The sequence below is a fragment of the Streptomyces sp. CB03238 genome, from assembly GCF_002099185.1.
Lineage (GTDB): Bacteria > Actinomycetota > Actinomycetes > Streptomycetales > Streptomycetaceae > Streptomyces.
Map to the genome: position 1 here is coordinate 170,267 of NZ_NBCN01000009.1, position 56,711 is coordinate 226,977.

A 56,711-nucleotide genomic window follows, 5' to 3' on the forward strand; every position below is an offset into this window, starting at 1 on the left:
GCTCGACGATGAAGATCGTGACGGCGGCCATGCTGCTGGAGAAGGGCCTGGTGAGCGCCGACCGCCCCGCCGAGTGCCCCAAGAACGTCATGTACCAGGGCCGGTCCTTCCACAACCTGGACCATTTCGACCTCCCGGCGGGAAGCACCTTCAAGGAGAGCTTCAAGCGGTCCTGCAACACCGCCTTCATCAAGCTGATCGACGACGTCGGCGACGACGCGGCGCTGGGCAAGGAGGCGCGGGACGTCTTCGGCATCGGCCTGAACTGGCAGACGGGCGTCGCGACCAAGGACGGTTCCGTGCCCGCGGAGAGCGGCGGTGTGGCGGCGGCCCAGTACATCGGACAGGGCACCATCCAGATGAACGTCCTCAACGTCGCGTCCATCACCGCCACCGCGAAGAACGGCAGCTTCAAGCAGCCGGTCATCGTGCCGCGTGACCTGGACGACCGGGAGATCGCCACCGCCTCCCGCCCGCTGGAGGGCTCCGCCGCCCAGCAGTTGCGCGAGATGATGCGGGCCACGGCGACCAGCGGGACGGGTGCGGCGGCCATGTCCGGGGTCGGTGGCGACAAGGGCGCGAAGACCGGCTCGGCCGAGGTCGGCGGCCAGGCCGACTCCAACAGCTGGTTCGCCGGCTTCGCCGACGACCTGGCGGCCGCCGCGGTCGTCCAGTCCGGCGGCCACGGCGGGGACGCTGCGGGCCCGCTCGTCGCCTCCGTACTCAAGGCCCGGTGACGACAGCCGGTAACGCACTCGCATGGCCCGTACAGCTACCGCTAGCGTGCGGGCCATGAGCGCTTCACTCGCCCACCCCCGTTTCGCCGAGGCCCTCCGCGCGCTCGGCCTGCACGACATCGAGGTCCGCCGCTTCCCCGACGCCACCCGCACCGCCGCCCAGGCCGCCGCCGCGATCGGCTGCGACCCGTCCGAGATCGTCAAGTCGCTGGTCTTCGCGGCGGACGGGCTGCCGGTCCTGGTCCTGATGGACGGCTCGTCCCGGGTGGACGTGGAGCTGGTACGGCGCGAACTGGGCGTTGCCGCCGTGACCAGGGCGGACGCCGACCTCGTACGGGAGACGACCGGGTACGCGATCGGCGGCGTGCCGCCCTTCGGGCACGTGACCAGGACGCGGGTGCTGGCCGACCGGGGCCTGCTCGACCACGAGGTGGTGTGGGCGGCGGCCGGTACGCCGCACACGGTGTTCCCGCTCGCCCCCAAGACGCTGATCGCCCACGCGGGCGGCACACTGGTCGACGTACGCGAGCGGACGGCGTGACGCCGCTGGTCGCCGCCGCGGTGCTGATCGCCGCGGTGACGCACGCCGGCTGGAACGCGATCGCGCACCACATCAAGGACCAGTTGCTGTCCTTCACGCTCATATCCGGCGGCGGGGCGCTGATCGGAGCGGTGGCCGCCTGCTTCGTTCCGCTGCCGGCCGCGGCCGCCTGGCCGTACCTGATCCTCTCCGCCGCCCTGCACGTCGGCTACATGGCCCTGCTGATGCGCTCGTTCACGCTCGGCGACTTCGGCCAGATGTACCCGATCGCCCGCGGAACGGCGCCGCTGGGCGTCACCATCCTGGCGGCCGTCTTCGTCGACGAACTCCCCGACGGCCTCCAGCTCACCGGTGTCGCCGTCGCCTGCGCGGGCCTGGTGGGCCTGGCGCTGTGGGGCATCCGGGGCACCGGCAGCCGCCCGCACTGGCCGGCGGTCCTCGCCGCCCTCGCCACGGGCCTCGCCATCGCCGGCTACACGGTCGTGGACGGCGTCGGCGTCCGCGCCTCGGGCACCCCGCTGGGCTACATCGCATGGCTGATGCTCGTACAAGGCCTCGCGATCCCGGCGTACACCCTCCACCGCCGCCGCACCGCCCTGGCCGCCCAACTCCGCCCCCACGCCGCCCGCGGCCTCCTCGGCGCGGCGCTCTCCATCTCGGCCTACGCCCTGGTCCTCTGGGCCCAGACCCGCGCCCCCCTCGCCCCGGTCGCCGCGCTGCGCGAATCCTCCATCATCGTCGGCGCTGCCATCGGAGCCCTGCTCTTCAAGGAACGCTTCGGCGCCCCGAGAATCGCGGCGGCCGGCCTGATGGTGGTGGGCATCGGACTGATGCTGCACGCGGGGTGAGCCCCTCGCGTCGGCCTTTGACGGGTGCTCCCGCCTCTCCGGCAGCGGTCTGTCCACGCCGGACGGAGCGTGCGGAGCGTGCGGAGCAGCGCTGAGTACGGTCCGGGCAGGACCCCGAGCAGCTAGGGTTTGGCTACAAGGTGATGAAGGAGGGCCGCCCGTGGCCAAGGTCAACATCAGCCTGGACGCCGACCTGGTGGTGGAGGTGATGGTGCTGGCCGGCATCGGCTCGCCGCAGGACGCCGTAGAGGTCGTCGTACGCGACTACATCGCCCGCGGCCACCGCACGGAAGCCCGCACCGAGCTCAAGGACCAGAGCCTGCGCGAGACCGACGCCCGCCCGCAGGACCCCCAGGGCTGAGCCCCAGGGCGCCATCGGTCCGTAGGGTTGCCGTACCGGTGTGCGAACTGGGTGGCACAGCACCCTGTCACAGCTCAGCGGGGTGCACGGGGCGGGACGTGCGGTACTGGTCACCGTTCCGGGCCGCCCTCCCTCCCGAGAGTCGCGGGCTCCGGCACCCTGTCAAGGGCGCTTCGCGTCGGCTTCGCCGATGGGCTTCGCCCACCCTTGACAGGCCGCCTCCACCCGCGCGTTTTCTCTCGGAGGGCGGCCCCGGGGAGCAGGCACCCGGAGGGCGCACTGCTTTGCCGGCGCTCGTGGCCGAGGCGGCCCGGCCGGGGCAGGCGCGGCAGTGGAATGGGGCGGTGGCGGCACAGCTTGGCGGCAGGCCGCCGTCTCTGGGTTGCGGTACAAGACCTCGCTCCCGTGGGTGGTGGGTGCGCCGGAGTGCGATGGGGCATCCGGGCTCGGCTCGGCGACTGCGGTCCGGCGGAGGGCTGCGGTTCAGGCAGGTGGCCGGGGTGGGTGCGGGGTTGGGCCGGGGCGGAACCCCACCCGGTCAGGGCACGGCAGGCACCCGGCCGCCGGGACGGCAGGACCAGGCGGGGCCTGGCCTCCGGCTGGGGCCAGGGGCCACAGCCTCCCGGCCAGTCGGGCGCGGCCGGGTCGGTCCGGCCCCCGACACCGGCTGGCGGGCACACCCTCTGCCGCCCTGAGCGGGGAGCTCGAAGTCCGGGAAGGGGCCCTTCCAGTCACAGCCGTATCGGCTCACTGGGGTTGTGGGCGGGATGGGACACCCGTGCCCGAATGCTCATCGCCGGGAGGTGTCCTACACCGCCCACAAATCCCCAGCCCCGGTGCCGGTGTGACGGTGGGGGCCGGTGAGGTGTCCTGGTGAGGCAGGCGGGGTCAGAGGGACTTCGAGCCCCGCACACCGCGTCCGCAGGACGCCAGGCGCCGGTCGTCGTGCCCCGTCGCGGGACCAGGTCGGCCCGGCACCCGGGACGGGGCAGCCCCCGCCTCGAGGAGTCCAGCGGGATCCGGACACCGGTGCCCCGGCGCCGCTGCTCTGCGGGGCCCGCAGGCAGTCCCAGTGGGCCCGGGCACCTCATCTGCCCCCCAGGACGGCCCCTCCGCCCCCTACAGTCACACCCGTATCGGACCACCGGACGTGTGGGCGGCATGGGACACCCCGGCCCCGACACCCCCGGTCGGGACGGTGTCCCACACCGCCCACAACACCCCAACCCTGAGGCCAGTGGGACCAAGGAGACCGGTGGGGCATCACCGTCACACAAGCGGGACCGCCCAGCACGGACCAGGCGCACGGCGTCGCCGGCGGCCCGTACGTGTCCCACGGCGATGTTCTCAACAACCCGAGTCCGCTGGGCTGACCATCCCCCGCGCCATCCCCCGCGCCCGCCCGCGCCCGCCGCTCCGGGCGGGCGCGGGCGCCGTCAGCAGACCCAGTTCCTGGGCGCGGAGGACCGCGCCCAGGCGGTCGACGGTGTCGAGCTTCCGGTAGAGGTTCTGCAGGTGCTTGTGCACCGTCCGTACCGAGACCCCGAGCCGGCGGGCGATGGCCGTGGCGGGCAGTCCCTCGGCGAGCGTCAGCAGCACGGCCGTCTCGCGGGGCGTCAGCCCGCAAGGCGTGGTCGGTGTCCCCGGTACACCGCCTTGCCGCCACCGCGTCAGCAGCCTGTACTGAGCGACGGCGGCGGACAGCAAGGGCTGGACACGCGTGGCGTAGAGGAGGTCCTGGGTATCGAAGTCGGTTCCGGCGCGGTGGACGACGAAGCCACGGACGGAGCCGTGGGGGTCGGGCAGCGGGAGACCGAGCATGTGGCGAGTGCCGAAGGACCGCCGCATGGCGCTCGCCGTCTCGCTGTGCGGCCAGACGCGGTCACCGGCCAGCTGCGCCGCCGTCCGCGGGCCGCGGTTGGGGCGGATGGCGTAGTGGCTCGCGAAGGGATACCCGGCCCTGACGTACTGGGATGTCCGGTCGTCCAGTTCAGTCGGGGCGGGGGCGTCCCGGTGCCAAGCGGCGACCGCGCCGCTGGACGGGGTCCACTCCTCGTCCTTCGTGATCAGGACCGTGCCGTCAAGCGCGCGTAAGAGTTCCTGGGCGATCAACTGCCGGAGGGTATCGGGCTGGTGGCTCTCCAGCAGGGCGACGGCAAGGTCGAGCATCCGCTCGTAATCGGCTTTCCCCAGGTACGGCACGGCCCCCTCCGCAGTCCATACGCACTTCTCCCCATGGAACGGCCACCGCCACGCTGCCATCGTAGGGCGTGCCGGATCCCCACCGCAGACAAGTCCACCCCCACGACCTTCTGTCCCTGACAGCTGTCGGAAGGAAAGTCATGCGCCGAACCTCACGCACCCTGCGTGCGCTCGCCACCGCGGGCCTGATGACCGTCGCCGGAGTGACCGGCGGCCTCGCCACCGCCGGCACGGCCACCGCCGCGGAGTCCGGAACCCTGGCCTGCGGCTGGGACCCCGACGCCGCCGCCGGCATCGCCTACTACAACCACTGCGCCAACAACCGTGTGGTCATCCGTGTCGAGCGGCACAACGCCTCCGGCTACGACCAGTGCGTCGGACCCGGCAGGACCTACCTCGGCAGCACCTCCGTCATCAAGTACGCCTGGTACGCGGGCCGTCTCTGCTGACGGACGGCCGACACGCGCCCCGCACGGCCGTGGCCCGGCCGTGCGGGGCGCACGCGCGCGTGTACCTACGCGACAGCGGCCTTCACCGCCCGTACCAGGGCCTGCGCCCTGGGGTCGGCCGTGACGCCCTTGCGCATGCCGTTGGTGACGTAGCCGAGTGCGATGCCCGACACCGGGTCGGCGAAGCCGAGGGAGCCGCCGCGTCCCGGGTGGCCGAAGGAGCCGGGGGACAGCAGGGGCGAGGCGGGGCCGTGGAGCATGTAGCCGAGGCCGAAGCGGGTGGAGACCACCAGGACCCGGTCGGGGCCCACGGACTCCTCCGTACGCGCCATGGCGAGGGTCGCCGGGGCGAAGAGGCGATGGCCGTCCACGGGGCCGAGGGTGGCCGCGTAGAAGCGGGCCAGGGCGCGGGCGGTGGAGATGCCCGCCGATGCGGGGAGTTCGGCGGCGCGGTAGGCGGGGTCGTTCTCGTCCGGCGACGGGGCGATGGCGCTGAAGGCGCGGCGGGTGAGCGAGGCCGGGTCGGCGTAGGCGTCGGCGACCGAGCGCTTCGGGCGCAGCGTGAGCGCGCCGCCGTGGGCGGGTTCCTCGACCGGGCCGATGCGGCCGACCCGGTGGGCCTCGTCCTCGGGGAGGCCGATCCACAGGTCGAGGCCGAGCGGGCGGGCTATCTCCTCGGCGACCCAGCGGCCTATGGTGCGCCCGGTGACCCGCTGGACCAGCGCGGCCAGCAGCCAGCCGTACGTGTGCGCGTGGTAGCCGTGGTCGGTGCCCGGCTCCCAGGCGGGTGTCTGGGCGGCGATGGCGTCCGACGACACGGAGAGGTCGGCGGCCTCGGCGAGGGTCAGCGGGCGGTCCGGGGCCGGGACGCCCGCCTGGTGCGACAGCAGGTGGCGCACCAGCGCCCGTTCCTTGCCCGCCGCCTTGAACTCGGGCCAGTACGTGCCGACGGGCGCGTCCAGGTCCAGCTGCCCGCGCTGGTGCAGCAGCAGCGGTACGGCGGCGGCGACGCCCTTCGTCGCCGAGCGGACGACCTGGGCGGTGTCCACGGCCCACGGGGCGGTCCCGTCCACGTCGCGCGTGCCCGCCCACAGGTCGACCACCTTGCGGCCGTCCCGGTAGACGGCGACCGCGGCGCCCCGCTCCCCGCGCTGCTCGAAGTTGCGTACGAACGCGTCCCTGACCGGCTCGAAGCCGGCCTGCACCGTGCCCTGGACGTCCATCGCCCACCCCTTTCGCTCAGCGGCTCCCACCCATGGTGCAACGTGCTAGTGGGGCGCCGGCTTCCGGGTGGGCCTCGCGGTCGGGTCGAAGCCGAAGGGCAGCTCCAGGCGGTGCGTGCGCATCAGTTCCTCGTCGGCGAGCAGGCCGCTGGTGGGGCCGTCCGCCGCGATCACGCCCTCGCTGAGCACCACCGCGCGGGGGCACAGTTCGAGGGCGTACGGAAGGTCGTGGGTGACCATCAGGACGGTGACGTCCAGGGAGCGGAGGATGTCGGCGAGTTCGCGGCGCGAGGCGGGGTCGAGGTTGGACGACGGCTCGTCGAGGACGAGGATCTCGGGCTCCATGGCGAGGACGGTGGCCACCGCGACCCGCCGCCGCTGGCCGAAGGACAGGTGGTGCGGGGGCCGGTCCGCGTACTGCTCCATGCCGACCCGGGAGAGGGCCTTCAGGACGACCGCCTCCAGCTCGGGGCCGCGCAGTCCGGCCGCCGCCGGGCCGAAGGCGACGTCCTCGCGGACGGTCGGCATGAACAGCTGGTCGTCCGGGTCCTGGAAGACGATGCCGACGCGGCGGCGGATCTCGGCGAGGTTGGCCTTCTCGACGGGCAGCCCGGCGACGGTCACCGTCCCGGCGCCGCCGGTGAGGATGCCGTTGAGGTGGAGGACGAGGGTGGTCTTGCCGGCGCCGTTGGGGCCGAGCAGCGCGACCCGTTCGCCGCGCTCGACGGTCAGGTCGACGCCGAAGAGCGCCTGGTGGCCGTCGGGGTAGGCGTACGCGAGGCCGCGGACGTCGAGCGACGGCACGAAACTGAGACTCATAGCGTCCATCCCAGCAGACAGATGAGCAGGGCGGTGAGCGGGAGGGCGGCGGCCGAGGACCACTGGGCCCGGGTGGCCGTCACCTCGTCGATGACCGGCATGGAACCGGCGTACCCGCGGCTCACCATCGCCAGGTGGACGCGTTCGCCGCGCTCGTAGGAGCGGATGAACAGGGCGCCCGCCGACTTCGCGAGCACACCCCAGTGCCGTACGCCCTTCGCCTCGAAGCCGCGCGAGCGCCGGGCGATGGACATGCGCCGCATCTCGTCGGTGATGACGTCGCCGTACCGGATCATGAAGGAGGCGATCTGTACGAGGAGGGGCGGCAGTTTCAGCCGTTGCAGGCCGAGCAGCAGGCCGCGCAGCTCGGTGGTGGCGGCGAGCAGGACGGACGCGGCGACGCCCAGAGTGCCCTTGGCGAGGACGTTCCAGGCGTCCCACAGGCCCGGTACGGAGACGGAGACGCCGAGGAGCTGCGTCTGCTCGCCGGGCACGACGAACGGCATCAGGAACGCGAAGGCGACGAACGGCACCTCGATGACCAGGCGCCGCAGCACGAACCCCGGCGACACGCGGGCCGCCGCCGCGACCGCGCCGAGGAGCGCGGCGTACGCGGCGAAGGCCCAGACGGCCTCGCGGGGCGTGGAGACGACGACCACGACGAAGCAGAAGACGGCGGCGAGCTTGCAGTGCGGCGGCAGCCGGTGCACGGGCGAGTGCCCGTGCCGGTAGAGCTTGTGGGCGTGACCGGCGCCCATGTCAGACGGTTTCCTCGGTACGGGATCCGGTACGGGCGTCGTCCGTACGACGCCGGCGTACCGCCCAGAAGACGCCCGTGCCGGCCAGGACCGTCGCGCCGACGCCGATGGTGCCCGCCAGCCCCCCGGACAGGCGGGCGTCTGTGAGGCCGCTGATGCCGTAGTCGGCGAGCGGCGAGTCGGCGGTGGCGTGGTCCTCGGCCTTCTTGTCGATGCCCTGGTCGGCGGCGACCTTCTCCAGGCCGTCGGGGCTGGCGGAGGCGTAGAAGGAGACGAATCCGGCCAGGACGAGCGCGGTCACCAGGCCGGTGGCCCACACCTTCTTCGTGGAGCGGGCGGCCACCGGGGCGGCCGCGGGCGCCGGGGTGGCGTCGACCAGTTCGCCGCCCACGCGCAGCTTCAGCGGCGCGGTCAGGCCGCGTGCCCCGTACACCAGGTCGGGCCGTACGGCGATGACGGCGCCGACCGTGGCGGTCGTGATCACCGCCTCGCCGATGCCGATCAGGACGTGGACGCCGACCATGGCGGTGAGGACCTTCGACACGGGTACGTCGGTGGTGCCGCCGATCGCGTAGATCGCCGTGAACGCGGCCGCCGCGGCCGGTACCGACACCAGGGAGGCGACGAACGAGGCGACGGTGATCGAGCGGCGGGTGCGCGGCAGGATCTTGACCAGGCCGCGGAAGAGCCCGTACGCCACCAGGACGGTGACCGCGCCCATGACGGTGATGTTGACGCCCAGCGCGGTGAGCCCGCCGTCCGCGAAGAGGACGCCCTGCATCAGCAGGACGACCGCGATGCACAGCACGCCCGTGTAGGGCCCGACGAGGATCGCGGCCAGGGCGCCGCCCAGGAGGTGCCCGCTGGTTCCGGCCGCCACGGGGAAGTTCAGCATCTGCACGGCGAAGATGAACGCCGCGACCAGTCCGGCGAGCGGCGCGGTCCTCTCGTCCAGCTCCCGCCGCGCGCCCCGCAGGCTGACCGCGACGGCGCCGGCGGCGACGAGGCCGGCGGCCGCGGAGACCGGCGCGTTGATGAATCCGTCGGGGACATGCATGCGGCGACCGCTTTCGGACAGGCGTATACGAACGGGTTCGATGATGGGTCCTTCTGCAAACGACTTGCAAGAGCGTCCACATCACAAAAGGGGGCGGGCGCACACCACGGAATGGTGGGACATTAGAGACAAATGAGGCGAATGTGAGGAGTCGGCCCATGGAGCCCCTTGAGGAAGGTGTCGTAGTCCACACCAAGGCCCTGATCGTGACCGACGGACCTCTCTCCCGCCCCGTCCCCGTGGCGATGCGTTACGAGCCGGCTCCCGGACCCGCCGCCGAGCCCGCCACCGTACGGCTGTGCTTCCCCGGCGGCACCGAGTGGAGCTTCCCGCGCACCCTCCTGGAGTCGGGCCTTCGCGCGCCCGCCCGGGGCGGCGACATCGGTATCTGGCCGTGCGGGCGCGTCCAGACGATCGTGGAGTACCACGCGCCGGAGGGCGTGGCCGTGGTGCAGTTCGACTCCTCGGCGCTGCTGCGCTTCCTGCGGCGTACGTACGCCGCCACCACGTCGACCGTCACCCGATGAGGCGATGACGGCGCGACGCGGCGGCGGCGTGTGACCGTGACGTGTGAGCGCGGCGTGCCTCAGACGCGTACGAGCTCCCGCTCGCCCTCCTCCGGGGCGTCGGTGGTGCGCAGGCCCTCGCCCTCCACGTCCACGTTCGGCAGGGCGCGGTCCAGCCAGCCGGGCAGCCACCAGGCCTTGCGGCCGAGCAGCGCGAGCACCGCGGGGACGACCGCCATCCGGACGACGAAGGCGTCGAAGAAGACCGCGACGGCGAGACCGAAGCCGATCATCTTGACCATCTGCTCGCTGGAGCCGATGAAGCCCGCGAAGACCGCGATCATGATCACGGCGGCGGCCGTGACGACCCGCGCCCCGTGCCGGAAACCGGTGACGATCGCCTCGCCGGGCCGTTCCCCGTGGACGTACGCCTCACGCATCCGGGTGACGAGGAAGACCTCGTAGTCCATGGCCAGACCGAAGACGACACCCACCATGAAGATCGGCATCATGCTCATGATCGGGCCGGTCTGCTCGACGCCGAAGAGCGAACCGAGCCAGCCCCACTGGAACACGGCCACGACCGCGCCGAGGGCGGCGACCACCGACAGCAGGAAGCCCAGCGCGGCCTTGAGCGGCACCAGCACCGAGCGGAAGACCACCATCAGCAGCAGGAAGGCGAGGCCGACGACGAGCGCCAGGTAGGGCAGCAGGGCGTCGTTCATCTTCTGCGAGAAGTCGATGTTCATCGCGGTCGCGCCGGTGACCAGCACGTCGTCACCGGTGGTGTCCCGGATCGAATGGACCAGGTTCTCCGTCTCGACGGAGGAGGGGCGGTCCTTCGGTACGACGGTGATGATCGAGGTGTCGCCGGCCTTGTTGGGGGTGGCCGGGGTGACGGCCGCGACCCCGTCCAGGCCCTTGATGCCGGTGACGGTACGGTCCGCCGCGGCCTTGTCGCCGTCGACGACGACCATCAGCGGGCCGTTGGAGCCCGGCCCGAAGCCGTCCGACAGCAGGTCGTAGGCGCGGCGCTGGGTGGTGGAGGTGGGCTGGGCGCCGTCGTCGGGCAGGCCCATCTCCAGCGACCCGGCCGGTACGGCGACGGCTCCGAGGCCGATCACGCCGACGAGCAGTACGGCGACGGGGCGGCGCAGCACGAAGCGGGCCCAGCGGGTGCCCATGTTGGGCTTGGCCTCGCCGGCCGGCTGGGGGTTCTTGCGGGCCTTGCGGCCGTGTACCCGCTTGCCGGCGTAGCCGAGCAGCGCCGGGATGAGGGTGAGGGCGATGAGGACGGCGATCAGGACCGTGCCGGCCGCCGCGAAGCCCATCTTCGTCAGCATCGGGATGTTGACGACGGCGAGGCCCACCAGCGCGATGACCACGGTGAGGCCGGCGAAGACGACGGCGGAGCCCGCCGTGCCGACGGCTCGTCCGGCCGCCTCCTCCTGCTCGCGGCCCTCGGCCAGCTCGGCGCGGTAGCGGGAGACGATGAACAGCGCGTAGTCGATGCCGACCGCGAGGCCGATCATCATCGCGAGGGTGGAGGTGGTGGAGCCGAGGTCCAGGACGGAGGCGAGCGCGGTGATCGTGGAGACGCCGATGCCGACGCCGATGATCGCGGTGAGCAGCGGCAGTCCGGCCGCGACGAGGGACCCGAAGGTGATGACGAGGACGATGCCCGCGACGATCACGCCGATGATCTCGCCCGCCCCGGTCTCGGGAACGGTCTGGAGCGCGTCGCCGCCGATCTCGACGGTGAGGCCGCTCTGCCGCGCCTCGGTGCCGGTCTCCTCCAGCGCCTCGCGCGTCGCGTCGGTCAGCTCCATGCCGCTGACCTTGTAGGACACCTGTACGTAGGCGGTGGTGCCGTCCCGGGAGACCGCCTGGACGGTGTACGGGTCGGTGACGTTCGCGACCTGGTCGGAGCCGGAGCGCAGCTCGTCGACGGCCTTGTGGACCTCGGCCTTGTGGCCCGGGTCGGTCATCTTCTGGCCGTCGGGGGCCTTGAAGACGACGCGGGCGGTGGCGCCGTCGGCACCGGCGGCCGGGAAGCGCTCTTCGAGCAGGTCGAAGGCCTTCTGGGCCTCCGTACCCGGTATGGAGAAGGAGCTGGACGTCGCGGCGGGCGCGGCGGCGGCGCCGACGCCGGCGAGCGCGAGCAGCGCGATCCATATGAGGGCCACGACATGGCGGCGCCGGAAGGCGGACCGGCCGAGTCGGTGGAGGAACGTTGCCACGGGGGCGTCTCCCGGTGATGGGTGGGACATGGACATGGGGAGTCGGCCCGACAGCGTGAGCGGTACGTGTCAGGTGGTGCGGGTGTGCGGGTGGAGCGGGGTGGAGCGTCAGACGCCCAGGGCGGGGAGGACCACTGCGTCGACGTACTCGGTGAGGAAGGCCTGGTCGACCACCCGGTCCTCGATGAGGGGGCGGGCGACGAAGGCGCCGATGAGCATGTGCGGGACGAGCCTGAGCGCCGGATTGTCCGCGGCGACCTCGCCGCGCCGCACGGCGCGGCCCAGCACCTCGTCGAGCCCGGTCATCTCGGGTGCGACGAGCAGTTCGCGCAGGGCCTGGAGCAGGTCGGGGTTGTCGTGGACGGCATGGGCGAGGCCCCGCATCAGGGCGGAGTCCTTCTCCATCTGGCAGTCGTCGGAACGCGCGAGCATCTCGTGGAAGTCGCCGCGCAGCGAGCCGGTGTCGATCTCGGCGATGTTCACCGGCTTGTTGTGCCGCAGGGCGTGGGCGACCAGCTCGGGCTTGCTCCCCCACTGGCGGTAGAGGGTGGCCTTGCTGGAGTGCGTGCGGGCGGCGACGGCGTCCATGGTGAGGGCGTCGTAACCGACCTCGCGGAGCAGGTCGAGGACGGCTTCGTAGAGCTCGGCCTCGCGCTCCGGGGTGAGCCTGCCGCGCGCCATGTCGCGACTCCTTCGACTATCGAGACGAAACGGTTTCGTACACCTGGGAGCTTACGGCAGCGGCGCTGCGAAACGAAACCGTTTCGTACGTGTGCTGGATCACGTGATCGGGTTGCCGGGCCCCCTCAGCGCGGAAAGCATGGCTGTGTGAGCAGCGACGGCGCATACCTCCGCTATCCCCATCTCCACGACGACCTGCTGTGCTTCGCGGCCGAGGACGACCTGTGGGTCGCGCCCCTGGTCGCGGACGGTGAACCACCCGGCCGGGCCTGGCGGGTGACGGTCGACCGGACGCGGGTCGGGCACCCGCGCTTCTCGCCGGACGGGGGACACATCGCGTACACGACCTGGCGCAGCCTGGACCCGGAGATCCACCTGGCGCCGGTCGACGGGGGGCCCGCGCGCCGGCTGACCTACTGGGGGTCGCTGGACACGCGCGTGTGCGGGTGGACACCGGACGGCGAGATCCTGGCCGTCGCCTCGCACGGCCAGCCGTTCTCGCACTTCTCGTGGGCGTACAAGGTCCCGGTCGACGGCTCGCCCGGCGGCCGGCTGCCGTGGGGGCCGGTCTCCGACATCGCGGTCGCGGACGTCGACGGCAAGCACCTCACGCTCCTCCTGACCGGCAAGCCGCCGCACGAGCCGGCCGCCTGGAAGCGGTACCGGGGCGGGGCGACCGGGCGGCTGTGGCTGCACGGGGAGCGGCTGCTGCCGGACCTCGAGGGCCACCTGGACTGCGCCATGTTCGTGGACGGCCGGATCGCGTTCCTCTCCGACCACGAGGGCGTCGGCAACCTCTACTCCTGCCTCCCGGACGGCACCGACCTCCTACGGCACACCGACCACGACGCCTTCTACGCCCGCCACGCCTCCTCCGACGGGCGCCGCGTGGTCTACCAGTGCGCGGGCGACCTGTGGATCGTCGACGCGCTGACCCCCGACTCGGTGCCGCGCAAGCTGGCGGTACGCCTCGGGGGGCCGCGCACCGGACGGCGTACGTACCAGGTGCCCGCGGCGAACAACGTGGACGCCGTGTCGGTGGACGAGACCGGCCGGGCCAGCGCCGTCTCCGTACGCGGCAGCCTGTACTGGCTCACCCACCGCGACGGGCCCGCCCGGACGATCGCCGACACCCCGGGCGTACGGGTGCGGGCGCCGGAGATGCTCGGCAGCACCGGGCGGATCGCGTACGTCACCGACGCCGAGGGCGAGGAGGCCGTCGAGGTGGCCCACCTCCCGCGCGCGAGCGGCGACCGGGAGCCTAGGCGGCTCGCGGCGGGCGAGCTGGGCCACGTCACGGAGATGGTGGCCGACCCGGAGGGCGAGCGGCTGGCGATCGCGTCGAACGACGGGCGGCTGCTGCTGCTCGACGTTGCGGAGGAGGCGGCCGGCTCCGAGGACGCGGCGGAACCGGACGGCGAGCCGGGCGACGAGCCGGCCGGCGGGCTGACGGAGCTGACCCGCTCGATCAACGGCCCCGTCCGGGACATGGCGTTCTCCCCCGACGGCGCCTGGCTGACCTGGTCCCAGCCGGGGATCGGCCGGTCGCTGCGCCAGATCAAGATCGCCCGGATCAAGGACCGGACGATCGTGGACGTCACCAACGGCCGCTTCGAGGACGAGAGCCCGGTGTTCACCCGGGACGGCCGCTACCTCGCCTTCCTCTCGTGGCGGGGCTTCGACCCGGTGTACGACGTGCACACCGGGGACCTGTCCTTCCCGCTCGGCTGCCGCCCCTACCTCGTACCCCTCGCCTCCACCACGCCGTCCCCGTTCGCGCTGTCGCCCGAGGGGCGGCCCGCGGCGGGCGGGCTGGACCTCGCGGAGGAGGCGGCGGAGGGCGACGGGACGGTGGTCGTCGAGTTCGAGGGGCTGGAGAACCGGGTGACGCCCTTCCCGGTCGCCGCCTCCAAGTACTCGTCCCTGCACCCGGTGAGCGGCGGTGGCCTGGTGTGGCTGCGGTGGCCGATCTCGGGCGCGCTGGGCGAGACGTTCGTCAACCCGGCCGACACCTCCGGGCGGCCGACCCTCGAACACTTCAACCTCGCGAAGGCCCGCAAGACCGAACTGGTCGACCACCTCGACTGGTACGCGGTGAGCGGCGACGGGACGCGGCTCGTCGTGGTCGACGAGGGCGACCTGCGGGCCGTCCCCGCGACCGAGCCCGGCGACAGCGACTCCACCGTGTACGTCGACTCGCGCCGGATCCTGCACGAGGTGGACCCGGGCGCGGAGTGGCGCCAGGCGTACGACGAGGCGGGGCGGATCATCCGCGCCTACTTCTGGGACCCGGGCATGAGCGGCATCGACTGGGACGCCGTCCTCGGCCAGTACCGCCCGCTGGTCGAACGGGTCGCGTCCCCCGACGAGTTCGCCGACCTGCTGCGGGAGGTGCTGGGCGAGCTGGGCACCTCGCACGCGTACGTCACGCCCGCGCGCCGCAACGAGGGCCCGCCGCACTACCAGCGGGCCCAGGGGCTGCTGGGCGCCAACTTCGTGCCGAGGAACGGCGGGTGGGCGGTGAAGCGGATCCTGCCCGGCGAGTCGTCCGACTCCAAGGCGCGTTCGCCCCTGGCCGGTACGGGGATCCGGGAGGGCGCGGTCCTCACGCACGTGGACGGCCGCCCGGTGGACCCCGTGACGGGGCCGTACCCACTGCTGGCGGGGGCGGGCGGGACGACGGTCGAGCTGACGTTCCGGCCCGCCGAGGGCGAGGGCCGGGCGCGGCGCGTCGCCGTGGTCCCGCTGATCGACGAGCGGCCGCTGCGGTACCAGGACTGGGTGGCCAAGCGCCGGGAGGTGGTACGGGAGCTGAGCGGCGGCACGTGCGGCTACCTGCACATCCCGGACATGGGCGGCTCGGGCTGGGCGCAGTTCAACCGGGACCTGCGGATGGAGGTGGCCCGGCCGGCCCTGATCGTGGACGTCCGGGGCAACGCGGGCGGGCACATCAGCGAGCTCGTCGTCGAGAAGCTCACCCGCAAGATCCTGGGCTGGGACCTCACGCGGGGCGCCCAGCCCGTCTCGTACGCCTCGAACGCCCCACGCGGCCCGGTCGTCGCCCTCGCCGACGAGGCCACCGCCTCGGACGGCGACATGATCACGGCCGCCTTCAAGCTCCTGGGCCTCGGCCCCGTGGTCGGGCAGCGCACCTGGGGCGGCGTCGTCGGCATGACGGGCCGCCACCGGCTGGGCGACGGCACGGTGATCACGGTGCCGATGAACGCGGCCTGGTTCGACGAGTACGGCTGGTCCATCGAGAACCACGGGGTGGCCCCGGACATCGAGATCCTCCGCACCCCGCTGGACTGGGCGGAGGGCCGCCACCGCCAACTCTCCGACGCGGTCGAGGTCGCCCTCGAGCTCCTCGCCCAACACCCCGCCGCCCGCCCCCCGGACTACTCCCAGGCCCCGAACCTGGCCCGCCCCAAACTCCCCCCGAGGCCGGGCCCTTGAGCCGGATCTCCGTCCCCGGCCCCCGCCTACGGATGGCGCCTCTCCAACGACGGGGCGGTGCCACTATGGGCAATGACCCAAGGGCCGAGCCGTACGTCACCCAACGGGTTTGATACGGAGGACGGCGGCGGTGTCGAGGATCTCGACAACCTCCAGGCTCATGGCGTCGTTGATGGTCGCGGCGGGTCCCTCGCTGCAGCTGAGCCCGACGCCGCCGCCCTCCGAGGACACGCCGCCGCCACCGGAACAACCCGAAACGCTGTAGCCCGACCCGGTCAGTGGCGCGACCATCTCGACCTCGCCGCCGGTGATCGCCGTCACCTCAATCGGCCCGAGGCCGTACCTTTCCGGCACTGTCACGACGTCCCCCACGGCAACCTCGATCTCACACGTCCCGTCAGCGCACGGCCCGGTCAGCGAGGGCGACGGCTTGGCCGTCTCCGTGGGAGCCGAACTGGGGTCCGACGCCGACGCCCGGGAGCCGGACCCACTGGGCCGACCCTCGGCGGACCCGTCCGAAGGATCCGAGGAACACGACGTGAGAGCGGCGAACACGACCGCAACAACAACTGCGAGGACGGCGGTGGATGACGTTCTACGCATCGTGGCCACCATTGAACCCCGCCACGACCGCGATCCCTCCCCGCCGCCTGGGCAGGCGCGCCGCCGAGACGCCCAGGGGGGACGTTCCCCACCGCGCTGTGACCAACGCCGCGCCATCCACGGCGGCCGCGCACCCCAGCCTTCTGATGACCCACCCCGTTGTCTTCATGGAGCCAGAATCCCGCCCGGAACGCTACGGCGTAACCCCACCGGCACAGGATCCCTGGTTCGCCCACCCGTAACTTCGACACACGTACGATGGCGCCCCGTTCCCTATGGCCGCGTTCCGCGTCGAGGGGGTAGTTGCGTGACTGCCGTCGGAGCACCAGCGGCGCCGGAACGGCGTGGTACGTGCGGCCCCGCGCAAACATCCGGCCATGGCGGGGCCCGTCCAGCCCGAGGGCACCGGCGCTACGGCACCGCCCACCGGCGCGGATGCGCAAGGGCGCACCCGGCGTCCCGGGTGCGCCCTCATGACAGCCGCGTCAGACGTCGTAGCGGTCCTGCGGCGTCCGCGTGTCGTCCTGCAGGCCCTGGCGCCGGTCCTCGCCCTGCTGGCGGCCCTTCTGCTGGCCCTTCTTCGTACGCTCCTGCGCCTCGCGCTTCGCGTCCTGGGCCCGCCGCTTGGCCTCTTCCTTCATCTCCTGCGACTTGTCCTTGAACTGGTCTGCGATACCCATCGAGGTTTCTCCTGAAAGGGTGTGGGGACTCCAGGGGCCGTGATCGGCCCCCGGCCTCGACCAGCCTGGCATGCCCGGACATACCGCGCATTTCGATCAATCCGTGACCGTTCAGTCACCCCGCGTACGCGCCAGCTCGTCCGCCGCGCCGCCCGCGCCGACCAGCCCCTTGCGCACGTTCGCGAGCCGTGGCTCGAAGCGCCGCATCTCGCGCTGCCCGACCGTCGCGATGAGCCCCGGCAGGTAGCCGCGTACCGACTGCATGCCCCGCAGCCACCACTGGGCGTACACGTGCGCCGAGCGCCGCTCGATCCCGGCGACGATCCGGTCCACGGCCGGGCCCAGCGGGTACGTACGGTTCGACGGCCACGGCAGTCGCTGCCGCAGCTCCCGCATCACGTCGTCCTCGTCGGCGCCGCGCACCATGTCGGTGTCGGTCCACGACAGGTAGCCGACGCCGACCCGCACGCCCTTGTAGCCGACCTCCGCGCGCAGGCTGTGCGCGAACGCCTCCACGCCGGACTTGGACGCGCAGTACGCGGTCATCATCGGCGCCGGCGTGATCGCGGCGAGCGAGGCGATCTGGAGGAAGTAGCCCCGGCTCTCCATCAGCACCGGCAGGAACGCCCGGCCCGTCACCGCGCCGCCGATCAGGTTGACCTCGATGACCCGCCGCCACGCGACCGGGTCGGAGTCCACGAACGGACCGCCCGCCGCGACGCCCGCGTTGGCGACGACGATGTCCACCTTGCCGAAGCGTTCCTTCACCTCACCGGCCACCTGGGCCATGGCCTCGTGGTCGGTGACGTCGACGTGCCACCAGTCGCTCTCGGTGTGCAGCCGCCCGGACACCTCCTTCAGCAGCTCGGGTTCGAGGCCCAGCAGCGCGACCCTGGCACCGCGCGCGGACAGCTTGCGCGCCAGCAGCTCGCCGACGCCCCGCGCCCCGCCCGTGACGACGGCGACCTGCCCGTCCAGGCTGACCTTGCTCATACGGCTTCCTCCTGCTCGGTACGGACGTACGTCGTCACCAGGGCGCGTATCCGGGCCGTCACGGCCTCCGGTGCCTCGATCGGCGTCATGTGCCCGACGCCCGCCAGCTCCTCCAGCCCCACGCAGCCCGGCAGGGCGGCGGCAAGCGCCCGCGCGTGGACGGGTGGCGTGAGCCGGTCGGCCGTACCGACGATCACCGCCGCCGGTACGGTCAACTCCCGTACGCCCGCCTCGACGTCCAGCCCGGCGAGCACGTGCGACCACGCCACCCGCACCCGGCGCGGGCAGGCGTGCACGATCCGGGCGCACTCCGCGACCCGTTCGGCCGGCGAACCGGGGCCCATGGTGGCGTACTTGAGGACGGCCCTCGACACGGGCGTGACCGGCCCGAGGGGCGCCCGCGCGCCCAGGACGGCCCGGGTCAGCCGGGTCCGCAGCCGCCCGGCCCGCAGCGGCAGCACCAGCGACTCGGCGACCAGCCGCGAGGGGCCCGTGCTGCACAGCAGAACCGCCGCCGCGTGCTCGCGCAGCCCCGGTCGCCCGGCGGCCGCCATGAGCGTCATGCCGCCCATGGAGTGCCCGGCGAGCACCGCCTTCTCGCCCGGCTCCAGCGTGGCGGCCAGCACGGCCTCCAGGTCGTCGGCGAGGGCGTCCGTCGTGTATCCGGACGGCCCGACGGCGGGCGTACGCCCGTGACCGCGCTGGTCGTAGACGATCACCCGGTGGTCGGCGGACAGGTCCCGTATCTGGGCGGCCCAGAACTCGGTCGAGCAGGTCCAGCCGTGGGCCAGGACCACCGCGGGGGCGCCCTCGGCCCCGTACACCTCGACGTGCAGCGGCGATCCGTCGGCGGAGATGACGTTCACGCCGCGGCCCCCTTCGAGAGCGAGCGGGCGCGGACGACCTCGTACTCCGACAGGTCCACCGCCCGCGTCGCCCGCCGGAACTCGGACGTCGTGCCCGGCCAGAGCGTGGTGTTGCGCCCGTTGGCGTCCAGGTACCAGCTGTCGCAGCCGCCGGCCTTCCACACCGTGCGCTCCATCCGGGCCTGTACACGCCGGTTCCACGCGGCGACCGCCGACGGGCGGGCGGCGAGCGCGGCACGCTCGCCGAGCAGGTTCAGCTGCCGCATGTAGTCGGCCATGTAGTTCAGCTGGGACTCGATCATGAGAATCATGGAGGAGTTGCCGAGTCCGGTGTTCGGCCCGATGATCGTCATCCAGTTGGGGAACCCGGCGGCGGTCGCGCCGCGCAGCGACTCCATGCCGTCCTTCCACGCCTCGGCGAGTGTGATGCCGTCCGCGCCCACGACGCGTTCGGCGATCGGCATGTCGGTGACGTGGAATCCGGTGCCGAAGATGATCGCGTCGACGTCCGTCTCCGTCCCGTCGGCGGCGACGACGGCCCGGCCGCGCACCTCCGTCAACCCGGAGGCGACGACGTCCACGTTGGGCTGCGCGATGGCCGGGTAGTACTCGCTGGACAGCAGGATCCGCTTGCAGCCGATGCGGTACGAGGGGGTCAGCTTGGCCCGCAGGGCGGGGTCCTTGATGGCCCTGGCCATGTTGGCCTTGGCGATCGACTCGACGAGCCGCAGTTCGTTGGGCCGCTTGGTGAACGCGGAGACCTGCAACTCCCGGATGCCCCAGAGCAGTCCGCGCCGCGCGGTGCCGGTGAACGGAAGCTGCCGGTGCAGCCAGCGCTCGACGCCGCTGATGGCGCGGTCCATGCGGGGCATGACCCACGGCGGGGTGCGCTGGAACAGCGTCACCTTGCCGGCCTTCGGCTGGATCGCCGGCACGATCTGGATGGCCGAGGCGCCGGTGCCGATCATCGCGACGCGCTTGCCGGTCAGGTCGTAGTCGTGGTCCCAGCGGGCGGAGTGGAAGACCTTGCCGCCCGCCTCCTCGAAGGCGGCGAGCCCGGGGATGTCCGGGATCTTGGGGTCGGACAGCGGGCCGGTCGCGGAGACGACGACGTCGGCGGTGAGCGTGCCCTGCGAGGTCTCGATCTCCCAGCGCAGCTCGTCGTTGTCCCAGCGCATCATCAGCACCTCGTGGTTGAGGCGGAGGTGCGGCCGCAGCCGGAAGGTGTCGGTGACGTGCTCCAGGTAGGCGCGGATGTGCCGCTGCCCGGAGAAGGTGCGCGGCCAGTCGGGGTTGGGCGCGAACGAGAACGAGTAGAGGTGCGACGGTACGTCACAGGCACAGCCGGGGTAGCTGTTGTCGCGCCAGGTGCCGCCGACGGAGCCGGCCCGCTCCAGGACGACGAAGTCGGTGATCCCCTCGCGGCGCAGCCGGACGGCGGCTCCGAGGCCGCCGAATCCGGATCCGATCACCGCCACTCGTACATGCTCGTGCTGGCTCATGCCGCCTCCGCATCGGAAATCCGAGATCCGTCAAAACCCTGCCAGCAATCACTGGCACGGTAGTGGGGAGAGTAGAGCAGGTCCTTACCGAGCGGTAGGGGTCGGACGAAGGAAGTTACCGGCGGTACGACATAGGGTTGCGGACGTGACGAACCAGCGGGCGAACGGGCATGCGGACGGCCCGAGGAGCGGACGGCGGGCGGACCGGTCGGCGGGCGCGGGGGCGGACGGCGGGGTGGACCGGCCGGCGGACGCGGGGGTGGACGGGGCGGCGAGCCCCAACCGCGAGTACCGCATGGAGGGGCTGGCCGAGGCGGCCGGCATCACCGCCCGCACCCTGCGCTTCTACCGCGAGCGCGGCCTGATCCCGCCGCCCCGCCGCGAGGGGCGCATCGCCTGGTACGGACCCCACCACCTGGCCCGGCTGCGGACGATCGCCGCCCTGCTGGAGCGCGGCCACACCCTCAACGGCATCGCCGACCTGGCCGCCGCCTTCGAGAGCGGCCGCGACGTCGGCGAGGTGCTCGGACTGGGCGAGCCGACGGAGGAGGAACCGGTCCGGCTCACCCCCGAGGAACTGGCCGACCACTTCGGCGACCAGGTCACGCCCGAGAACTTCGCCGCCGCCCTGGAGCTGGGCTACCTCGCCACCGACGGCCAGGACATCGTCCACGTCAGCCGCCGCCTCCTGGAGGTCTCGGCCGCGCTCGTCAGGGAAGGCGTGCCGCTCGCCGCGGTCCTCGCGGCCGCCGGCCGGGTCCGGGAACACGCGGACGCCCTGGCCGGCCTCTTCACCGAGCTGCTGCGCGACCACATGGCCGGCGACGCCGACGTCGTACGGCTGCGTCCGCTCGCCAAGAGCGTGGTGGAGGCGGAGGTCTCCATGGCCCTGGACCGCCGGCTGCGCGCCCTTCAGGAGGGCGGCCAGGAGGGGAGCCCGGAAGGCAGCCACCACCGCGCCTTGTAGATCCCGCCGTGCGCCAGCCGGTACGTCCGGGCCGGCCGGTGGACGGCCACCGTGCGCGTCCACCAACTCTCCCTCAGGCCCTTCTCCGGCACCGTGGACACCACCTGGCCGGTCACCGGGTCGTTCCCGACCGCCTTGACCCGCGCCCGGCTGATCCCCGCCGCGCCCGGGAAGTCCCGCAGGAACGTCCCGGTGCTCTTCACGTACTGGTACACGGCCGAGCCGCTGCTCACCCACAGCCGGTCCGGGTCCCCCGCCACCTGCCCCAGGTCGTGCCCGTGCGGGGTCGGCAGCCGCGCCTCGAAGGCCTCGTCGAGCGCCGGCGCCGCCGCCGTACCGCCCACCCTCAGCGCCACCAGCCGGTCCCCGCCCAGCGCCCACAGCACGCGCCGCCCGGCGTCCCACTGGAGCCCGTGCGCGTCCTCCAGCGGATATGTGACGTACCCGCCACCCCGCGATGCCGCGTAGAGCCGTACGACGTCACCCGTGCTGCCCGCGACGGCGACGTTGCCGTCCGGCAGCAGCTCGATGCTGTGCGGGTTGTCCCGGATGGTGCCCGGCGACAGCGTGCCGCCCCAGTAGCGCCTGCCCGACGGGTACTCCACCACCGCCGCGAAGCCGTACGAGGCCACCGTCAGGACGTACGTCCTGCCGCGCCACCTGCGCACCTTCGCCTCGCTCGGGTGCACCCAGCTGACGCCCGGCTCCAGGTCCGCGTACCGGGCGTCCCCGACCGGCGAGAACGCCCACTTCACGACGGCCGGATCGGCGCCCGGGTCCCAGGCGTACCGCCCGCCGTCGAGGAGCAGGACGCGCTTCGAGGCCTGGTCGGTGACGAGGACGTCGGGCGTCCCGGCGGGGATCTCGGAAGCGGAAACCGGGACGGTGGCCGACGTCGGTACGGTGGCGGCGATCAGCAGTCCGTACGCGACCGCCGCGATCAGGGCGGATGTCAGCGGCGTACGTACGGCGGTGATGCGCACACCGCCTTACCCTGCCAGAAGCATTCCCACCGACCGGGGCTCGCCACACCAGCCCTGACATACCCTCACTTCCGGATCACGCCATCCCGCTTCGTCCCCGGCCGAGGCCTACAGGTCGTACGCCGCCGTCACCGGGGCGTGGTCGCTCCACCGCTCGCCGTGCGTCGCCGCCCGCTCCACCCAGGCCTTGACCGCGCGGGCGGCGAGGCCGGGGGTGGCCACCTGGTAGTCGATGCGCCAGCCGGCGTCGTTGTCGAAGGCGCGCCCACGGTAGGACCACCAGGAGTACGGGCCCTCCTGGCCGGGGTGCAGGGCGCGGACGACGTCGACGTACGACGCCTCGTCGAAGACGCGGGTGAGCCACTCCCGCTCCTCGGGGAGGAAGCCGGAGTTCTTCCGGTTGGCCTTCCAGTTCTTCAGGTCGGCCTCCTGGTGGGCGATGTTCCAGTCGCCGCAGACGACCACCTCGCGGCCGTCGGCGGCCGCCCGCTCCTTGAGCTCCTTCAGGTACGGCAGGAACTCGCCCATGAAGCGGATCTTCTCGTCCTGCCGCTCGGTACCGACCTCCCCGGAGGGGAGGTAGAGGCTGGCGACCGTGACGCCGGGCAGGTCGGCCTCCACGTACCGGCCGCTGCCGTCGAACTCGCTCGACCCGAACCCGGTCCGTACGGCGTCGGGCTCGCGCCGCGTGTAGAGGGCGACGCCCGCCCGGCCCTTCGCGGCGGCCGGGGCGTGGACGGTGTGCCAGCCCTCGGGCGCGCGGACCGCCTCGGGGAGCTGGGACTCCTCGGCCCGTACCTCCTGGAGGCACACCACATCGGCCTCGGTGGCGGCCAGCCACTCCACGAATCCCTTTTTGGCGGCGGCGCGCAGACCGTTCACGTTCACGGACGTCACAATGAGCATCCGGGCACCCTACCGACAACGCCTCGAAGATCGCCTCGCATGAATGTACGATACTCCGCATGATTATTCGCCCCAGGCCGTTCGACCACCCCGACGCCCGGAAACTCAACGACATGGTCCAGCTTGAGTACGTCGAGCGGTACGGAGACGGGGGCGACCTCACCCCGCTGGACCCGACGATGTTCCGCCCGCCGCGCGGCCTGTTCCTCATCGCGTACGACGCGGCCGACCGACCCGTCGCCACGGGCGGCTGGCGCGCGCAGCACGAGAACGACGAGGGGTACGCGGACGGCGACGCCGAGCTCAAGCGCATGTACGTGATCCCCGAGGCCCGCGGCCTGGGCCTCGCCCGCCGGATCCTCGCCGCCCTGGAGGACGACGCGCGGGCCGCCGGCCGCACCCGCATGGTGCTGGAGACCGGCGACATGCAGCCGGAGGCCATCGCGCTCTACACGTCGAGCGGGTACGAGCCGTGCGCCAAGTTCGGCTACTACCGCGCGTACGAAAGCAGCCGCTGTTTCGCGAAGCCGCTGAACCGGCCGCTGAGCCGGCCGTCGAACACACCGTGACGCGCTCCTGACAAACAGGCGCCGTCCGTGGCACCCTGCCTCACGCACGTCGATCCGCACCGCTCTTCGTTCCCCCACCCTGCCCGGCCGCGCCGACCGCGCCCCGGGCACGGCAGAAGGAGACATGCGTGAGAGGCCAACGCACCGCCATGGGCGTCCTGCTGACCGTCGGAGCCCTGCTCACCGGCGCCCTGTCGACCACCACCGCCACCGCGGCCGAGCCGGCACCCGCCCCCGCCCCTGACACCAGGACCGTCACCGCCGCCGAACAGCGCACGGCACGGACCTTCTGGACCGCCGAGCGAATGCGCGGCGCCACCCCGCTGGACCTGCGGCTCACCCCGCAGGCCGTCAAGAAGCTCAAGGCCCCGAAGCCGGGCGGCTCCGCGCCGACCACCATCGCGCCCACCGCCTTCCCGCACGCGGGCGGCCCCTGGACCGGCGGCGGAGCGGTCGTGAAGACGTCCGGGCGGGTGTTCTTCACCTTCCAGGGCCGTACCGCCTCCTGCTCCGGCAACGCCGTGACCAGCCAGAACGCCTCCACGGTCATCACCGCCGGGCACTGCGTGAAGTACCAGGGCAGCTGGCACACCAACTGGGTCTTCGTCCCCGCGTACAACAACGGCCAAGCCCCCTACGGCCAGTGGACCGCCACCAAGACGCTGACCACCCCGCAGTGGGAGGCGAGCGAGGACATCAACCACGACATCGGCGCGGCCGTCGTCGCACCGCTGGGCGGCCAGAAGCTCACCGCCGTCACCGGCGCGCAGGGCATCCAGTTCAACGGCGGCTACAACAAGCAGATGTACGCCTTCGGCTTCCCGGCCGCGTCCCCGTACGACGGCTCCAAGCTGATCTACTGCAGCGGGAACTCCTCCAAGGACTTCCTCTTCTCCCAGGACCACAGCCTGGGCTGCAACATGACCGGCGGCTCCAGCGGCGGCCCCTGGTTCACCGGCTTCAGCGAGGCGACCGGCACCGGCCTCCAGGTCTCGGTGAACAGCTTCGGCTACACGTTCCTGCCGAACCGGATGTTCGGCCCGTACTTCGGCAACGAGGCCAAGGCCCTGTACGACAAGGCCCAGGTCTCCTGACCACCGGCTGAGCACCGGCGCGGACCACCGGCGCCCGGCGGGCCCCCGTGCCCGCCGGGCGCTACGGCCGCAGTGCCGTGTCCACCAGGGCACGGATGTCGTACCGGAGCCCGCCGCCCGCGCCGCTCCCCACGAGCCGGTCGAAGACCAGGCCGTCCACGCAGGCGAGGAGCGTCACCGTGCGCCCGTCCGGGTCGGGGACGCCGTGCGCGGCGAGGAGGTCGCGTACGGCATCACGCGCGGCGTTCTCGCGCGGCGCCAGGATGTCCCGCAGCTCCGGGTGGCGCACGCTCTCGACGGCGCACGCGTACCGGGCGAGGGACCGGCGCCGTCCTTCACCGGTCAGCCGCGCCTCGCTGAACCGGGTCAGCGCCTCGGTGAGCCCGGCCGCGTCCCGGGGCGCCGGCCGCTTCTCGCCCGCCGTGCGCAGCTCCGCCTGATCCAGTTCGACGAGCCGGGTGACGAGGGCGGTGAGCAGTGCCTGGCGGGTGCGGAGGTACGCCGATGTGGTGCCCGTCGGCAGCCCGGCGGCCGCGTCGACGGCGCGGTGGGTGAGCGCCCGCATTCCGCCGTCCGCGAGCACGGAGATGGCGGCGTCGGCGAGGACGGTACGACGGTCGGGGGTGGTCATCCTCCCTTTCTACACCCGTAGTAAACTTCTTCTACATCTGTAGAAGGGACGCGATCATCCATGCAGCCTGGACAAGCAGTGGTGGTCGGCGGCGGTATCGGCGGACTGGCGGCCGCCCTCGGGCTCCTGCGCACCGGCTGGCGGGTCACCGTCGTCGAGCGGGCCCCCGCCGCACTGGCCGACGCGGGCGCCGGGATCTCGCTGGCCGCCAACGGCATCCACGCCCTCGACGCCCTCGGCGCGGGCCCCGCCGTACGCGAAGCCGCGCGCCGCCAGCTCACCGGCGGCACCCGTACGCCCGGTGGCCGCCTGCTGGCCCGGATGGACGGCCACGCCCTGGAGCACGCTCTCGGCGCGCCGATCCTCGGCATCCCGCGCGCCACCCTGCACGAGCTGCTGCGCACCCCGCTGCCACCCGGCGCGCTGGTCGCCGGCGCGGAGGTGACGGCCGTCGAGGACGACCCCGAGGCGCCGCACGCGCGCGTGGCGACGGCCGACGGCAGGACGTACGACGCCGACCTCGTCGTCGCGGCGGACGGCATCAACAGCCGGCTGCGCGCCCAGGTGCTGCCCGGCGCCCCCGGCCCGGCGTACAGCGGCTCCACCGTGCTGCGGGCGATCACCCAACACCCGGTGGACGTGGGCGGTGCCGACTTCCAGCTGACCTGGGGGCGGGGCGCGGAGTTCGGGCACATCCTGTTCGCCGACGGGCGGGTGGAGTGGCACGCGGTCCTCAACGCCCCGGCGGGTGTGCGGCACCGGGACCCGCTCGCGGCCGTACGCCGCCGGTTCGCCGCCTGGCACGACCCGATCCCGGCGCTGCTGGCCGCGACCGCGCCGGACGCGGTGCTGCACCATGACGTCCACGAGCTGGTCACGCCCCTGCCGGCGTACGCGGTCGGGCGCGTCGCGCTGCTGGGCGACGCCGCGCACGCCATGACCCCGCACCTGGGGCAGGGTGCCTGCCAGGCCCTGGAGGACGCGGCGGGCCTGGCCGCGGCCCTGGTGGCGGCGCGCGACCTCCCGGCGGCGCTGGCCCGGTACGACGCGGAGCGGCGCCCGCGCAGCCAGGCGGTGGCCCTGGCGGCCCGCCGGGCCGGGCGGATGGGCCAGCAGCTGGCGAACCCGGTGGCCGTCGCCGTACGCAACGCGGCGATCCGGCTCACCCCGTCGAGGGCGACGATCCGGACGATCCTGCGGCACGCGGCGTGGACGCCGCCGGTGCTCAGCCCGCGTTGACCGCGACGCCCGGAAGCAACGGGGCGACCAGCGAGGTGAGGTCGTCCAGGGTCGCCGGCTCCGGCTCCCGCTCCGGTTCGGGTTCCGGGTCGCTGACGCTGCGGACGCCGTGCCGGTTGCCGGGGGCCGTCCCGGCCGCCGGTGCTCCGTGCCCGTGCCCGTGCCCCTGCCCGGGGACGGTGGCCGGCGGGCCGGGCGGCCGGTCCGGGGACGGGCGGCCCTTCCCGGAGCGCGCGGTCTCGACGTCCTCGGCCTTCCCCGTCTCCTCGGCCGCCCGCCGGGGCGAGGGGGCGCCCGCCGCCCCGTCGGTGAGCCAGCGCTGGGACGCCGCCCCGTCACGGAGCTTGACGACCACGGTGGTCCCCGGCTGCGTGGTGGCGGGCATCAGGCCCAGGCCCGCGTGCCAGCGGGGCACGAGGTGGCCCTGGACGCTCAGGTCGTACCGTACGGTCGCGGGGGCCTGCGTGGCGCACAGCCGCAGCACGACCACACCGGACGGCTCCTGGGAGTTCGGGCACAGGACGGGCGCGGTGGCGCTGCGCAGCAGGCCGTCCGGCTCGTACCGCCACGCCTGCGTCGGTGAGGCGGTGCACGGGGCGAGTGTCAGTTCGGCGCCGACCTGGGGCCGGCCGTCCCGGATGTCGAGGCACAGCCCGGACTCGGCGTTGCGCAGCCGGGTGTCCAGGGGCCCGGTGCCGTGGCCGGCGGACGCGGGCGGCCGCGGAGGGGCGGTCGTGGGCCGGGAGCCCGGCGCGGGCGCGGCGCTTCCGGCGCCGCCCGGCGGTGGGGCCGTCGGGACCGTACTCCCGGCGCTGGGCCCGCTGTCGCCCGGGTCCGCCCAGAGGCCGGACACGGCCGCCAGGCCCAGGACGCCGGTCATGACGAGCCCGAGTCCCACCAGGAGCGCTCCCCCGCCCGGTACGGCCCAGGCAAGGCGCCGCGCCACTCCCGTAGGCACGGCCCGCGAGTGACGCCCGGCCCTGCGGGCCTCGTTGGGCGTACGGGTACGGGAGCGGCCCGGCCGTGACTCGACGTACCCGCGGGCCCCCTCGCCCAGCACGCCCTCGGCCAGCAGCAGCGGCAGCCGTCCCTCGAATTGCCGCAACTGGTCCACCGCGTTCCGGCAGTGCCGGCACTTCGCCACATGCCGCTGAATGTCCGGGATCAGCGCCCCGCCGCGCCGCAGCGATATGTCGAGCAGCCGGTTGTAGTGGCGGCATTCCGCGTCCGCGGCGAGCTCCGAATGGGCGCGCAGACAACCGGCGCGGAACAGTTCGCGGGCCTCTTCGAGTCGTGCCGTCGCGGCACGCGGGTCGATGGCCAGCAAAGCGGCCGGAATGGATATCCCCTCGGCCTCGACCTCCCGGTGCCACAGCAGAACCTGCGCCGGTCCGGGCAATGCCGCGAACGCACGCGCCACGAGCTCCCGGCCGGGCGCGGGCCCGGCGGGATGCGGCAGCCCGGCCAGGAGGGCCGCGATACGCGGGTCGCCGGCCCACTCGGCGACGGTACGGCGCGCCGCCACCAGCAGCCGCGGCCGCAACGCCCCCTGCGTACCGCCGTCTCCGCCGCCGTGCCGCAGTTCGTCCAGCACGCGCGCGAACGCGGCGGACACGACCATCGAGGCGTATGTGCGCGAGGCGGTGAGGAGCGCCGCGTAGTCGCTCACCGCTCCGCAGTGCCGCGCCATCAGCGCGGTGGCGGGATAGGCGTCCTCCGCCACGCCCCCGCCGGGTGCGGCGCTCAGCATGCCGGCCAGTGCCGCGTCCGCTCCTCCGGACGTGGGCGCGTAGGGAGGCGGTGGCGGGACGGAATGTCCGGGACGGGGAGAGGGCATGGGTCTATTTCCATTCAGGGCATTGCGATGGGGGGTTGGAAAAGAACACCGCCTGATTGGTACATACCTTGTCGGTGCCGGATCCCTTTTGGGGTGCCACCGGCCAGAAATTCGAACTGTCGCTCAATTACGCCCTGTTGGGTCTGCGGGGCTGCACAGCTTTCCATAACCCGCCGCTATGGAACAAGAGTTCCGGCGCGCGCCACCGCTCGGCGACTGGGCCCCGCCTCGCGGCGCCCGACCACGCACCACCTGGGGTGACCGGTGTGGGTGCGGGCCGCTCACGGGGGGGGGGCCGCGCGGGACAAGGCCGGTCACCACGCCCCACCCTCCCCACATCAATTTCGTACAAGACACCCCGCCGAGACATGGCACAGCATGATCACTGCAAGCACGGGGGAACCGGCCCGGGGGGGCCGGAGTGGAGGGCGACATTCCATGAAACGTCGATCGGCGTCACCGAATTCGGCGGCCGTACTGTCGGTACTGGCCGGATCCGCGCTGTTCGGAACAAGCGGTGTGGCACAGGCCCTGGGGCCTGACGAAGCCCCCGCAGCGGCAGTAGGAGCCGCCCGGGTCCTGGTGGGCGGGGTCTTCCTGCTCCTGCTGGCCGCCCGCCGGCGCAGCCGGTTCCCGACCGCCCGCGCCCTGCCGGGCACCACAGTGCTGCTCGGCGCTTCGGTCGCGGTCTACCAAAGCTGCTACTTCAACGGAGCGGCCCGCCTCGGCGTCGCGATGGGATCGATCGTCACCGTGGCCACGGTCCCCGTCGCCACCGGAATCGTCGCCTATCTCCTGCGTGGCGAAAAGCCCACGAATCGCTGGTATCTGGCCACCCTTCTGGCCATTGTCGGTCTCATCGGATCAAGCGGTGTGGTGGGTGAGACACGGGCTGATATTTTCGGTTTCCTGATGTGCCTGACAGCGGGTAGCAGTGTGGCGATATACACAGTGCTGAGCAGCAGGCTGCTCGACGCCGGAGCTCCCGTCACGGAGGTGACCACGATCGCCGTCGCCGTATCCGGCTTCCTGCTCCTGCCCGTGCTGCTGTTGTCCGGCCCCTCCTGGCTCGGTACGCCCTCCGGGGCACTTATGGCGCTCTACCTGGGACTGTTCACGAGTGCCGTCGCCTTCTGGCTCAATGCGCGCGGGCTGCGGAAGGTCTCCCCGACCGCGGTGGCCACGCTCAACCTCGCCGAGCCTCTGGCAGCCGTCGTCCTCGCCTTCCTCGTACTGGGCGAGGAACCGTCGGCGGTGCAGGTCGCCGGGGCCCTGTCCATATGCGCCGGCCTCCTGGTCCTGGCCATGCGCCCGCAGGGCAAGGCGGCGCCGCCCGCGCAGACGACGCTGACGGCCCCTCCGGACATAGCCACACCAGTGACGCGTGATGCGTCAACACCACGGTAGTGAGCCAACGCGACAACACACGATGAAAGGCGGGCCGTCGTCGCCATGACTACTCCCACCAGGTTCGACTGGGACACCAAGATCGCGGTCGTTCTCCGCGACGATCTGCAGGACTGGCAGAAGCTCAACGTCACAGCCTTCACCACGAGCGGTATCGCGGCCACCGTCGACGGTGTTGTCGGGGAACCGTACGTCGACGGCGACGGAACGAAGTACCTGCCGATGTTCCGGCAGCCCGTACTCGTCTTCAGTGCGGATGCCCAGCGTCTGAAGACCATCCACGAACGGGCGCTGCGCCGGGACGTCATCGTGGCCGTCTACCCGGAGGCGATCTTCGCCACCAACAACGACGACGACAACCGGGCCACCATCACCGATGTCCCCACGGACCAGCTGGTGCTGGCAGGTATCGCCGTACGCGGTGACAAGCGCGAGGTCGACAAGGTGGTCAGAGGCGCCGCCATGCACACCTGACGGAGGGCTGTCCACCATGTCGACCACATCGCCTCCGACCGCCACCGTGCACGTCCTGCGGGTCTTCACCAATGCTCAAGGCCGGTACGGGAACCCACTCGGTGTCGTCCTCGATGGGGCGAGCGTGCCCGCCGACGGCCGGCAGGCGCTCGCCGCCCGGCTCGGGTACAGCGAAACCGTGTACGTCGACGGTTTCGCCGACGGAGGGGGATCCAGGAAGGTGCAGATCTTCACCCCCACGTCCGAGATCCCGATGGCCGGTCACCCGTTGGTGGGAACGGCATGGCTGCTCGCCCAACAGGACGGCACACCATCGGAGTTCGCTCTGAGTCCCGTACGGCTGGACAGCCCGGTGCCCTGTGCCGTCTCAGGGGCTCGGGCCCGGATCGACGTCACGCCCAGCACCGCTCCGGACTGGGAACTGGAGCAGTTGGCCGACCCCGGGGCGGTGGAGTCGGCCGCCGTTCCCGGACGTGGGGAACACTGGCAGCGCACGTTGATCTGGGCTTGGGACGACGCTCACGACGAGCCCACGGTCCGGGCACGGACCTTCGCCTGGGCATGGGGAGTCGAGGAGGACGAGGCCTGCGGCTCCGGTGTGGTGCGGCTGGCAGCGCTGCTGGGACACGGCGTACGAGCCCGGACAGGACGCGGATCGGTGGTGGAGGCCACGATGCGGCCCGACGGGCTGGTGCGCGTGGGCGGCCGGGTGGTGCTGGACGGGCGACGCGAGGAGCCCGTGGGGGCGTGACGAGGCCCGGTACCCTACGGGAACCAACGCGACTGTCAAGGCCCCGAGTTAGCCTGGACGTATGTTCCCAAGCCCTTTGGAGGGCGGCCCACCGGGCCAGGACCGGGCCGTTCTCTGGCGTCCTCCTCTGGCGGGCGTCGAGGTACTGCACGCCCGCTTCCGCCGCCATGTCTACGCCCGTCACGCTCATGAAGCGCTGACGCTCGCCCTGGTCGACGCAGGTGCCGCGGCGTTCACCTGCGGGGGCCGCGACTATCTGGCGCCGTCCGGCACGGCATTCATGATCCGGCCCGGGGAACCGCACACGGGCAGTCCGGCCACTCCGGCCGGATACCGCTACCGCGTGCTGTACATCGAGCCCCGGACACTGGACGAACTCCTCGGCCCACCCGAGAGCGCCGACGCGACGTCGACCCGGCTGCCGGCCAGCGGGACGCTGCGCGACCCCCGCCTGGTCCGGTCCCTGGCCCGGGCCCATGACGCGCTCGGCTCCCGTGCTTCGAGCCTGGCCCGCGAAAGCGCGCTGCTGGACGTCGGCCAGGCACTGGCCGAGCACGGCGCCGAGCACGGCAGTCCGGTCGTGGAGGTGCCACGGGTGGCGCGCATCGCCCGCGACTACTTGCACGCCCACCCCGACGCGGACGTCTCCCTCAAGCAGCTGTCACAGATCTGCGGCGTCGGCGTCCACCACCTCATACGTTCCTTCTCCGCCGCGATGGGGATGCCGCCGCACGCCTACCAGACACAACTGCGGGTCTGGCGGGCACGCTCGCTGCTCTTCGAGGGCCTGCAGGCCGCCGAGGTCGCGCTGCGCACCGGCTTCTACGACCAGGCGCACTTCACCCGGGTCTTCAAGCGCTACACCGGCGTGACGCCGGGCCAGTTCCTGCCCAGCGCGTCCGCCGCACCGGCCAGTCTCGCCACCGCCTCCCGGAGGACCTCCTCCCGCTTGCAGAAGGCGAACCGCGCCAGCCAGCGAGGAGAGTCCTGACCTTGGTAGAACGCCGATGCGGGTACGGCCACCACGCCGGCCCGCTCGGGCAGCTCCCGGCAGAACCTCACATCGTCCTCGTACCCCCAGGAGCGGATATCGGTCTGAAGGAAGTAGCCCCCTTCGGCACGGAAGGTGCGCAACCCGGCCCGCTCCAGCCCCTCGCGGAGCAGGTCCCTCCGCCGCTGCAAGGAACAGCTCAAGCTGCGGATCCAGGTGTCGCAGTCCTCACTGGACGCGAGCACGCGGGCAACCGCGTCCTGCAGTGGAGTTCCGGATCCGAAGGTGAGGAACTGTTTGGCGGAGAGCAACGGGTTGATCAGTTTCGCCGGTCCGCAGGCCCAGCCGACCTTCCAGCCGGTGACGCTGAACGTCTTGCCCGCCGACGAGATCACCACCGTCCGCTCACGCATGCCCGGCAGCCCCGCGATGGTCTCGTACGCCCGCCCGTCATAGACGAGGTGCTCGTACACCTCATCCGTCACGACAACGAGGTCGTGCTCGCGGCAGACGTCGGCGATATCGGCGAGTTCGGCGGGTGTGAAGACTTTTCCGGTGGGGTTGTGCGGGGTGTTGAGCAGCAACACCCTCGCCAGGGCGGACACGGCGGCGGCACGCAGGGCGTCTGCGTCCAGAGCGAAGCCGTCGCCGTCGACGGCCAGGGGTACGGGGACGAGTTCGGCCCCGGCCAGGCGCGCCACAGCCGCGTACGAGTCGTAGCAGGGGTCGAAGGTGAGGAGCCGGTCGCCGTTCCCGCAGAAGGCCAGCACGGCGGCCGCGATCGCCTCGGTGGCACCCGTGGTGATCACTACCTCGCCGTCCTCCGGCCGGTAGCGCGGCCCGAGGCCGTGGCGCGTGCGGTGATCCGCGACGGCGGCGCGCAGCTCGGGGAGTCCGGCGGCGGGCGGGTACTGGTTGCGGCCGGATCCGACAGCGTTGGCGGCGGCCTTCAACAGCCCGTCCGGGCCGTCGGTGTCGGGGAACCCCTGGCCGAGGTTGATGGCGCCGGTGCCCTGTGCGAGCTGTGTCATCTCGCTGAAGATCGACGGCCCGAAGCCGCGCATCCGTGGCGCGGGCTCCCAGGCGCGCACGTCCCCGCTTTCCGCCGCGCTCACCGCCCGGCTCCCGTCCCCTGCGGCGCCCCCAGGGACCGTACCTTCGCCCGTACGTCGACCGGCCGGCGGGCCGGGGCCGGCGGTGCGGATTGCGGCGTACCGACGTAGAGCCATCCGAGCAGCCGCTCCGTGGTCTCCACCCCGATGCACTCCCGGACCCACGGCGAGTCGATGGCACTGCCGGTGCGCCATATGGCGCCCCATCCCCGGCTGTGCAGCAGCAGGTGCAGGGTGTGGGTCATGGACACCGTGGCGGCGAGTTGTTCCCACTCGGGCACCTTGGGGTGCTCGGGTCGTGGGCAGAAGACGATGGAGACCAGCAGAGGGGCCCGCAAGGGCTTGGCCGCGGCGCGCTCGGCCTGGGCCGGGTCGGCGGCCGCCCGGCCGAGTGCCTCGCCCAGGCGCTGACGCCCCTCACCTCTGATCATGACCAGGCGCCAGGGCCTGAGCAGTCCGTGGTCCGGTGCGGTCGATGCCGCTTGGACCAGTTCCAGCATCTCGTCGTCGTCCGGTGCGGGTCCGTCCAGCCGGGTGACGCTGCGCCGGGTCAGCACAGCTTCCATCACGTCCATGCAAGCCCTTCCTGCGGTGTACGGGACGACATGGGCCAGAGGGCTTGAGTGGGGCCCTGTCGTGGAATGTCCTCGATCCTGCGGGCCGTCGGCCCGGGAGCGTCCGCCACCAGCAGCTGATCGGCCACCTCGGCGAACCCGGCCCGGAAGTGGTTGACGGACTTCACCCCGATGATGCGGCAGCGCTCCGGCATGATGCCGTGCAGCCGGAGGATCTCCGAGTCGAGGACCTGACGCCGTTCGGAGGCGACGATCACGTCCGTGGTCCCGACGGTGATACGGACGCACCGGCCGAAGTCCGTTCGCTTGCCCCGCCGCATCGCGGTCTGGACGATCGCGCCGTCCGTGATGGCGCGTACCGTTCCCACCGCCTCGATGGGCGGGCCGCTGGCCCAGCCGTGCCGCCCGCCCAGCCGGACCGGGAGGGTGGCGCCGACCCCGGCCGCCATCGCGACGGCCACGGTCTCCGGGTCCCAGAGCGTGGCGAAGCAGGTGGGCTCGGGCACGTCCAACAGGGCGCGCAGCAGGTGCGTGCTGTCGCCGGTGGCTCCGCAGCCGGGGTTGTCGGTACCGTCACCGATCACGACGGTGGCCGCGTCCGACGCGCGGGCCAGGCGTACGGCCTCCTCCGGGCCGATCAGTTCGCTGCGGAAACGCTCGCGGTGCTCGTCCAGCCAGCCGGCGACGTCCTCGCCGCACCGCCGGGCGAGCCCGTGATCCCCGTCAGTGACGGTCACTACGCTGGTCGCGGCCTGCTCGGTATCGGCGTACGGGAAGCCGTGGAACACGGTGCATGCCAGGACACCGGGCCGTTCCTCGGCCGACTTCACCCGTTCCATGAGGTCTCGCGCCGGAGAGCCCTCGGTCGTCGGGGACGGCGGCAGCAGCATCGGAAGCCTGCGCAGGTGTGTCACGGGGTGCGCCGCCCCCAGGGCGGAGGCGAAGGCGATCTCTGCGGCGAGCCGCGCGCGCTCCGCGCAGTCGGTGTGCGGGTACAGGTGGTATCCGCTCACCACATCGGCCAGCTCGGTGAGTTCGGAGGGCACATTGGCGTGCAGGTCCATGGTGACGGCCAGCACTGCCTCGGGCAGAAGGGTGCGGACAGCGCGCAGCACCGCGACGTCCAGCGAGTGGTGCGGCGCGACCACACCCGCTCCGTGGAGGTCGAGGAGGACGACGTCACACGGCCCGGCGGCGCGCAGCCGCGACAGCAGCCGGGCTTCAAGCTCGTGGTAGACGTCCGCGTCGACGGCGGGGCCGGGCTCCGCGCGGGCGTGGAACGCGGGGAGTACCTCGGCCGCCTGTGCCGCGCAGGCCGTCAGGTAGCCACCGGTGACGGTGTTGGTCCCGGTGAACTCCGCCAGGATCTCGTCGCCTTGGTGGAGCGAGAAGACGGAGAGCGGGGCCGTCCCCATGTACTCGACCATGAAGGTGCTCGACTCGTGCACCACCCCACCGACCGCTACCCTCAGCCCCTCGGCGCCACCCTTCATGGCCTCGCCCCCGGCACGGACTGACTCACCAGCCCGAGCGCGTTGTACCCACTGCGTCGGCGGGCCTCCCGCAGCGGCGTCCCCGCGGCGAGATCGGCGCGTATGGCCTCCTCGACAGCGACCACCCGCAGCACCTTCTCGGCTGTACGCTCCGCGAGGCGTGCGGGCACCACCAGCCCCCCGGCGTCGTCTCCGACGACGATGTCGCCGGGGTCGACCCTGACTCCGAAGACGGTCACCGGCTGCTGTACCGCTTCGAGCCGCACCCGGTGCTTGCCCGACTTCATGTAGGCGGCGCGGCTCCACAGCGGGTAACCCAGTGCGCGGATGGCGCCGACGTCCCGGCACGCGCCGTCGATGACGGTGCCGGCCACCCCGCGCCGGATCGCGGTCTCGGAGAGGATGTCTCCCCAGACCGTGCAGTGGGTGCGGCCTTCATTGGCGATCAGTACGACAGCCCCCTCGGGTACGTCGTCGACGAACTCCCCGGCCGGCGCGCTCTCCCCGTCCTCCACCGGCACGTATCGCAGCGTGTAGGCGGGGCCCGCCACGGCACGTGTTCCCGACATCCGCCGCAGCCCGCACAGGCCGGTGTCTCCGTGACCGAGCATGTCCAAGGCGTCGCTCACGGCGCTGGTGCCGTGCTCCTGGAAGATCTGCTGCGCGTTTCCCATCAGTGGTCCCCGCCCTTTGTCAGTTCCTTCTCTCGTTCGACCTTGAGGGTGCCGGTCGGCTCAGCACCGGTGCCCGGCCCGGGCAGGGGCCTCACCCAGCCCGGCTCGTGGAAGGCGAGGCGGGGCCATGCGCCGTCGTCGTCGTAGTACGTGTCGCTGGGGCCGACATCGCTGGCGAGGGTCATGTTGGGGAGGGTGGCGAGCGCCAGATTCGTCCACCGGCCGATCCCTTGGTCCCATTTGCCGCCGACGAACGTCGGGATGCCTTCGCCGGCGCAGAAGTCGTGGATGCGCACCGATTCGCCCAGTCCGCCGACCCGTCCCGTCTTGATGTTGACCATGCGGCAGGCACCGAGGCGTGCGGCCTCCTGCGTCTCGCGCAGTGAGTGCACCTGTTCGTCCAGGCAGACGGCCGTCTCCATGCGGTGCTGGAGCTCGGCGGTGGCCGGGAGCGAGTGCCGGGGAAAGGGCTGTTCCAGGGCGAGCAGGCCGAGTTCGTCCAGGGTCGTCAGGTGTTCGACATGGGATTCGTCGTAGGCGGCGTTGGCGTCGGCGATCACGGGCAGCTCGGGGAAGGCGGCGCGCACTTCACGTACAGGGTCGGTGTCCCAGCCGGGCTGGATCTTCAGTCGCACCCGCTGGTATCCCGTACGCGCGGCGTTCGCCACGTTCTCCAGCAGCTCATCGATCGTGGGCTCGATCCCCGCGGTGGCTCCGACCGGCACCGGGCGCACCGACCCACCGAGCTCCTCGCACAGCGGCCTGCCATGCAGCCGCGCCTGGAGGTCCCAGAGAGCTGTCTCCAGCGCGCCCTTGGCCTCCTCGTGACCGTTGACCTCGCGCCACAGCCGCATGCAGCTGTGCGGACCGCAGTCGTCGGCGGCGAGGAGCATGGGGCCCAGGTACTCCTCGATGACGTACCACGCCGTCACGATCGTTTCGTAGTTGTAGAAGGGGGTCTCCATGGCGGTGCACTCGGCACGACCGGTTCCCCCCTCGGCGTCCACTTCGACGATCAGCTTGGTCCAGGTGTGGTAGCGCTGCCACCGGTTCTCGAACGGCCGGGCCAACCGGGCGGTCACCAGCCTCAGGGCGACCCTGTCGACGTTCATGCGGATTCCTCCCCGTCCCGTGCTGCGGACGTCACGTGCACAGCGAGCTTCTGTCCGCCCTGGAAGACATTGACCCGCTCCCGCAGGCTTGCCTTGGACCCGAAGAAGGCGGTCCTGCCCCGTAGGACGTAGGCGTCGAGACTGAACGGCATGGCCACCACGCGCGGCACCCCGTCGGTGCGCACGGTCGGGTAGGCGCTGGGGGCCACGTACTCCTGGACGATCGCGGGCTGCCGGCCCGCCCTGGCGACCACCTCCGACCACGCCGAGTGCGATACGGCACGGCCGACGGTCACGCCGTCCCCGCGGATGTCGTACGGCTCCTTGATCACGTAACGGTGCTGCTCGTCAAGGACCCGGCGCGTGTCCGTGCGCAGCCGTCGGGTCCACGGCAGCAGCCCGGTCGTCAGGTTCCGGTCGTCGTCGTCGAAGTGGTGAGCGAACTCCTCCTCCTGCAGCAGCGCGAGAGTGAGCTTGCTCTCCGCCACATAGCGGGCGGCGAACGAGTTGACGTGCACGAGGTCCGTCTCGCGGAGCAGCCCCAGCCAGCGCTTGAGCAGTTCCGGGTCGTCCGACACCATGCGGTCCCAGGAGACCGTATTGATCTTGTTCCAGCAGACATCGACCCGCCGTCGCCCCGCCCATGCGTGACCGCCGGACGCGGTGAGCTCGTGCGGGTCGACGATCAGTGCGTCGACATCGAGCGTCCGGAAGAGCGCTGCCATCTCCCGGCTCTCGCGGTTCTCCTTGCCTCGTGGCTGGAGCACGGCCACACACGGTGTGCCCGGCAGGCGTCCGGCGTCGGACAGCGCGGCGGTGAGGACATCGAGCAGGGCGGCGCCGTCGGGAGCGACGTCGTCCGCGTGAGGGGGCAGCTCGACACCGGCGCGCTCCAGGATCGCGGCCACGACGGAGTGGACGCGGGGGGTGAAGAGCGTGCCGGCCGGTGCGTCGGCGTTGTTCTCCAGCACCCGCAGCTTCTCGCTGCCCTGCTGGAGATAGCCGTCCAGGCGGCATACGAGGATACGGGAGTCACGGCCCGCCTCGGCCTCACCGTCGATCAGGGCATCGGCCGCATGCCCCAGCCCGTACCAGCGGCGCACCTCCGGGTCCTGCCGGTAGATCCGTACGGCCTTCTCCAACAGCCGTACGTACGCCTCGAGTGTGCGGGCCGTGCGCGCGGCGGATGCGCCGTCCACGACGAGCGGCAGCGGGGAGAGCGGATGGTCCTTGTTCTGGAACACCGGAGCCGCACCCCGCGCTTCGGCCACCAGCGACGCCAGTCCCTGCCCCCCACGGCCGACGCGCATCAGCCGGGCCGCCAGGTCCAGCGCCGTGTCCCAGTCGATCAGCCCCGCCGGAGGGTCGTCCCCTCCCCCGGCGCCCACCGCCTCATGCGTGACCGGCTCTCCCACCAGCCACCACCTCCCCTTCCTCTCCGGGTCCCTCTCCGGACGGGGGTCCGCCCCTCACCTCTTCGAAGTACGCGATGATCAACTGCCTTGTGAGGGGCCTGAGTTCGTGGAACCGGCACTCCCGCCCGTCGAAGGAGGCAACCGGCGCGAACTCCAGCCCCGTGCCGCACAGAAACGCCTCGTCGGCCGCGTAGACGTCCTCACGTGCGAGCCGGGTCTCCTCCGCGACCGCCCCCAGCGAGCACGCGGCCCTCAGCACCCAGGAACGGGTGATGCTGGGGAGCACGTCTTCCGAGAGCGCGGGGGTGAGAAGCTTCCCGCCCCGGACGATGAAGAGCGCCGCTGTGGGCGCCTCGGCGATCCGCCCGTGCTGGTTCGTCAGGACGCAGCCGTCGTAGCCGGCTTCCCGGGCCTGCAGCCAGGCCAGCCGGGGGCCGGCGTAGTTGGCGATGTTCTTGGCCGCGGGCGGATGCACGGCTGCGGAGCCACGCTGCCAGTCACTGACGCACAGCGCCATCGCCCGCTCCTCGGCGAGCCAGCGCTTGCGGCCCATGGGGACGGCTGTGACGCTCAGCTCGGGCCGGGCCGGCTCCGCCAGCGTCCCCGGGTTGAGTGGGGTGGCCGCCACCCGCACATAGGCATCCCGTGTGATGGCGTTACGTTCGATCAACTCGTCGATCACGGCGGGCAGCTCGGCAAGCCCGGGATCCGGGAACCCCATGGCGTCCAGCGAAGCGACCATCCGGTTCAGATGCTCCGCGAGCAGGAACGGCCTGGCCAGGCCGCCGGTCGCCGGGGTGTAGAGCCTGACACCCTCGAACACGGACAGCCCGTAGCGCATGGCGAGGCTGTCGATCGGCACCAGGGCTTCGGCCCTGGTCACCCAACGGCCACCGAAGAACACATGCGGGTAGGGCGGGGGACCGCCCCGCCCCTCGACGGCCTGGGGGCGCGGCCCCTGGTGGCCGGGAGAGGCGGGGCGGGCGGCGGAAACGTGGGACACGCCCTAGTCCTCGTAGACGAAGACCGGTTCGGACGGGTCGTAGCCCGCGCGCAGCACGGCGTCGAAGTGCCGGTGCCGCAGTTCGATCGCCTGCCGCAGACTGTCCTTGGCGTCCTGCTGGCGCTTCGGGGTGTCGCAGTAGCGCAGCAGCAGTTGCCGCAGCGGCTCGGTGTGCTCGTCCTCCAGCTCGCTGACGCCGTCCTGGTCGGCGTCGCCGGAGGCGTGGTGCACGAAGAACTCGTAGCCCCACGTCGGGAGCTTGTAGACGTCGCGCATGACCGCCATCATGCTGTGGCCCGCGTCGTTGGTGATGGGGGGCTGTCCCTCCATCAGCATCAGTACGGAGGTGGCGCCGACGGTGAAGTGCACGTTGCTGTTGTTGCAGGCGTTCTTGTTGTGCTCGATCACCGCGACCGTCTCCGGGAACAGCTCGACCTCCGGGAGCGTGGCGGGGTCCACGCCGACGGACCGCCCGAAGTCCTCGAAGGTCTCGACGTGCCGCTTGGAGTTGGTCAGCCCGCCGGTCTCCTCCTCATAGGCGTTCTCGATGAAGGAGAGTCGCAGGTCGAGGTCGTCCACGCGGTGCGCGACACCCATCAGGTTCCGTGTCCACCAGCTCTTGATGGGCCACCGCTGGATCACGAAGGTCTGGAGCAGGCGCTTGGTGGCCTTCCCCCCGAGGATGGTCTGGTAGAGCGGACTGGTCATCTTCGACCGTTCCGCGATGATGCTTTCGATCTCTTCGATGAACGCGGTGCCGGACATTCGTCTCCTTCGGCTAGGTCTTTCCAGCGAACCTGGGACTGGCCCTCACGGGCGGGTCACTGACTGGTCACTGACTGGCGGACGCACCATCGAGAATCGTCAGAACATTCCTCGCGCCCGCCCCATTGAGCTCGGCCAGCTCGTCCATATTCAGGTCGAGCATCCCGCCGACCATGGCCTCGCATTGGGCGAGGATCTGGTTTCCCTTCCAGGGCTTCAGCAGTTCGGCCGCGGTCTCGATCAGCGGAGTGACTTTGAATTCACGGCCACTCCGGGACCGCAGATAAGCAGCGATGAGTTCCAGCGGAAGGTTCCCCCCGCCCTTCCCCATCCCGGACAACGAGGCATCGATGTACGTAAAACCCTGCTGCATGGCGGCCAGCGCATTCGCGAAACCCATACTGATGCCGTCGTGCAGGTGAAACCCGAGCACCGCACCGACGTTCTCACGCACTGGGCCCCATAACCGGGTGACGTCTTCGGGGAGCAGGCTTCCATTGGAGTCGGCGAGATAGAAGATGTCGACGGAGAGTTTCTCCGCGGCCTGCGCGGCTTCCGCGACGGCCCGCTCGGTCAGCTCACTGACCCGTATGAGGTTGACAGCGAACGCCATGCCGGCCCCATGCACAGCCTCCGCGTACGGCGCGAGCCGGGCCACCTGGTCAGGCCGCGTGGGCATGCGCACCATCCCGACCCCGAAATCGGCGAGCCGGGCAACGCTCTGCGGCATGGCGTCCTTCGCGTGCGCCATCACCACCAGCTCCGCCCCCGCCGCGGCCTCCCGGAGCTTCTCGAGATACGCGGGCGGACATGAGGCCGACGGCGCTTCGTCACCGTCGACCTGCTGCCGCTCCGGCCTCAGATATCCGACTTCGGAATAAGGGACCCCCGCAGCGGAACAGGCTGCCACTACCTGGGACGCCTGCGCAGTGGTCCAGGAATGTCCATTGACGTACCCGCCGTCGCGAATCGTGACATCGAGCAGCACTGTCCGATCTACCATTTAACCGCACTCCTGAGCCGATACGTCTTTCTCCTGATAGAGGTGCACCCTTGATTCAGGGCGAGTGACGACGAAAGTCAGGCGGGATGAGGTGAGGTGAGGTGTTCCCACGGAACACAAAGAGGAGAGCACGCCACTCTCCACTCCTCGAACACCGAGACCTTAGAACGACCACTCGAAGACAGGCAAGGAAGCAAGAACAAGTCAGTGGCCGAAAATCTACGAACGGTCTCAGAATGATCATTAACAACACATGAAGACGAAGGGCATAATCCGGCGTCAAGAGACAGCGGCACCGGCTCGTCCGCAGCGCCGCAAAGCATTGCGGCAATGCCGCCCCCACCTGCGGGGACGGCAGCCGGCGGGGAAACAGCGGAGCCTACGCGTCCGCCCTGCGGCCGCCGAGCCTTCCGCTCGTAAAGGAGTATCGGCGGCCCGAGTCGGCAGACCTCACCCATGCTGGCCGAAAGAAGCCCGCACCTCCTGAGGCGGTCCCGGCGCTTTCACATCAGCAGAGGCCCAAACGACGAGATCCCGTTCAGACGGTGACCGTCTGAACGGGATCTCGTGAACAGTTCGCAGGCTGACCCGCGAACGGTCCTTTGTGCGTGGACCTGAGGGGATTTGAACCCCTGACCCCCTCGATGCGAACGAGGTGCGCTACCAGTCTGCGCCACAGGCCCTTGCGACGTGTGAAACATTAGCATCCCGATCCGGGTGCTTGGAAATCCGTTCCCCGCGGGCCACGGAGAGGTGCCTCACGCCACCGTCGCCGGCCCTCTCACTCGTCGGCCTCACTCGTTGGCGGCGCGGGGGCGGTCCTCGTCCGCGTACTGGTCGAAGAGCGGTGTCCGGCCGTGGTCGTGGGAGCGGCGCGGCGGGTAGGGGCTCGGATGGGGGTTCTGGCGGGTCGCCGGGGGCGGGGTGGGTTCCGCCGGGGAGGAGCGGGCCGCGCTCCAGGTCTCCGGGTCGGTGACGTCGACGCCGCCCGTCGCGCGGGGGGCGACCGGGGCGGTGACGTAGGTGGGCAGCGGCACCGGGACCGGGTCCCAGCTGTCGCCGTGGGTGGGGCCGTGGTCGCGCTGCTGGTCCACCCACTCGGCGTGGTCGGTCTGCTCGACCAGCGCCCGGCGCCCGGCCTCCTGGGGGGTGAGCGCGGGGGCCGGTTCCGGGTCGGGCTGCTGGTGGCGAGCCTCGGGCGTGTCGCCCTGGTCGGGGGCGGGCCGGCCGCGCGGGCGGCTCTCGCGCAGGCGCTGCGCGGCGGCCTCGGCGCGGCGCCGGTCCATGACGTACACGAAGCGGCGGCGCTCCTGGGCCCGCAGGTGGACGATGTACGCGCTCAGCAGCACGGCGGGGACTCCCGGGGCCCACAGGAACGCCAGGCCGCCGACCGCCGCGACGATCGCGCCGAGCGTGAAGGCCAGGAAGAGGATTACCGTGGTGCGCCGGCGCCTGGCCAGCACCTTGGAGCGCCGGGCGCGCTCGGCGGCCGTACCGGCCGCACCGGCCGCACCGGCCGCTCCTGCCGGGCGGGGCCGCCCTGCGGGGCGGGGTCTCGCGGGCACGGCCTGCGGGACCTCCAGGCGCGCCTCGGTACGGGCCGGGGGCGCGGCAAAGGCCCGGACGTCGACCGAGCTGAGGTGCTCGGTCTCGGCGTCCGGGTCGACGTCGGGCGACGCCGCCTGTTCGGCGGTGCGCTCGCGCAGCTCCTTGGCGTACCGGCGCTCCATGCCCGCCCGTCCGGACAGGAGCCGGATGGCGGTGCTGAAGCGTTCCGTCGGACGGGCTTCGTTCAGCTCGTCCTGCCTGCGGAGCCACATCGGCACCAGGTAGGCGGCCCAGGCCCCGACGATGACTGCGTAGATGAGGCCGCTGCTGCTCACGCCTCACACCGTAGAGGGGTTCGCATCAGGCCATCGGCCAATTGGGCCGGTGTGTCGCACGATCTGGCTGATATCACTGAATTTTTTTGTGATTGATCGGACCGGTTGCGATGGATCGGCGGCCGAATTCGAACGTATTTTTTATTTCAGCGTGGGGTTCCCCGACTGATCCGGTGCCAGCGGCGCAGCAGCCCCTCCGGTACCTCCTCCGCGGTGAGCGCGAACACCAGGTGGTCGCGCCAGGCGCCGTCGATGTGGAGGTAACGCGGACGCAGCCCTTCCTCGCGGAAACCCAGTTTCTCCACGACCCGGCGGCTCGGAGTGTTCTCCGGCCGGATGCAGACCTCGATCCGGTGCAGCCCGACCGTACGGAAGCAGTGGTCGACGGCGAGCGCCACGGACGTGGGCATGACGCCCCGGCCGGCGACCTCGCGGTCCACCCAGTAGCCGACATGGCCCGAGCACATCGAGCCCCAGGTGATGCCCGCGACGGTCAGCTGGCCCACCAGCCGCCCCTCGTACTCGACGACGAACGGCAGCATCCGCCCCGCGTTCGCCTCCGTGCGCAGATGGCGGACCATCTGGCGGTACGTGGGGCGCTGGGCGAACGGGACGCCGGGCGCGGGCGGCGGGATGGTCGCCTCCCAGGGGCGCAGCCAGTCGCGGTTGCGCCGGTTGACCTCGCGCCAGGCCCGCTGGTCGCGCAGCTTTATCGGCCGCAGGACGACGGCGCCGTCCGCCAGCGTCACCGGCCAGGCCGGGTTCATGACGGTCTGGGGTGGTCGCCGCCGCGCAGCTGGTCGACCGCGTGGACCAGCAGCCGTTCCAGGACGGCGAGGCCGTCGCGGACGCCGCCGGTGGAGCCGGGGAGGTTGACGATCAGGGTGCGCCCGGCGACCCCGGCCAGGCCCCGGGAGAGGGCGGCGGTCGGGACCTTGTCGCGGCCGTACGCGCGGATGGCCTCCGGGATGCCGGGGACCTCGTGGTCGAGGACGCGGCGGGTGGCGTCGGGGGTGCGGTCGGTGGGCGAGACGCCGGTGCCGCCGGTCGTGAGGATCACGTCGTACGCGGCCTCCACCCCGGCGCGCAGCGCGGCCTCGACGGGGTCGCCGTCGGGGACGACCTGCGGCCCGTCCACGGCGAAGCCCAGCCTGGTGAGCCCTTCGGCGAGGATGGGGCCGCCCTTGTCCTCGTACACCCCGGCGGAGGCCCGGTTGGACGCGGTGACGACGAGCGCGCGGTACGGGGGGCGGGGGGCATGGGGCGCGGGCGTTTCGGCGGGGGTCCGGCCCGGCTCGTGGGGGTGCGCGCCGTGGACGTGGCCGGCCCGGGGCGTCACGCCTGCGCCCCTTCCGCCTCGGCGCGCCGGTAGTGGCCCGACTTGCCGCCCGTCTTCTCCTCCACCCGTACGTCGGTGATGACGGCCGCCTTGTCGACGGCCTTGATCATGTCGACGACGGTCAGCGCGGCCACCGTCACGGCCGTGAGGGCCTCCATCTCGACGCCCGTGCGGTCGGTGGTCTTCACGGTCGCCGCGATCTCGACCGCGTCGTCCGCGACCGACAGGTCCAGCTTCACGCCGGAGACGGCCAGCGGGTGGCAGAGCGGGATGAGGTCGGGGGTGCGCTTGGCGCCCATGATGCCCGCGATACGGGCGGTGGCGAGGGCGTCTCCCTTGGGGACGCCCTCGCCACGCAGCAGTTCGATCACACGGGGGGAGACGAGGACCCGGCCGGTGGCACGGGCGGTGCGGGCGGTGACGTCCTTCCCGGAGACGTCGACCATACGGGCCGCCCCCGACTCGTCGATGTGCGTCAGGCTGCCTTGCGTACTCACTGCTGAACTCCGCCTCGCGTGTTCCGGCGCCGATTGCCCCGCACGGCCATTGTCGCGCGGACGGGGGCCGGGGGTGGTCCCCCGGGAAGGCACAGCGGCAGACACGGTACCGCCACGCCTGGGGGCACCTCCACGCCCGCCAGGGCGTAGGGGGATATCAGCCGATGAGGACCGCGTCCAGCTCGCCGCCGGGCTCGACCGTGGTGGTGTCCTCGGGGACGACCAGCAGGGCGTCCGCGTGTGCGAGGGCGGCGATCAGGTGCGATCCGGCGCCGCCCACAGGGGTGACCGTGCCGGCCTCGGCGTCGTACGTGCCGCGCAGGAACTGGCGCTTGCCGGCGGGCGAGGACAGCGGCTTGTCGGCGGCGAGGGCGGCACGCACGCGTGGCCGCTGGATGTCCCTCACGTCCTTGAGGCCCATCAGGGCGCGGATCGCGGGCCGGACGAACAGCTCGAAGGAGACGTACGACGAGACCGGGTTGCCGGGCAGGGCCAGCAGCGGGGTGTGCTCGGGGCCGATGGAGCCGAAGCCCTGCGGCTTGCCCGGCTGCATGGCGAGCTTGCGGAAGTCGATGCCACTGCCCGGCTCGTCCTCGTCGCCCACCGAGGAGAGGGCTTCCTTGACGACGTCGTACGCGCCGACGCTGACCCCGCCGGTGGTGACCAGGAGGTCGGCGCGGATCAGCTGGTCCTCGATGGCGGCCCGCAGCGTCGTGGCGTCGTCGGTGACGGCGCCGACCCGGTAGGCGATGGCGCCGGCGTCGCGCGCGGCGGCGGCCAGGGCGAAGCTGTTGGAGTCGTAGATCTGGCCCTGGCCGAGCTCCTCGCCGGGCTGGACCAGCTCGCTGCCGGTGGAGATCACGACCACGCGCGGGCGGGGACGCACCCGCACGGTGCCGCGTCCGATCGCGGCGAGCAGGCCGATCTGCGGCGGACCGAGGACGGTGCCGGCCTCCAGGGCCAGGTCGCCGGCCTGGACGTCGCTGCCACGCGCGCGTACATGGGCGCGGGCCTCGGCCGGGCGGTACACGCGGACCTCGCCGGTGGCGCCCTCGGGGGCGGCGCTCGCGGCCCGCATGCCGGTGGCGGGCGCGCCGCCGGTGCCGCCGTCGGTCCACTCGACGGGGACGACCGCTTCGGCGCCGGGTGGCAGCGGGGCGCCCGTCATGATGCGCGCGGCCTGGCCGGGGCCGACGGTGGGCAGGCCCGCACTGCCCGCCGCCACGTCGCCGATCACCGTGAGCACCGCCGGGAATTCCTCGGTGGCGCCGGTGACATCGGCGACCCGTACCGCGTACCCGTCCATGGAACTGTTGTCGAAGGGCGGCAGGGCGACGGGCACCACGACGTCCTCGACCAGGACGCAGCCCTGGGCGTCGGGCAGCGGCAGCTCGATCGGGTCGAGCGGGTGGACCGCCTGGAGGATGTCCTCCAGGTGCTCGTCCACCGACCAGGTCGTACTCACAGTCCTTGCATCTCCTCGGTGACATAACTGCGCAGCCAGTTCCGGAAGTCCGGTCCCAGATCCTCACGTTCGCACGCGAGTCTGACAATGGCCCGCAGATAGTCGCCGCGGTCGCCGGTGTCATAGCGGCGGCCCTTGAAGACGACGCCGTGCACCGGGCCGCCCACCGACTCGTCGGCGACGAGCTTCTGGAGGGCGTCGGTGAGCTGGATCTCGCCGCCGCGGCCGGGCTCGGTCTCGCGCAGTATCCCGAAGACGCCGGGGTCCAGGACGTAGCGGCCGATGATGGCGTAGTTGCTGGGCGCCTCGGCCGGGTCGGGCTTCTCGACCAGGTTGGTCACCTTGACGACGTCGGCCTCGCCGGTCGGCTCCACGGCCGCGCAGCCGTAGAGGTGGATCTGGGACGGGTCGACCTCCATCAGCGCGATGACGCTGCCGCCCTCGCGCTCCTGGACCTCGACCATGCGGGACAGCAGGGGGTCGCGGGGGTCGATGAGGTCGTCGCCAAGGAGGACGGCGAAGGGCTCGCTGCCGACGTGCGGCGCGGCGCACAGGACGGCGTGGCCGAGCCCGCGCGGGTCGCCCTGGCGGACGTAGTGCATGGTGGCCAGGTCGCTGGACTCCTGGACCTTGGCGAGGCGCTCCTGGTCGCCCTTCTTGATGAGGGCCTCTTCGAGCTCGTAGTTGCGGTCGAAGTGGTCCTCAAGCGGCCGCTTGTTGCGGCCGGTGATCATCAGTACGTCGGAGAGGCCGGCGCTCACGGCCTCCTCGACCACGTACTGGATGGCGGGCTTGTCGACCACAGGCAGCATCTCTTTGGGAGTGGCTTTCGTGGCCGGCAGGAACCTGGTGCCGAGGCCGGCGGCGGGGATGACAGCCTTGCTGATCCTGGGGTGCGACTGAGTCATGCGGAGCACCATATCCGGTCGGTATGGGCGGAAGATTAGCTTCCGGTGAACTTCCTGCCCATATCGCCATGTACGAGAGGTTTGTGAGGCCACCGTGACCGGCGACATGTCCGAAAAGGCCGCTCTGCGGCGCCAACTCCTCGCCGCCCGCACCGTCCTGACCAGTAATGACGTCCAGGAGGCGGCCGCGGTTCTCGCGGACGCGGCCCTGAACCTGCCCGAGCTGCGGCGAGCATGGACAGTCGCCGCATACGTCTCGACAGGGAGCGAACCCGGCACGCGCGCCCTGCTCGACGTGCTGCGCGAGCGCGGCGTCCGCGTCCTGCTGCCGGTCCTGCTGGAGGACAACGACCTGGACTGGGCGGCCTACGAGGGCGCCGAGCGGCTCGTACGGGCCGGGCGCGGCCTCCTGGAGCCCGCCGGGCCCCGACTGGGCGTGGACGCCGTCCTGGAGGCCGACACGGTCCTCCTGCCCGGCCTGGCGGTGGACGTGCGGGGCATGCGGCTGGGGCGGGGAGGCGGCTCGTACGACCGGGTCCTGGCCCGCATCGTACGAGCCGGGCACGATCCGGCCCTGGTGGTGCTCCTGTACGCGAACGAGGTGGTCGAGCGGGTCCCGGAGGAACCGCACGACCACCCCGTGCACGCGGTGGTGACCCCGGAGGTCACCCTCCGTTTCAGGGCCTGAGGGCCGTCGCGTCGTGTGCCCTACGGCGTGAGGACGAGCGTGTCGACCGTCCTGGCGTCGACCGCCTGCTTGCCGTAGGCCCAGTCGAGCAGCTCACCCTTGGCCCACTTGTCGGTCTGGTCGGTGTAGTGGGTGTTGTAGGCGTGTCCGGAGGCGCCGGTCAGGTTGATCCAGCGGGACTTGTCCCAGTCACCGACGTTCACGACCATCCGCATGGACGGCACCCACACGACCCCGTACCCGCCGGCCGCGTTCCAGCCGGTGGCGTTGACCGCCGCCTCGCCGCCGGACAGGTTCCACGGGCCCCGGTTGAGCAGGAACTGGATGAAGCCCGGGCCCTCGGTACCGAGGGTCTGGTTCTTCAGGGTCAGCTGGTGCAGCCGGCCCCAGCTCCAGCTGTTGACGTCCTTGCCGAGCTTGGAGGTCAGCTCCCAGCGGGCGTCCACCATGGCGCGCTTCAGCAGCTCGTCACGGCTTTCGGTGCCCGTGTGCGTCCGGCTGAGAGGGGACTTCCACCACTCGTTCTTCTCGTCCTTCAGGAGCCGGCGGACCACCTCGTACCAGCGGTCGCCGCCGTCCGGCTGGGCCGTTTCGGCGTCGCGCTGCCCGCACTCCCTTACCAGCCTGTCCTGCTCGTCGACGGGACCGGTGGAGTCGGCCGGGCGGACGTTGAGACACTCGCCCTTCACCCGCAGCTCCTTGGGCAGCTTGTTGCCGAAGGCGAGCCTGAGGACGTTGCGCCAGACACCGTTGAAGTAGGCGGCCGCTCCCGAGTCCGCGTCCTGGGTGTAGTCCCAGCCCTCGAGGAGCTTCTGGGCCTCACGGACGTGCGGGTCCGAGATGTCGATCTTCAGCAGGTAGGGCGTCAGCAGCTTGGCGATCTCGCTGCTGTTGTCCATCTGCATGGTGCGCATGTCCTCGGTCGAGACCTTGGCCCCGTCCTTGGTCTTGGACTCGATGAGGTCGTTGATGCGCTGGCTGCGCGCACCGTAGCCCCAGTCCTCGGTGAGCATATACGGATACTTGTCCGCATCGATGACGGCCTGGTTGGCCGTCACGATGTAGCCGCGTTCCGGGTTCTCCTCGTAGGGCAGCTCGTCGAAGGGGACGAACTTCTTCTTCCAGGTGTACTTCGGGTCCCAGCCGGGCGCCGGCATGGTGCCGTCGTGGCCCTTCTGACGGACCGGGATCTTGCCGGGGGCCTGGTAGCCGATGTTGCCCTCGGCACCCTTGGCGTCGGCGTAGATCAGGTTCTGGGAGGGCACCTCGAAGTCGCGGGCGGCCTCGCGGAACTGCGTGAAGTCGGCGGCGCGGTTCAGCTTGAAGACGGCGTCCATGGACTTGCCCGGGTCCAGGGCGGTCCAGCGCAGGGCCACCGCGTAGCCGTCACCCCGGTCCGGGGCGAGGGCGTCGACGGGGGCCTCCTCGCCGACCTTCTCCAGCTCGTTGCTGCGGTCGGAGACCAAGGGGCCGTTGTTCGTCGTACGGACCGTGATCTTCTTGATGTCACCGCCGGCGATCTTGATGACCTCTTCGCGGGTGACGAAGGGCAGTTCCTTCTTGTCGAACTCGTAGCCGCGGTCGGTGACCTTCTCCAGGTACAGGTCGCTGACGTCCGCGCCCAGGTTGGTGAAGCCCCAGGCGATGTCCTTGTTGTGGCCGATGACCACGCCGGGCATGCCGGAGAAGGTGTAGCCGGCCACGTCGTAACGGCACTTGTCCGAGACGGAACGGCAGTGCAGGCCCATCTGGTACCAGAGCGAGGGAAGCTGGGGCGCCAGGTGCGGGTCGTTGGCCAGCAGCGGCTTGCCGGTGGTCGTGTACTTGCCGGAGACGACCCATGAGTTGGAGCCGATGCCGTTGCCGTTGGGGCCGAGCAGGGCGGGGATCTTCTCCAGGGACGCGGACAGCGCGGAGAGCTGCGACTGGAGGCCCTGGGTGGCGCCCTGGGCGGTGCTCGAACCGCCGGTTCCGGTGCCAGTGCCCGCGCCTTGGCCGGTGTCCTGGCCCGTGCCCGTACCCAGGTCCTGGCCGCTGTCCGAGTCCGTGTCCTGGGTGCCGCCCTTGGCGGAGGGGTCGAACTTCCCGGTGACCTTGTCGACGCCGCCCTTGTCGACGATCGGGCGGTGCAGGTCGTAGGGGTACGCGGGGTAGAGGTCCTTGATCTGCTTCTCGCTGAGCCTGCTGGTCATCAGCGAACGGTCGATCTCCTCCTGCATATTGCCGCGCAGGTCCCAGGCCATCGCCTTGAGCCAGGCCACGGAGTCGACCGGCGTCCAGGGCTCGATCGCGTAGTCGTTGCTGAAGGCGAGGGCGGCGTACTCGACCGAGACGTCGCGGCCCTCCTTGCCCTTCAGGTAGGCGTTGACGCCGTCCGCGTACGCCTGGAGGTTCTTCTTGGTGTCGGGCGACAGGAGCTTGTCGTACTCCTCCTGCGCCACCCGGTGCCAGCCGAGGGTGCGCAGGAACGCGTCCGTCTCGACCTGCTCCTTGCCGAACATCTCGGACAGCCGCCCGGCCGTCATGTGGCGGCGGACGTCCATCTCCCAGAACCGGTCCTGCGCCTGGACATAGCCCTGGGCACGGAACAGGTCCTCGTCGGTGGAGGCGTAGATCTGCGGTACGCCGTAATCGTCACGTTTGACGTCAACGGGCGCGGAGAGCCCGTCGAGCTCGAGGGTGCCGGTGGTTTGCGGGAAGGGGGCGCGCACGGTGCTGACGCTCCAGTAGGCGCCGTAGCCGACGCCCGCGACCAGCGCCAGCACCAGGGCGATCACGAGCAGACGGGCACGTCGCCCCTTCTTCTTGGTGGAAGCGGCGGTGGTGTTGGCGGGCATCGCTGTCCTTCGAGGCGCAGGCTGGTCCTGGAGTGCTGGAGCAACCATAGGCGCAGCGCCCACCCGGCCCGGACGCGGTGTCAGTAAGGGGCTCCTTCCGGGGACTCCGCGGGAGCGTCGCCGACCCCGGACCGGCGTCAAGGAAGCGTTAATGATTAGGTAAGGTAACGAAGTACCGCGGCTGGAATGATCCGGCGTGCACGTGAGGAAAGGGTCGGCCACTGACTGTCCACCAGCTCAACGAACTCCTGTTCATCTGCTCGCTCGTGCTGCTCGTCGCTGTCGCGGCGGTGCGGATCTCCTCCCGCAGCGGGCTCCCCAGCCTGCTCCTGTACCTCGGGATCGGGATCGCCATCGGGCAGGACGGCATCGGCGGTGTCCACTTCGACAATGCCGAATTGACCCAGGTGATCGGCTATGCCGCGCTTGTGGTGATCCTGGCCGAGGGTGGCCTGGGAACCAAGTGGAAGGAGATCAAACCGGCGTTGCCCACGGCGGCCGTCCTGTCGACCGCCGGCGTCGCGGTGAGCGTGGGCGTCACGGCCACGGTGGCGCACTACTGGGTGGGCCTGGACTGGCGGCAGGCACTGATCATCGGCGCGGTCGTCTCCTCGACGGACGCCGCCGCCGTCTTCTCCGTCCTGCGCAAGGTGCCCCTTCCGTCGCGTGTGACCGGCACCCTGGAGGCCGAGTCCGGCTTCAACGACGCCCCCGTCGTGATCCTGGTGGTGGCCTTCTCGACGGTCGGTCCGGTCGACAGCTGGTACATGCTGCTCGGCACCATCGCCCTGGAGCTGGCCATCGGCGCGGCCATCGGACTGGCGGTGGGCTTCCTCGGCTCCTTCGGGCTGCGCCATGTGGCCCTGCCCGCCTCCGGCCTGTACCCGATCGCCGTGATGGCGATCGCGGTGGTGGCGTACGCGGCCGGCGCCATGGCGCACGGCAGCGGCTTCCTCGCGGTCTACCTGGCCTCGGTGGTCCTGGGCAACGCCAAGCTGCCGCACCAGCCCGCCAACCGCGGTTTCGCGGAGGGCCTGGGCTGGATCGCCCAGATCGGCATGTTCGTCCTGCTCGGGCTGCTGGTGACCCCGCACGAGCTGATCGACGACTTCTGGCCGGCGGTGCTGGTCGGGCTGGTGCTGACGGTGGTGGCGCGCCCGCTGTCCGTCTTCCTGAGCCTGCTGCCCTTCCGCATCCCCTGGCAGGAGCAGGCCCTGATGTCATGGGCCGGGCTGCGCGGCGCGGTGCCCATCATCCTGGCGACCATTCCCATGGTGTCCGGGATCGAGGGCAGCGAGAAGATCTTCAACATCGTCTTCGTGCTGGTGGTCGTCTACACGCTGGTGCAGGGCCCGACCCTGCCCTGGCTGGCCAAGGCCCTGCGGCTGGGCGACTCGGCCGAGGCCGCCGACCTGGGCGTCGAATCCGCGCCCCTGGAGCGGCTGCGGGGGCACCTGCTGTCGGTGGCCATCCCGGAGAAGTCCAGGATGCACGGCGTGGAGGTCGCCGAGCTGCGGCTGCCCCCCGGTGCGGCCGTCACCCTCGTCGTACGGGACGGCCAGAGCTTCGTACCGTCGCCGACGACCGTCCTGCGGCGCGGCGACGAACTGCTGGTGGTGGCGACGGACCCGGTCAGGGACGCGACGGAGCGGCGGCTGCGGGCAGTGGGCCAGGGCGGCAAGCTGGCCGGCTGGCTGGGGACGGGAGGGGATGGAAGGGGCTGAGGAGCCGTGTAGGGGAGCCGTACCCAGGAGCCGTGTAAGGGGAGCCGCGCCTGGGAGCCGTGTAGGGGAGCCGAGAGCCTGGGAGCCGTGCCGGAGGAACGGGAAGGGAAACGTCCGGTTAATCGGAGGTGACGCCTGCCTCGTATCGGCAATTTCACAGGCACCACACCATTCTTCCCTGTACCATGAAGGCACACTGATCGACCAACTCTGCCTGACGCAGAGCTGGCGCGACCGTATGGCGGCCGTGACGCTCCCCCGCAGTGGAGCCCGGCATCTACCGCAGTTCCGCGCAAGAGGACAGCTCTCGGCAACTCCCGACACCCAGGGGAGCGCTACCAGGCGGCAGAAAGGCACGGGCCGTGGCATCCACGGTCAACACCTCTGACGCTGTCAAGCGTCCTGGATACGGGCAGCTTCTGCGCACACCCGGCGCCTGGACGTTCCTGCTGCCCGGATTCGCGGCGCGGCAGCCCTTCGCGATGCTGACCATCGGCATCGTGCTGCTGGTGCAGCACACCACCGGTTCGTACGGCAGCGCCGGCGCCGTCGCCGCGTTCACCGGCGTCTCCATGGCCCTGTTCGCGCCGCAGAGCGGCAAGCTCGCCGACCGCTTCGGACAGCGCGCCGTCCTGATCCCCGGCGTACTCGTCCACACCGTGTCGGTGTCGGCCCTGACGGCTCTGGCACTGGCGGACGCCCCCCTGTGGGTCCTGTTCGCCGCGGCGGTGCCGACCGGCGCCTCCGTGCCGCAGATCGGGCCCATGGTGCGGTCCCGCTGGGCCGCGAAGCTGGAGGGCTCACCGCTGATGTCGACGGCGGCGGCCTTCGAGTCCGTGACGGACGAGTTCACGTTCGTGGTGGGCCCCGTCCTCGCCACCGCGCTGTGCACCGGTGTCCACCCGGCGGCCGGTCTGATCGCCGAGGCGACGCTGACACTGGCCGGCGGCCTGCTCTTCGCCGCCCAGCGGCGCACCCAGCCCGCCCACGGCCTTTCCGCCGCCCACGCGCGCGTGGAGCGCGTCTCCGCCCTGTCGGTGCCCGGCGTACGGGTCCTGGCGGTGGCCTTCCTGGGCATCGGCTCCGTCTTCGGCGGCATGCAGGTCTCGCTGACCGCGTTCACCGAGGAGATCGGGCAGCCGGGCATGAACGGCCTGCTGTACGGGCTCTTCGCCGCGGGCAACATGCTGGCCGGCATCGCGGTCGGCGCCATCGCCTGGAAGACCGGGCCCCGGCGCCGGCTGATCCTCGGGTACGCGGGTCTGACCGCCACCGCCTCGCTGCTGTGGTCCGCGCACTCCGTAGTGATGCTGGGCGCGCTCGGCCTGATCGTCGGCCTGTGCATCGCGCCGGCCCTGATCACCGGCTACACGCTCGTCGACTCGCTGGTCCCGGCGTCCGCCCGGACCGAGGCCTTCACCTGGCTCACCGGCGCCGTGGGGCTGGGCCAGGCGGCCGCCGTGACGGTGGCCGGCCGGCTCGCGGACGGGTACGGCGCGAGCGCCGGTTTCCTCGTCCCGCTGGCCGGTACGGCACTGGCCCTGGCCACCCTGGTGGCGCTCCGTTCGCGGCTCGCGCCCCGTACGGCGACCCGGACCGTGGCACGTGGCGTCGGTCACCGCGTGCCGGTGACGGTGGACTGATCCCGCGGAATACGTCAGTATGGACTGTCGTTAGCACTCATTGAGTGAGAGTGCCAGGAGGAAGACAAGTGCCGACCTACCAGTACCAGTGCACCGAGTGCGGCGAGGGCCTCGAGGCGGTGCAGAAGTTCACCGATGACGCCCTGACCGAGTGCCCGGCCTGCAAGGGACGCCTGAAGAAGGTGTTCTCGGCCGTCGGCATTGTCTTCAAGGGCTCCGGCTTCTACCGCAACGACAGCCGCGGTGCGTCGTCGAGCAGCTCGCCGGCCTCGAAGTCGTCGGGCTCGGCCTCGGGCTCGTCGTCGAGCTCGTCATCGGACTCCTCGTCGTCGAGCTCCTCGTCCTCGGACTCGAAGCCCGCGACGTCGAGTGCGGCCGGAAGCTCCAGCTCCGCCGCCTGATCCAGCTCCGGCTTTCCCGGGACCCTGCCGATTTCCACGGCGGGGTCCTCGGCGTATCCGGGCCCCGTTAGGGTGAGCCGCATGGCGAACGCAGCGAAGGCGGGTAACGGCGCGGGAAGCGGCACGGTCATGCGCGCGGACATCGGCGTCATCGGGGGTTCCGGGTTCTACTCGTTCCTGGAGGACGTCACAGAGGTCCCGGTGACCACCCCGTACGGCAGCCCGAGCGACTCGCTGTTCTTCGGTGAGCTGGCCGGGCGCCGGGTCGCCTTCCTGCCCCGGCACGGACGCGGCCACCACCTGCCGCCGCACCGCATCAACTACCGGGCCAACCTGTGGGCACTGCGCTCGGTCGGCGTACGGCAGGTCCTCGGGCCGTGCGCGGTGGGCGGGCTGCGCCCCGAGTTCGGGCCGGGCACGCTGCTGGTGCCGGACCAGCTGGTGGACCGGACGAAGATCCGTACGCAGACGTACTTCGACGGGGAGCCGCTGCCGGACGGGACCGTACCGAACGTCGTGCACACCTCGTTCGCCGACCCGTACTGCCCCGACGGGCGCAAGGTGGCCCTCGCGGCCGCGCACGGCCGTGGCTGGGAGGCGGTGGACGGCGGGACCATGGTCGTGATCGAGGGCCCGCGCTTCTCCACCCGCGCGGAGTCGAAGTGGCATGCCGCGATGGGCTGGTCGGTGGTCGGCATGACCGGGCACCCGGAGGCCTACCTCGCTCGTGAGCTGGGGCTCTGCTACACGTCGATGGCGCTGGTGACGGATCTGGACGCGGGCGCCGAGACCGGTGACGGCGTCTCGCACACCGAGGTGCTGCGGGTGTTCGGCGAGAACGTGGGCCGGCTGCGGGAGGTGCTGTTCGACGCGGTCGCCGGACTGCCCGAGCCGGAGAGCCGCTCCTGCCTGTGCACGCATGCGCACGACGGCTGGGACCTGGGGATCGAGCTGCCGTGACCATGGCGGCTGGTCCCGCCGACGGGTGACGGAGTTTTCCCCACTGCCGGAGTTGTCCACAGGCCTGAGCGGGATCGGCGGGGACGCGGGATCGTGAGGGCGTCGGCGGAAAGCCGGCGGAGCCGATGCTCGCTCCCGGTCCCTCACGGCAGGCGGTGGTTGCCATGACGTCGTCCCCCTCGCCCCTTTCTGTTACTCCCGCTCTTCTTCCCGCCACGCGCCCGGCTTCGGCGCACGGTGCGCCGGCGCCGGTGCCCGAGACGTGCGGGGTGCCGCAGTTCGCGCCGCTGCGGGTGCGCGGCGGGCGGCACCGACTGCGGCGGGCGGTGCGGCGAAGGCGGCGCGCGATGGCGGCGGGGCTCGCCATGACGGCCGCCGCGCTGGCCGCCTCCGCTCCGGGGTCTCGCGGGCCCGCCGAGACGCACAAGCCGCAGGCCGCCGCGGCGCCGCAGGGCGAGCGGAAGCCGGAGATGGTGTCCGCTCCGGTACGGATCGCGGACGGCGAGACCGTCCGGCTGTTGAGGCCCGGGGACCGCGTCGACGTGATCGCGGCACCGGAGTCGTCGGCGGCGGACGGTGAGGGCGACGCCCGCGTGGTGGCCACAGGCGCCCACGTGGAAAGGGTGCCGCAGGCGAGCGGGGCGTCGGCGGACGGTGGCGCGCTGGTCGTGCTGTCCGTCCCGCGCGCGACCGCCGCCGTGCTGGCCGGCGCGGCGACGACGTCCCGTCTGGCGGTGACGCTGTGCTGAGCACCGCCCCCCTCCCCCTCCTCAGTCGCACTGACTGCCTGACCCGTCACCTGTCCGCGTGTACGGATTGGACGGTTATGCACTGTGCAGGGCG

The 56,711-nt window shown here is 71.8% G+C and carries 52 protein-coding genes, 1 tRNA gene and 1 pseudogene (1 of these 54 cut by a window edge); 21 read left to right on the forward strand and 33 right to left on the reverse strand.

The features are described 5' to 3' along the window. The 4 genes from BKD26_RS18240 to BKD26_RS18255 all read left to right on the forward strand — a co-directional run. A protein-coding gene (locus tag BKD26_RS18240) for a penicillin-binding transpeptidase domain-containing protein (RefSeq protein WP_084899134.1) crosses the window boundary here: on the forward strand, window positions 1-737 show its final stretch. Its footprint begins 901 nt before the window's first position; 737 of the gene's 1,638 nt are visible here — the last part of the coding sequence; its start codon lies off the left edge, out of view; the stop codon is at window positions 735-737. Window positions 738-792: 55 nt separating this feature from the next. Continuing rightward, entirely contained in the window at window positions 793-1,278 is a 486-nt protein-coding gene (locus BKD26_RS18245) for a YbaK/EbsC family protein (RefSeq protein WP_241518713.1), read from the forward strand. Further along, the gene (locus BKD26_RS18250) at window positions 1,275-2,126 is read left to right on the forward strand and encodes an EamA family transporter (RefSeq protein WP_084899137.1); all 852 of its coding nucleotides are present in this window, start codon (window positions 1,275-1,277) and stop codon (window positions 2,124-2,126) included. The genes BKD26_RS18245 and BKD26_RS18250 overlap by 4 nt, the downstream gene beginning before the upstream one ends. Before the next feature lie 160 nt (window positions 2,127-2,286). Then, the gene (locus BKD26_RS18255) at window positions 2,287-2,487 is read left to right on the forward strand and encodes a type II toxin-antitoxin system VapB family antitoxin (protein WP_084899138.1); all 201 of its coding nucleotides are present in this window, start codon (window positions 2,287-2,289) and stop codon (window positions 2,485-2,487) included. Between the two features lie 1,347 nt (window positions 2,488-3,834). Here the strand turns inward: BKD26_RS18255 and BKD26_RS18260 are convergent. Then, entirely contained in the window at window positions 3,835-4,689 is an 855-nt protein-coding gene (locus BKD26_RS18260) for a LuxR C-terminal-related transcriptional regulator (protein WP_241518714.1), read from the reverse strand. Window positions 4,690-4,829: 140 nt separating this feature from the next. Between BKD26_RS18260 and BKD26_RS18265 the strand changes: the two genes are divergently transcribed. Continuing rightward, window positions 4,830-5,138 carry a DUF6355 family natural product biosynthesis protein gene (locus BKD26_RS18265; RefSeq protein ID WP_084899142.1) on the forward strand — a complete coding sequence of 103 codons (309 nt, stop codon included), beginning with the start codon at window positions 4,830-4,832 and terminating at the stop codon, window positions 5,136-5,138. 65 nt (window positions 5,139-5,203) lie between these two features. Here the strand turns inward: BKD26_RS18265 and BKD26_RS18270 are convergent, their stop codons facing one another. The 4 genes from BKD26_RS18270 to BKD26_RS18285 are packed head-to-tail and all read right to left on the reverse strand — an operon-like array spanning window position 5,204 to window position 8,995. Further along, complete coding sequence (locus tag BKD26_RS18270) at window positions 5,204-6,361, reverse strand: serine hydrolase domain-containing protein (protein WP_084899143.1); 1,158 nt, start codon at window positions 6,359-6,361, stop codon at window positions 5,204-5,206. A gap of 45 nt (window positions 6,362-6,406) precedes the next feature. Then, a complete protein-coding gene (locus BKD26_RS18275) occupies window positions 6,407-7,180 on the reverse strand; it encodes an ABC transporter ATP-binding protein (protein WP_084899145.1) in 774 nt (257 codons plus the stop codon). Then, on the reverse strand, window positions 7,177-7,938 hold the full coding sequence (gene cbiQ / locus BKD26_RS18280; RefSeq protein ID WP_084899147.1) for a cobalt ECF transporter T component CbiQ: 762 nt from the start codon (window positions 7,936-7,938) through the stop codon (window positions 7,177-7,179). Before cbiQ ends, BKD26_RS18275 begins: the two co-directional genes overlap by 4 nt. Window position 7,939: 1 nt before the next feature. Next, window positions 7,940-8,995 carry an energy-coupling factor ABC transporter permease gene (locus tag BKD26_RS18285; RefSeq protein WP_084899149.1) on the reverse strand — a complete coding sequence of 352 codons (1,056 nt, stop codon included), beginning with the start codon at window positions 8,993-8,995 and terminating at the stop codon, window positions 7,940-7,942. 158 nt (window positions 8,996-9,153) lie between these two features. Here BKD26_RS18285 and BKD26_RS18290 point away from each other — a divergent pair, with 158 nt between their 5' ends. After that, window positions 9,154-9,522, forward strand: coding sequence for an SsgA family sporulation/cell division regulator (locus tag BKD26_RS18290; protein WP_084899150.1), 369 nt, complete (start codon window positions 9,154-9,156; stop codon window positions 9,520-9,522). A gap of 59 nt (window positions 9,523-9,581) precedes the next feature. Here BKD26_RS18290 and BKD26_RS18295 read toward each other — a convergent pair whose 3' ends face one another. Together BKD26_RS18295 and BKD26_RS18300 are read right to left on the reverse strand one after the other, a co-directional pair. After that, window positions 9,582-11,741: an MMPL family transporter gene (locus tag BKD26_RS18295; RefSeq protein WP_084899151.1), complete on the reverse strand. Its 2,160-nt coding sequence runs from the start codon at window positions 11,739-11,741 to the stop codon at window positions 9,582-9,584. A gap of 108 nt (window positions 11,742-11,849) precedes the next feature. Next, window positions 11,850-12,422, reverse strand: a complete 573-nt coding sequence (locus BKD26_RS18300) for a TetR/AcrR family transcriptional regulator (protein ID WP_084899153.1) — start codon at window positions 12,420-12,422, stop codon at window positions 11,850-11,852. Window positions 12,423-12,569: 147 nt separating this feature from the next. On the opposite strand from BKD26_RS18300, the gene BKD26_RS18305 reads away from it, so the two are divergent. Continuing rightward, entirely contained in the window at window positions 12,570-15,878 is a 3,309-nt protein-coding gene (locus tag BKD26_RS18305) for a S41 family peptidase (RefSeq protein ID WP_084899154.1), read from the forward strand. 96 nt (window positions 15,879-15,974) lie between these two features. Here the strand turns inward: BKD26_RS18305 and BKD26_RS18310 are convergent, their stop codons facing one another. From BKD26_RS18310 to BKD26_RS18330, 5 genes are all read right to left on the reverse strand, one after another. Beyond that, window positions 15,975-16,250: a hypothetical protein gene (locus tag BKD26_RS18310; RefSeq protein WP_084899371.1), complete on the reverse strand. Its 276-nt coding sequence runs from the start codon at window positions 16,248-16,250 to the stop codon at window positions 15,975-15,977. Between the two features lie 716 nt (window positions 16,251-16,966). Continuing rightward, window positions 16,967-17,161: a hypothetical protein gene (locus BKD26_RS18315; protein ID WP_084899156.1), complete on the reverse strand. Its 195-nt coding sequence runs from the start codon at window positions 17,159-17,161 to the stop codon at window positions 16,967-16,969. A 111-nt stretch (window positions 17,162-17,272) separates the two neighbouring features. Then, the gene (locus BKD26_RS18320) at window positions 17,273-18,154 is read right to left on the reverse strand and encodes an SDR family oxidoreductase (RefSeq protein ID WP_084899158.1); all 882 of its coding nucleotides are present in this window, start codon (window positions 18,152-18,154) and stop codon (window positions 17,273-17,275) included. Continuing rightward, the gene (locus BKD26_RS18325) at window positions 18,151-19,020 is read right to left on the reverse strand and encodes an alpha/beta hydrolase (protein WP_107417897.1); all 870 of its coding nucleotides are present in this window, start codon (window positions 19,018-19,020) and stop codon (window positions 18,151-18,153) included. Before BKD26_RS18325 ends, BKD26_RS18320 begins: the two co-directional genes overlap by 4 nt. Then, entirely contained in the window at window positions 19,017-20,522 is a 1,506-nt protein-coding gene (locus tag BKD26_RS18330) for an NAD(P)/FAD-dependent oxidoreductase (protein WP_084899159.1), read from the reverse strand. Before BKD26_RS18330 ends, BKD26_RS18325 begins: the two co-directional genes overlap by 4 nt. 295 nt (window positions 20,523-20,817) lie before the next feature. On the opposite strand from BKD26_RS18330, the gene BKD26_RS18335 reads away from it, so the two are divergent. Next, window positions 20,818-21,489: a MerR family transcriptional regulator gene (locus BKD26_RS18335; RefSeq protein WP_084899377.1), complete on the forward strand. Its 672-nt coding sequence runs from the start codon at window positions 20,818-20,820 to the stop codon at window positions 21,487-21,489. Here the strand turns inward: BKD26_RS18335 and BKD26_RS18340 are convergent. Next, on the reverse strand, window positions 21,435-22,472 hold the full coding sequence (locus BKD26_RS18340) for a DUF6528 family protein (protein WP_241518715.1): 1,038 nt from the start codon (window positions 22,470-22,472) through the stop codon (window positions 21,435-21,437). The genes BKD26_RS18335 and BKD26_RS18340 overlap by 55 nt on opposite strands. Window positions 22,473-22,580: 108 nt before the next feature. Beyond that, on the reverse strand, window positions 22,581-23,378 hold the full coding sequence (locus BKD26_RS18345; protein WP_084899161.1) for an exodeoxyribonuclease III: 798 nt from the start codon (window positions 23,376-23,378) through the stop codon (window positions 22,581-22,583). Window positions 23,379-23,437: 59 nt separating this feature from the next. Between BKD26_RS18345 and BKD26_RS18350 the strand changes: the two genes are divergently transcribed. Both BKD26_RS18350 and BKD26_RS18355 read left to right on the forward strand, forming a co-directional pair. Further along, window positions 23,438-23,947, forward strand: coding sequence for a GNAT family N-acetyltransferase (locus BKD26_RS18350; protein ID WP_084899162.1), 510 nt, complete (start codon window positions 23,438-23,440; stop codon window positions 23,945-23,947). 128 nt (window positions 23,948-24,075) lie between these two features. Beyond that, complete coding sequence (locus BKD26_RS18355; protein ID WP_084899164.1) at window positions 24,076-25,041, forward strand: peptidase; 966 nt, start codon at window positions 24,076-24,078, stop codon at window positions 25,039-25,041. 61 nt (window positions 25,042-25,102) lie between these two features. Here the strand turns inward: BKD26_RS18355 and BKD26_RS18360 are convergent, their stop codons facing one another. Continuing rightward, a complete protein-coding gene (locus tag BKD26_RS18360) occupies window positions 25,103-25,672 on the reverse strand; it encodes a TetR family transcriptional regulator C-terminal domain-containing protein (RefSeq protein ID WP_084899165.1) in 570 nt (189 codons plus the stop codon). A 60-nt stretch (window positions 25,673-25,732) separates the two neighbouring features. Between BKD26_RS18360 and BKD26_RS18365 the strand changes: the two genes are divergently transcribed. After that, complete coding sequence (locus BKD26_RS18365; protein ID WP_084899167.1) at window positions 25,733-26,911, forward strand: FAD-dependent monooxygenase; 1,179 nt, start codon at window positions 25,733-25,735, stop codon at window positions 26,909-26,911. Here BKD26_RS18365 and BKD26_RS18370 read toward each other — a convergent pair. Beyond that, complete coding sequence (locus BKD26_RS18370; protein WP_179166584.1) at window positions 26,898-28,661, reverse strand: RICIN domain-containing protein; 1,764 nt, start codon at window positions 28,659-28,661, stop codon at window positions 26,898-26,900. The two genes, BKD26_RS18365 and BKD26_RS18370, sit on opposite strands and share 14 nt — an antisense overlap. Before the next feature lie 525 nt (window positions 28,662-29,186). On the opposite strand from BKD26_RS18370, the gene BKD26_RS18375 reads away from it, so the two are divergent. The 4 genes and pseudogenes from BKD26_RS18375 to BKD26_RS18390 form a co-directional block, all read left to right on the forward strand. Continuing rightward, on the forward strand, window positions 29,187-30,155 hold the full coding sequence (locus tag BKD26_RS18375) for an EamA family transporter (RefSeq protein WP_179166585.1): 969 nt from the start codon (window positions 29,187-29,189) through the stop codon (window positions 30,153-30,155). A 45-nt stretch (window positions 30,156-30,200) separates the two neighbouring features. Further along, window positions 30,201-30,629, forward strand: a complete 429-nt coding sequence (locus BKD26_RS18380; RefSeq protein WP_084899171.1) for a DUF2000 domain-containing protein — start codon at window positions 30,201-30,203, stop codon at window positions 30,627-30,629. Between the two features lie 16 nt (window positions 30,630-30,645). Beyond that, window positions 30,646-31,380 carry a PhzF family phenazine biosynthesis protein gene (locus tag BKD26_RS18385; protein ID WP_179166586.1) on the forward strand — a complete coding sequence of 245 codons (735 nt, stop codon included), beginning with the start codon at window positions 30,646-30,648 and terminating at the stop codon, window positions 31,378-31,380. Between the two features lie 61 nt (window positions 31,381-31,441). Further along, window positions 31,442-32,227 (forward strand): annotated as a pseudogene (locus BKD26_RS18390) (AraC family transcriptional regulator); the annotation flags it as partial. An 11-nt stretch (window positions 32,228-32,238) separates the two neighbouring features. On the opposite strand, the gene BKD26_RS41365 reads toward BKD26_RS18390, so the two are convergent. The 16 genes from BKD26_RS41365 to galU all read right to left on the reverse strand — a co-directional run bounded on the left by BKD26_RS41365 (window position 32,239) and on the right by galU (window position 47,615). After that, complete coding sequence (locus BKD26_RS41365; protein WP_347104967.1) at window positions 32,239-33,486, reverse strand: aminotransferase class I/II-fold pyridoxal phosphate-dependent enzyme; 1,248 nt, start codon at window positions 33,484-33,486, stop codon at window positions 32,239-32,241. After that, the gene (locus tag BKD26_RS18400) at window positions 33,483-34,058 is read right to left on the reverse strand and encodes a nitroreductase (protein ID WP_084899177.1); all 576 of its coding nucleotides are present in this window, start codon (window positions 34,056-34,058) and stop codon (window positions 33,483-33,485) included. Before BKD26_RS18400 ends, BKD26_RS41365 begins: the two co-directional genes overlap by 4 nt. After that, entirely contained in the window at window positions 34,049-35,551 is a 1,503-nt protein-coding gene (locus BKD26_RS18405; protein WP_084899179.1) for a M81 family metallopeptidase, read from the reverse strand. Before BKD26_RS18405 ends, BKD26_RS18400 begins: the two co-directional genes overlap by 10 nt. Further along, window positions 35,548-36,225 carry an RraA family protein gene (locus tag BKD26_RS18410; protein ID WP_084899180.1) on the reverse strand — a complete coding sequence of 226 codons (678 nt, stop codon included), beginning with the start codon at window positions 36,223-36,225 and terminating at the stop codon, window positions 35,548-35,550. The genes BKD26_RS18405 and BKD26_RS18410 overlap by 4 nt, the downstream gene beginning before the upstream one ends. Further along, the gene (gene menC / locus BKD26_RS18415; RefSeq protein WP_084899182.1) at window positions 36,225-37,337 is read right to left on the reverse strand and encodes an o-succinylbenzoate synthase; all 1,113 of its coding nucleotides are present in this window, start codon (window positions 37,335-37,337) and stop codon (window positions 36,225-36,227) included. Before menC ends, BKD26_RS18410 begins: the two co-directional genes overlap by 1 nt. Beyond that, the gene (locus BKD26_RS18420) at window positions 37,334-38,752 is read right to left on the reverse strand and encodes a circularly permuted type 2 ATP-grasp protein (protein WP_084899183.1); all 1,419 of its coding nucleotides are present in this window, start codon (window positions 38,750-38,752) and stop codon (window positions 37,334-37,336) included. The genes menC and BKD26_RS18420 overlap by 4 nt, the downstream gene beginning before the upstream one ends. Continuing rightward, window positions 38,730-39,755 carry an aminotransferase class IV gene (locus BKD26_RS18425; RefSeq protein WP_143662667.1) on the reverse strand — a complete coding sequence of 342 codons (1,026 nt, stop codon included), beginning with the start codon at window positions 39,753-39,755 and terminating at the stop codon, window positions 38,730-38,732. Before BKD26_RS18425 ends, BKD26_RS18420 begins: the two co-directional genes overlap by 23 nt. Window positions 39,756-39,758: 3 nt before the next feature. Beyond that, complete coding sequence (locus BKD26_RS18430; protein WP_084899186.1) at window positions 39,759-40,520, reverse strand: iron-containing redox enzyme family protein; 762 nt, start codon at window positions 40,518-40,520, stop codon at window positions 39,759-39,761. 67 nt (window positions 40,521-40,587) lie between these two features. Next, window positions 40,588-41,508 (reverse strand): hypothetical protein, encoded by a 921-nt coding sequence (locus BKD26_RS18435; RefSeq protein WP_179166587.1) that lies wholly within the window; start codon window positions 41,506-41,508, stop codon window positions 40,588-40,590. 624 nt (window positions 41,509-42,132) lie between these two features. Further along, a tRNA-Ala gene (locus BKD26_RS18440) sits at window positions 42,133-42,206 on the reverse strand. 111 nt (window positions 42,207-42,317) lie between these two features. Beyond that, on the reverse strand, window positions 42,318-43,406 hold the full coding sequence (glpR, locus tag BKD26_RS18445) for a gephyrin-like molybdotransferase receptor GlpR (RefSeq protein ID WP_084899190.1): 1,089 nt from the start codon (window positions 43,404-43,406) through the stop codon (window positions 42,318-42,320). 146 nt (window positions 43,407-43,552) lie between these two features. Then, window positions 43,553-44,155 (reverse strand): GNAT family protein, encoded by a 603-nt coding sequence (locus BKD26_RS18450; protein WP_084899191.1) that lies wholly within the window; start codon window positions 44,153-44,155, stop codon window positions 43,553-43,555. 14 nt (window positions 44,156-44,169) lie between these two features. Then, on the reverse strand, window positions 44,170-44,745 hold the full coding sequence (locus BKD26_RS18455) for a MogA/MoaB family molybdenum cofactor biosynthesis protein (protein WP_084899193.1): 576 nt from the start codon (window positions 44,743-44,745) through the stop codon (window positions 44,170-44,172). After that, on the reverse strand, window positions 44,742-45,242 hold the full coding sequence (gene moaC, locus BKD26_RS18460; RefSeq protein WP_084899195.1) for a cyclic pyranopterin monophosphate synthase MoaC: 501 nt from the start codon (window positions 45,240-45,242) through the stop codon (window positions 44,742-44,744). The genes BKD26_RS18455 and moaC overlap by 4 nt, the downstream gene beginning before the upstream one ends. 157 nt (window positions 45,243-45,399) lie before the next feature. Next, on the reverse strand, window positions 45,400-46,707 hold the full coding sequence (gene glp / locus BKD26_RS18465; protein WP_084899196.1) for a gephyrin-like molybdotransferase Glp: 1,308 nt from the start codon (window positions 46,705-46,707) through the stop codon (window positions 45,400-45,402). Further along, window positions 46,704-47,615 carry a UTP--glucose-1-phosphate uridylyltransferase GalU gene (gene galU, locus BKD26_RS18470; RefSeq protein WP_084899381.1) on the reverse strand — a complete coding sequence of 304 codons (912 nt, stop codon included), beginning with the start codon at window positions 47,613-47,615 and terminating at the stop codon, window positions 46,704-46,706. The genes glp and galU overlap by 4 nt, the downstream gene beginning before the upstream one ends. A gap of 106 nt (window positions 47,616-47,721) precedes the next feature. Between galU and BKD26_RS18475 the strand changes: the two genes are divergently transcribed. Continuing rightward, the gene (locus BKD26_RS18475; RefSeq protein WP_084899384.1) at window positions 47,722-48,303 is read left to right on the forward strand and encodes a 5-formyltetrahydrofolate cyclo-ligase; all 582 of its coding nucleotides are present in this window, start codon (window positions 47,722-47,724) and stop codon (window positions 48,301-48,303) included. A 20-nt stretch (window positions 48,304-48,323) separates the two neighbouring features. Here BKD26_RS18475 and BKD26_RS18480 read toward each other — a convergent pair whose 3' ends face one another. Then, window positions 48,324-51,140: a penicillin acylase family protein gene (locus BKD26_RS18480; protein WP_084899198.1), complete on the reverse strand. Its 2,817-nt coding sequence runs from the start codon at window positions 51,138-51,140 to the stop codon at window positions 48,324-48,326. 266 nt (window positions 51,141-51,406) lie between these two features. On the opposite strand from BKD26_RS18480, the gene BKD26_RS18485 reads away from it, so the two are divergent. The 5 genes from BKD26_RS18485 to BKD26_RS18505 all read left to right on the forward strand — a co-directional run bounded on the left by BKD26_RS18485 (window position 51,407) and on the right by BKD26_RS18505 (window position 56,617). After that, a complete protein-coding gene (locus tag BKD26_RS18485; RefSeq protein WP_241518716.1) occupies window positions 51,407-52,864 on the forward strand; it encodes a potassium/proton antiporter in 1,458 nt (485 codons plus the stop codon). Between the two features lie 362 nt (window positions 52,865-53,226). After that, window positions 53,227-54,507, forward strand: a complete 1,281-nt coding sequence (locus BKD26_RS18490; protein ID WP_084899199.1) for an MFS transporter — start codon at window positions 53,227-53,229, stop codon at window positions 54,505-54,507. A gap of 68 nt (window positions 54,508-54,575) precedes the next feature. Then, entirely contained in the window at window positions 54,576-54,908 is a 333-nt protein-coding gene (locus BKD26_RS18495) for an FmdB family zinc ribbon protein (RefSeq protein ID WP_084899201.1), read from the forward strand. Between the two features lie 81 nt (window positions 54,909-54,989). Further along, window positions 54,990-55,868, forward strand: a complete 879-nt coding sequence (locus BKD26_RS18500; RefSeq protein WP_084899202.1) for an S-methyl-5'-thioadenosine phosphorylase — start codon at window positions 54,990-54,992, stop codon at window positions 55,866-55,868. Window positions 55,869-56,119: 251 nt separating this feature from the next. Beyond that, a complete protein-coding gene (locus BKD26_RS18505) occupies window positions 56,120-56,617 on the forward strand; it encodes a hypothetical protein (RefSeq protein ID WP_347104969.1) in 498 nt (165 codons plus the stop codon). The last annotated feature ends 94 nt before the right edge of the window (window positions 56,618-56,711 follow it).

Bases quoted from the DNA above. Each gene is read 5' to 3' on its own strand.
- BKD26_RS18245 (WP_241518713.1), top strand. From the start codon at position 793: ATGAGCGCTTCACTCGCCCACCCCCGTTTCGCCGAGGCCCTCCGCGCG.
- BKD26_RS18265 (WP_084899142.1), top strand. From the start codon at position 4,830: ATGCGCCGAACCTCACGCACCCTGCGTGCGCTCGCCACCGCGGGCCTG.
- BKD26_RS18270 (WP_084899143.1), bottom strand. From the start codon at position 6,361: ATGGACGTCCAGGGCACGGTGCAGGCCGGCTTCGAGCCGGTCAGGGAC.
- BKD26_RS18275 (WP_084899145.1), bottom strand. From the start codon at position 7,180: ATGAGTCTCAGTTTCGTGCCGTCGCTCGACGTCCGCGGCCTCGCGTAC.
- cbiQ (WP_084899147.1), bottom strand. From the start codon at position 7,938: ATGGGCGCCGGTCACGCCCACAAGCTCTACCGGCACGGGCACTCGCCC.
- BKD26_RS18285 (WP_084899149.1), bottom strand. From the start codon at position 8,995: ATGCATGTCCCCGACGGATTCATCAACGCGCCGGTCTCCGCGGCCGCC.
- BKD26_RS18290 (WP_084899150.1), top strand. From the start codon at position 9,154: ATGGAGCCCCTTGAGGAAGGTGTCGTAGTCCACACCAAGGCCCTGATC.
- BKD26_RS18300 (WP_084899153.1), bottom strand. From the start codon at position 12,422: ATGGCGCGCGGCAGGCTCACCCCGGAGCGCGAGGCCGAGCTCTACGAA.
- BKD26_RS18315 (WP_084899156.1), bottom strand. From the start codon at position 17,161: ATGGGTATCGCAGACCAGTTCAAGGACAAGTCGCAGGAGATGAAGGAA.
- BKD26_RS18320 (WP_084899158.1), bottom strand. From the start codon at position 18,154: ATGAGCAAGGTCAGCCTGGACGGGCAGGTCGCCGTCGTCACGGGCGGG.
- BKD26_RS18330 (WP_084899159.1), bottom strand. From the start codon at position 20,522: ATGAGCCAGCACGAGCATGTACGAGTGGCGGTGATCGGATCCGGATTC.
- BKD26_RS18335 (WP_084899377.1), top strand. From the start codon at position 20,818: ATGGAGGGGCTGGCCGAGGCGGCCGGCATCACCGCCCGCACCCTGCGC.
- BKD26_RS18345 (WP_084899161.1), bottom strand. From the start codon at position 23,378: ATGCTCATTGTGACGTCCGTGAACGTGAACGGTCTGCGCGCCGCCGCC.
- BKD26_RS18350 (WP_084899162.1), top strand. From the start codon at position 23,438: ATGATTATTCGCCCCAGGCCGTTCGACCACCCCGACGCCCGGAAACTC.
- BKD26_RS18360 (WP_084899165.1), bottom strand. From the start codon at position 25,672: ATGACCACCCCCGACCGTCGTACCGTCCTCGCCGACGCCGCCATCTCC.
- BKD26_RS18365 (WP_084899167.1), top strand. From the start codon at position 25,733: ATGCAGCCTGGACAAGCAGTGGTGGTCGGCGGCGGTATCGGCGGACTG.
- BKD26_RS18370 (WP_179166584.1), bottom strand. From the start codon at position 28,661: ATGCTGAGCGCCGCACCCGGCGGGGGCGTGGCGGAGGACGCCTATCCC.
- BKD26_RS18375 (WP_179166585.1), top strand. From the start codon at position 29,187: ATGAAACGTCGATCGGCGTCACCGAATTCGGCGGCCGTACTGTCGGTA.
- BKD26_RS18380 (WP_084899171.1), top strand. From the start codon at position 30,201: ATGACTACTCCCACCAGGTTCGACTGGGACACCAAGATCGCGGTCGTT.
- BKD26_RS18385 (WP_179166586.1), top strand. From the start codon at position 30,646: ATGTCGACCACATCGCCTCCGACCGCCACCGTGCACGTCCTGCGGGTC.
- BKD26_RS18400 (WP_084899177.1), bottom strand. From the start codon at position 34,058: ATGGACGTGATGGAAGCTGTGCTGACCCGGCGCAGCGTCACCCGGCTG.
- BKD26_RS18405 (WP_084899179.1), bottom strand. From the start codon at position 35,551: ATGAAGGGTGGCGCCGAGGGGCTGAGGGTAGCGGTCGGTGGGGTGGTG.
- BKD26_RS18410 (WP_084899180.1), bottom strand. From the start codon at position 36,225: ATGGGAAACGCGCAGCAGATCTTCCAGGAGCACGGCACCAGCGCCGTG.
- menC (WP_084899182.1), bottom strand. From the start codon at position 37,337: ATGAACGTCGACAGGGTCGCCCTGAGGCTGGTGACCGCCCGGTTGGCC.
- BKD26_RS18430 (WP_084899186.1), bottom strand. From the start codon at position 40,520: ATGTCCGGCACCGCGTTCATCGAAGAGATCGAAAGCATCATCGCGGAA.
- galU (WP_084899381.1), bottom strand. From the start codon at position 47,615: ATGACTCAGTCGCACCCCAGGATCAGCAAGGCTGTCATCCCCGCCGCC.
- BKD26_RS18475 (WP_084899384.1), top strand. From the start codon at position 47,722: ATGTCCGAAAAGGCCGCTCTGCGGCGCCAACTCCTCGCCGCCCGCACC.
- BKD26_RS18480 (WP_084899198.1), bottom strand. From the start codon at position 51,140: ATGCCCGCCAACACCACCGCCGCTTCCACCAAGAAGAAGGGGCGACGT.
- BKD26_RS18500 (WP_084899202.1), top strand. From the start codon at position 54,990: ATGGCGAACGCAGCGAAGGCGGGTAACGGCGCGGGAAGCGGCACGGTC.